Genomic DNA, 57,671 nt, shown 5'->3' on the forward strand with positions numbered 1-57,671 from the left:
TCCCTGAGAAACCTTGTGATACGGATGATCGGCATCTTTCTGCCGTAATACCGAGAAAATCACGTCATCAGCGTTGAAGTCGCGGGTCGGTTTAAAGAATTTATTACTGTTGAATTTCACGCCCTGACGCAGGGTAAACGTGTAAGTCTTACCATCCGGGGAAATCGTCCAGTCCGTTGCCAGAGACGGTATCGGGGTATTCTTTACCGGATCAAAGTTGATGAGTCGGTTGTAGAGCACCTGTGAACTGGCTACAAATGAAGGACCAGAACTGGCGATTTGCGGGTTAAATGACTCCGGAGATGCTTCAGAGCAATAGATGATGGTGTCAGTATTGGCCGCGAACGCAGCGCCTGACGGTAAGACAGCGCTGAGAGCCAGCGCGAGTAACGTTTTCCTTGCAATCATGGTTATAAGCCTTCTTATTTTATTATTAACAGGGATATCAGAGCATAGCTGACAAAAACTGACCAATAACAAATCACTATCAGGTTATTCTAATCCGGTGTATTTCGCTGAATAATTCATCACTCCAAGCGAATTAATTTCCCTTAAGTCTTTTTCAAAACGTCAAGATTTTTCCCGGCACTCTATGCCATGAAAATTAGCCCCTTTTTGCCTCTCTTTCGCCGTTTGCTCGTTTTTATAAAACGTAAAGTAGATACGTGAAGAAGTCTAAGGGGTAACAACGTGGCAAAAACTCTCTTGCGCAGCGGCAATTTGGATGACTATCAGGCCGTGGGCGGCGGTGGTCAGGCCGTGTTTGATTCAGCATTGCAAATTCGTGAAACGCTTCGTCTGCGTAAACAGCAGGCGATGGTGGATTGTCTGGCGATCCCACAAATTAACGACAACGGCGATCGGGTTGACTGGTATTCCCCGATAGAAGGGAAAGCCATGGCTTGGAAAGCCGCTGATGAAGAAGCACGTTTTCGTGCGCTGCGCTATTTGGGGAGCACGCTGGAAAATGCGGCGGCCCTGAGCCGTAAAAGTCTGCAATCGGGGAAAACCTCGCTACAGCTGTTTGGCTCGCTGCTCGAAAAAGCCATCCAGTTTCCCGGTGAAAACCACGTGTTTCTGGTTGATGGCAAACCCGTTATTACGTTCTGGGGCTTCGTCAATCTGAATGAAAATCCCCGCGACGATGTGCTCGACTGCCTGCGCATTGCCGATGTTCCTCCTGTGGTTACCGTAGCAGAGCCAGAACAGGAAGAAGAAATCGCACCGGAAATTACCTTTGCCGAGGCCGATGTCCCCTTACTGACGCCGGCCGTTGATCTGCCAAAATCGGCTGAACCTGAACCCCCGGTTATTGTTAACGAACCTGAAGTCACTGCCCCGCCGGTACATGAAAAGCCCATACGCCGCATACCGCTGTGGAGCCTCCCCGTTGCCGCAGTGATTATTGCAGCCATCGTTGGGCCGCTGCTGTGGAAGCAACAGACCACCCAGCCCGTACCTGCAGTAGCCGCTATTGAAGTCGCTAAGGTTGATATGGCACCGCTGCCAGCACTGACATCTGTACTGCCCCTGCATCGTGCTGAAGTGACTCCAGCTGCGAAGAAAGAGAAACCTGTCGAAGGACCTGTGGTGATTGCCGCAATTCCAAAAGATGCGCTGGTGATGGATGCCAACCAGATGAAGGCAGGAACTACGCGTTTTCTCAACGGTAACTGGCGCGTCATGGTCGATGTTAAAGATCCGGTGAGCGGCAAAGCGCCGTCGCTGCGCTATCAGATCCAGGCCAATAAAGGCACTGCGCGCGTGGTTCATGGTGACAACATTGTTTGTCGTGCCGAGATTTTCTCTGGTTTGCACCAGTCGGGTGAATTAATGATTAAGAGTCGCGGCAATGCCCGTTGTACCGACGGTTCACGTTATCCGATGCCTGAAATTACCTGCAAAGCGGGAACCAATGACGTCGCCGCCTGTACCGCGCGTTATGACGATCACGCGGAAATCCCTCTGACGATCAAAAAGATAGGTGCCTGATTTTATGTTGGTGAATCTGTGTGATTACAAACAGAGCGTGACGCTCATCGCCAATAGCGGTGTGCAATTTCTGGATTTCGGCCTCACGCCGCAGGAATCTGCGCACAATGGACGCTTTGTGCGCAAAACGGCAAACGGTCCGCTACTGAGACTAGACTTCGATCTGACGTCAGGACGCTATACCCTACCGGGCAGCACCGGCGCGCAACCCGAAGTGGTGAAGCCGGAAAGTACTCAGACGCTGCACTATTCGCTGGACGTGCTCGACGGCGTCTGGCTGCCGCTGCCGTTTTTGCGCTTTAACCCGCCGCGTACGTTTGTTGAAGGCCCGGATAACTGGGCACGCGTGCAGGTGCGAAAGCTGCCGCAGCCGGACAGCGCAGGCAACACCCACCGTGTTACCGTAGCGCTGGACAGCCAGCTTACTGAAAATGCCCCTGCGGCGTTAACCCCCAACGAAAATGATCTGCTTAACGGTACACGGTTTGCGCTGGCCTGGCATGACAACGAAATTGCTGATTTCCTTGACCAGACCTGGATTGACGGCTGGTTGCGCGAATCTTTTATGCACCATGTCACCCAACATGAGAACCGCTCAGAACAAGAGAACCAGCAGGCGCTGCGTAACTTTGAATACCAGGCGCACTGGCTGAATGTGCTGACCCTGTTAGGTGAGCAGCTTTCCGTCCCGGAAGTGAAACTGGTTACGCACACCCTTAGCACCCCCGCCATTCCCGTCGATCTTATTTTGGATATCGGTAATACCCATACCTGTGGTGTCCTGATTGAAGATCACGGGGATGCCAATGACGGGCTGCGTCAGACCGCTGAATTACAGGTCCGTTCGTTAAGCGAGCCGCAGTTCCTCAACGATCCGCTGTTCACCAGTCGGCTGGAGTTTTCCGAAGCACGCTTTGGTAAGCAGCACTTTTCCGTTGAGAGCGGACGTGATGACGCCTTTATCTGGCCGTCGATTGTGCGTGTGGGTGATGAAGCCCGTAAGCTGGCGATGCAGCGTATGGGCACCGAGGGCAACAGTGGGATCTCAAGCCCGCGCCGCTATCTGTGGGATGAAACGCCGGTGCTGCATGACTGGCGCTTTAGCCAGATGAATGGCAAAACCCAGCGCGAACCGCTGGCTACCGCCTTCCCGCTGATGAACCTGATGAACGATGACGGGCAACCGCTGTTCAGCCTGCCGCAGGACGATCGTCTGCCAGTGTTCTCACCACAATACAGCCGCAGCACGCTGATGACGCATATGCTGTGCGAAATACTGGCCCAGGCGTTGGGGCAAATTAACAGCGTAGCGACGCGTTTGCGCCTCGGATTCCCGGCGTCTCCTCGTCAGTTGCGGACGCTGATCCTGACCCTACCGTCGGCGATGCCCAAACAGGAGCGCGAGATTTTCCGCCTGCGCATGTTTGAAGCTATTGCCCTGGTCTGGAAAGCAATGGGCTGGCACCCGCAGGATGAAGACTTCACCACCCGTAAGCAGCAGGAAAAGAGTGTGGTTCCCGTACCTGAAATTCAGATGGAATGGGATGAAGCCAGTTGCGGGCAACTGGTGTGGCTGTATAACGAGGCTATCTCACACTACGATGGCCACACCGAATCGTTCTTTAACGCCCTTGCCCGCCCGGACCGTTTGCCGGAGCCTGGTGAGACTAAAGGCCGTGCACTGCGCGTGGCATCGATCGACATTGGCGGCGGGACAACGGATATGGCCGTCGTTCATTACCAGCTTGATGACGGCGTTGGCGCGAACGTCAAAATTACCCCGCATCTGCTGTTCCGTGAAGGTTTTAAAGTTGCGGGCGATGACATGCTGCTGGACGTGATTCAGCGCTGCGTGTTGCCTGCACTGCAAACCCGCTTACAACAGGCTGGCGTGACCGACGCCGCCGCATTGCTGGCCACGCTATTTGGCGATTCCGGGCGCATCGATACTCAAGCAATTCTGCGTCAACAAACGGCATTGCAGCTCTTTATGCCGCTTGGTCATGCGGTCCTCTCTGCCTGGGAACAAAGCGATATTAACGATCCGGTCGCCGGACTACATGCCACCTTTGGGGAACTCCTGAGTCAACAACCCACGCGCAACGTGATGAACTACATCCAACAGGCTATCGATCATGCGTTGCCAGCAGGGTCGCCAGCGTTTGATGTTCTGAGCGTGCCGTTACAGGTACAGTTCAGGCAGTTACAAGAAGCACTATTGGCGGGGCAATTTACCCTGACTTCCCCACTGCACGCGGTTTGTGAGGCCATTTCACACTATCGCTGCGATATTTTATTAGTAACAGGCAGACCCGCCTGTTTACCCGGTGTACAGGCGTTGATCCGCCATCTGCAACCTGTTCCGGTTAACCGTATGATCTGGATGGATAACTACCGCGTGCATGAGTGGTATCCGTTCAGCCAGCAAGGGCGAATTGGTAATCCCAAATCGACCGCAGCAGTAGGCGCTATGCTGTGCAGCCTGGCGCTGGATTTGCGTTTGCCACGTTTTAACTTTAAAGCTGCCGATATCGGCGCTTACTCGACCGTACGCTTTCTCGGTGTGCTGGATAATACGGTCAATACCCTGCGCGATGAGAACATCTGGTATCACGATATTGATCTGGATAAACCTGGGGCGAAGCTGGATGCCCGGTTGCATTTCCCGTTACGTGGCAACGTGACGTTAGGATTTCGGCAACTGGCAAACAGCCGCTGGCCTGCCACGCCGCTGTATACGCTCAGCATAAACTCTGCCGAACTGGCAAAAACTATCGCCGGAGATGGCGTGTTGAATGTTCGGCTGCAGCTACGCGGCGGCAGCAAAGAAAGTGGCCCGGAATTCTTCATCCTGAGTGATGCCTGGTTACAGGATGGCACCCCCGTTGCCGCCAATGCCTTAACGTTAAAACTGAATACGCTGGCAGACCGTCGCCATAGCGGAAGCCATTACTGGATTGATAGCGGGAGCGTGTACCTAAAATGAGTAAGATGTTAAATACCGCGCAGGCCGCCATCGAGTGGGTGGTAGATACCCGTCAACGTGCGGCGCGTCTTGATGATGAAGCGGATGCCCTGCTGGCACAGCTTACGCTAGCCGCAGTGAGTGAATCTGCGTTGAAGGAGACCTTTTCATCGCAAGGATGTATAGGGTTATACGGACACTCACAATCGGCAAAAGCACATCTACTGGCAGCATTGTGCTGCAATGCCACTGGCAAAGTGAATATTGTTACCCCGGATCGCAGCTTTGATTATTTCTCGCATATTAATCCGGGCCATGCACCAACCAATATGGCGATCCGCTTTACGCGCGATGAAAATCCGCATGATAGCGAATGGCCGTTGCGTCTGCGATTACTCAGTGAAGCCGAACTGGTACAGCTATTTATCGCCCAGTTCAGCGCGCTCCCGGGCAACCGACAGGTCGAGAAATCGATTATTGAGGCGCGCCTGGAAAAATGGCAAACGCTGCGTCAGCGTCACCCGGTGCCGGGCATTACCGCACATGATGTTGCGGCAATTGGTCGTTTCTGGCGCTCCTGCGTACCGGCAAACCAGCAGCAAATTGACGATGCACTATGGTATCAGTTTGCCACGTTGCTGCCCGCACTGGACCTGACTACCCGGGCAAACGCCTGGGCGTTACTGTGGGGAGAACAACCAGAACTGACGCAGCAGTGGCTGGCGCTGGCGCACACGTTGCAACAAACCGGACACGCGCAAGAATTAGCGGCCCCGCTGAGTCTTCTGGTTGATCATTTTGGTTTACCGGCCGAAAGTTTCCTGACCCAGGTGGCATTGACCAGCAATAATGAGACGCAAAGCGATGTGGTGGTTCATCCGATTGAAAATCATCAGTTGCTCAATGCGGTCAGCCTTTCTTTGTCTTCACTGGCGCTGCTCACGCGCGAGCTGGTCCTGACGGTTGAAGACTCGGTGCTGGAGAATGTCGATCTGCTCGATATTCCCCTCGCCCCGGATGCTCATCCTCATCCACTGTGGCAGGCAAAATTAGGCTGGATGCTGGAACATTATCGCCAGCACCTGCAACCGGATGTGCTCTTAATCTGCAACGCGGTCTCTGCCCGCGCCCAGACGCCCGCCATCACCCGCAAGCTGTTGGGCTGGGTCAACGATACCCAACCTGTTCATGATGCCGCATTACCGGGCGTGGTTTGGGCCATTACCCCGCAGGATGCGCGTTTTAGTACCCAGCAAAACCTTGATGAATCCGTGCAGCAATTGATGGGCAAGCCCGGGTTGCATTGGGGTACGTTGCAGGCGCTGGATAAACATAGCTTACAACGTCTTGTCGAATGGCTGACTCAGGCAACCTCACCACAGCAGCGCCAGGCCAGGTTGACTTCTCTACGCGAGCAGCATCAACAGCGCATCCGCGAAACGCTGATAAGCTGGATTAATCCCGCTCAAGCTGAATCGGATAGCCACGAGTCGGTGATCCGCCAGTTACAGGCGCAAGCGGCAAAACATGGCGAACTGCTGGATGGTTTGCTCCCGCCGATGCGCATTTTTGAGTCGCTGCTGCGTATTCAGCAACCACGCGAGGAGCAGGTAAGCGGTTTATTTAATGAAGAGATTGACCTGTTTGCCGAAGTGCGTGACACACTACACTCGCCGGAAAGTCAGGAGACCGGATATCAGGCACACAAAATGTGGATTAACCACGTGCGCCAGTGGTGTCGCGATGAAAATAATGCCCGCCGTTTACGACTCGATCCCCGTACGTTAAGGCTGGTTGCCGACATTCTCGTCACCACCAGCTATCGCCTGGAGATGCCACAACGCTTACAGCGCATTATGCAGCGAGAAAACGTCTGTGCCGCGCAGTTACACGCCGATATTGGTGATTTTATTACCTGGCTTGGATTTGCCGACGTTGCTGAGGAACAGCGCCCTGCCAGCAGGATCCAAAAAGGATCGGCTATTTTTAGCGCGCCGAAGCAATCGCCGATGCTACGCCTGACGAAGCTGGATGAACAACCCTCGCATGGTGCAAGCCGTTACGTTTACGACTGGCTGGTTGCCTTGTACACCCGTGCGAATGAGAATGCGGGATATCAGTACCCACAGGATGTCTCTGAAACCGACAAAAAACGATTAGATGCCCTGCTTTTCTCCTGAAACGGCGTATACGCCGTCATCAGAAAAGAGAAAACATCAGCGCAACGGGAAAACTCATCGGCCAGGTCGCCCCGACTAATACCGCGCTAAGAAAGCGGATCCGCTTTTTATCGCGGGAAAGAAACCAGGTGATGATTGCCGTGATGACGGCCATCACCGCATAAAAAACCAACATTTTTTGGTATAGGGACATTTAAGGCATCCTGGCCAGAAGGGAAAATCGCGCGCAATATGCTCTTTTTCATGACTCACATCAAGTTTTATTAATTAATTTAAGAAAAACGGCTGTAAAACAACCCATTTTCATTATGTTCAGAATTCGTACTATTGCGGATAGTTATAAGCCGTACTATACCCATAAGGGTTAAAACGAAAGGTGGCAAAAATGAATGTTTCCAGTAAAACTGTGGTGCTGATAAATATATTTGCTGCTGTAGGACTTTTCAGTCTGATATCCGCAAGGTTCGGCTGGTTTGCTTGATGTAACGCTTCTTGATTAATTGCAGCGTCCGCTGGCAGAGAGGATCTTCTCTCTGCCATCAGTAAACAATCTTCCCACTCTGCTATCACTGGGTAAATTATCCTTAATATGTAATACCCCTAATCCTTCTGCGGCATTATATTGCCCGAATAACGGCCAGGTGTTGTGCCGGTATGTTGATGGAAGAAAGCAATAAAAGCACTGTCGCTGACAAACTCCAGATATTGCGCGACCTGGCTGATATGGCATCCATCAGCCAACATTTCCATGGCTTTTAACAACCTAAATTGCTGCCGCCAGTCCTGATAATTCATCCCGGTATCCCTGATAAATATTCGGCTGATCGTCCTCTCGCATGCCCCAACCTGTCGGGACAATTGATTCAGTCGTGGTGGCAATTCACCCATGCGTAATCCCTTGAGCCACACGTTGAGCCGTGGATCTGAGGGGTACTGCAATGTCCTGTTTTCACTGCGGGCGGCACGCATTTCCTCACAAAAAACGGCAATGAGGCTGGACTGCTGTGCGGCAGGCATTTCCCATGGCCAGAAGGCCATACGTTCTATCACTTCAAAAAACAGCGGATTAACTTCGACTATCTGCAGCGGTAACTCAGATAACGGCAATGTGGTAGAAAAGTACAAAGAGCGATATGCCATCACACCACGCATTATGGCGCGATGTACCGTGCCTGCCGGGATCCAAACCGCACGACGTGGCGGTAGCAGACACAGGGCCTGCTCCAGTTCAATCGTAATGCTTCCCGCCGCCGAAAAAAGTAGCTGATGACGAAGATGACTGTGCCGCCCGGAATCATGTACGCCCATATCGGCAGCAATACCGATTACCGGTTTATCAAAGCTATCCGCATCAAAAGCATCATCAGGGGCAATTTTCATTATCTGTCTGATATTTGATATTTAAATTCCTGATAATGGTAATACGACATATCCCTTTCAGCAATAATGCCCGCCTGTTTTCTGTCTCTCTGGATATTGCTATGAACACACTTCGTCGCCCATCGCTGTGGCTTCTTACGCTACTGATTATGTTTCCACAACTGGTGGAAACCATTTACAGCCCGGCATTGCCGGGTATCGCTACCTCTTTTCACGTAAGCAGTGAGCGCGCGGCTCAAACACTCTCCGTTTATTTTGTTGCCTTTGCCGTCGGCGTAGCGATGTGGGGTTGGCTAAGTGACTGCATCGGACGACGTTGGGCGATGTTGGCAGGGCTTATCTGCTATGGAACAGGTTGCGCATTGGCCGTTGTTGCCACCGACTTCAGCGTTTTGCTGCTGGCGCGGATGATCTCCGCTATCGGTGCGGCTGCGGGGTCGGTCGTGGTACAGACCATGCTAAGGGACAGTTATGAATCAACTGCGCTATCCCGCGTCTTTTCCGTGATGGGGGCCGCGCTGGCATTGAGTCCAGTTTTTGGCCTGCTAAGCGGAGGTTGGTTAGTGAGTCTGTATGGCCATACCGGTGTCTTTGTTGCCCTTGTGCTGTTGGCGTTGTTACTGCTAATACTGACAGCGACCATGCTGCCAGAAACCCGGCCCGAACATACGCTCAGCCCGAAGCTTGCCGCGCTGTTTTCCCGCATGATGCGGGACAGTGAGTTGCGGAAAAACGCCTTGCTGGTTGCCCTACTGAACACCATGCTGTTTAGCTATTACAGCCTGGCACCGTTTCTTTTTGGGCAATTAGGATGGAGCTCCAGAGCCTTTGGCTGGACGGGGTTGCTACTTGCGTTTGCTTCTCTGTCAGGTAGCCTGCTGAACCGAAGACTGTTAACGACAGGTCTGACGCCGGAACAACTGGTACGTTATGCCTGTGTGCTGGCAGCGTTGTCAGGTCTCGTCGCGTGGTGTTTGCAGCACTCCGCGTGGATCCTGATTCCGGTGTTCGGCGTGGTGATTGCCTATGGTATCGCCATTCCCAATGTGCTGAGTCAGGCGCTGCGTCACTACCGTGAACAGGCCGGTGCCGCAGGTGCTTTGTTCGGATTAAGCTATTACCTGTTACTTGGGATGATGCTGGGTTTAGCAGGCATGGTGCAGCAACTGGGGCTGGTTCTGAGCGTCTGTGCCCTACTCGCCTGGCTTTGCAGCCTGGGCCGCAGATAAACCCGATGGCGATCCTGAAAGCACAAAGCCCCGGCTATATGCTGGGGCTTTGTTGTATCAATTAGCCTGACCTCGCGGATATTTCCAACTTACCGCCGTCCGATGGCGACGAGGCCAGTGGCGCGAATAGTATAGACACACGTATGCCAATATTTAGCTATCCGTGCCCCATTCGCCGATCTTGCTTAAGATATTACTCATGCTTGATCATAACATGGCGAATAACCGTGTAATCCTCCAGCCCATAAACCGACATATCCTTTCCATAGCCAGACTGTTTTTGCCCACCGTGCGGCATCTCGCTAACCAGCGTGAAATGGGTATTGACCCAGGTGCAACCATATTGCAGGCGAGCGCTAAAGCGATGCGCTCGCCCAACATCCCGGGTCCAGACGGAGGATGCCAGGCCGTATTTCGAATCGTTGGCCCATGCCAGCACCTGATCTTCATCATCAAATACGGTCACGCTGACCACCGGACCGAAAACTTCCCGCTGTACGATGGCATCGTCCTGCTTCGCCCCAGCAAGCAGCGTCGGGGCAAAATAGTAGCCCGAACCATCCACTTTTTTACCGCCGGTGATGACCTTAATATGGCCCAACGCTTTAGCTTCATCGACCGCTTTAGTCACGCGATCGAGATGTGCCTGCGAGCTCACTGGTCCCAGCTCGGTCGATTCATCATTCGGCGGACCAATTTTCAGGCTGGCAACGGCGGCGCCAAGTTTTTCGACCAGTGCATCATAAATGCCTTTCTGGGCATAAATTCGGCAAGCGGCGGTACAGTCTTGCCCGGCGTTGTAATAACCAAAGGTCCGCACGCCGCTCACCACTGCATCCAGATCGGCATCATCAAAAATGATCACCGGAGCTTTTCCGCCCAGTTCCATATGCGTACGCTTAATTGACGGCGCGGTGTGCTGAATAATGTGTTCACCGGTTGCAATGGAGCCGGTCAGCGAAACCATGCGCACTTTTTCATGACCGGTCAGCGGATCGCCCACCGTTTTACCGCGGCCAAACAGCACGTTAATCACGCCAGCCGGATAAATGTCTTTGGCAAATTCGGCCAATTTAAGCGCCGTCAGCGGGGTAATCTCTGACGGTTTAATCACCACGCAGTTTCCCGCAGCTAACGCTGGAGCCAGCTTCCACGCCGCCATCATCAGCGGATAGTTCCACGGCGCAATAGAAGCAACCACGCCCAGCGGATCACGGCGAATCATCGAGGTATGCCCTTCCAGATACTCACCGGCCGCCTGTCCTTGCAGGGTACGCGCCGCACCGGCGAAGAAGCGGAAAACATCGACAATAGCGGGAATTTCATCGTTGAGAACACAGTGCAGCGGTTTACCGCAGTTAAGTGATTCCAGCTCAGCGAAGGTTTGCGCGTTATCAGCAATAGCATCCGCCAGTTTCAGCAGCAGTTCAGAGCGGACTTTCGGCGTAGTTTGCCCCCAGGTGGCAAACGCGGCGTCTGCCGCACGTACAGCGGCATCAACCTGCATGGCTGACGCCTCAGCAATCTCCAGAATGAGTTCACCAGTGGCAGGGTTATAGACTGGCTGCTTTTCACCTTCACCGTTGACCAGCTCGCCATTAATCAGTAATTGATGTTGCATAGCAATTTCCCATATCGTCGTTTATTTACCGTTTCCGGCGAGAGTGTCGCCTTCACGCGTTAGCCACCAGGCCCCTAAAATTGGCAGTGTTGTCACCAGCATTACCAGCAATGCCACAACGTTGGTGACCGGCACATCCCGTGGACGGCCCAATTGATTGAGCAGCCACAGAGGAAGTGTTCTTTCATGTCCGGCGGTGAACGTTGTCACGATGATTTCATCAAACGACAAGGCAAACGCCAGCATCCCCCCCGCCAGAAGTGCCGATGCCAGGTTTGGCAGCACGACATAACGAAAGGTTTGCCAGCCATTGGCGCCAAGATCCATAGACGCTTCAACCAGACTCCATGAGGTACGGCGAAAACGCGCCACAACGTTGTTAAACACCACCACCACGCAAAACGTCGCATGGCCCACCACGATCGTGAGAAAACCCGGTTCCAGGTTGATGGTTTTAAACGCGGTCAACAGCGCAAGGCCGGTAATAATGCCCGGCAGCGCGATCGGCAACAGTAGCAACAGCGATATTGCACTTTTGCCAAAAAAGTCCCTACGCCACAGCGCGGCCGCGGCCAGCGTCCCCAGAACAAGGGCAATAGCTGTCGACAACGCAGCGATCTTAAGTGACAACGTCACAGACTCCAGAATATCGCTACGCTGCGCAGCAACGCTAAACCACTTCAGCGTTAATCCCTGGGGTGGAAAACTAAAAGCAGCCTCCTCAGTATTAAAAGCATAGGTGGCGATGATGAGGATGGGAAAGTGCAGGAAAATAACCCCGCCCCATGCCGCCAGTTTGAGTAGCCAGGGTGCGCGTTCAGAGTGCATCGAAAGCTCCCAGACGCTTCACGAACGCCAGATACAGTGCGATTAACACAATCGGCACCAGAGTAAATGCCGCCGCCATCGGCATATTGCCGATCGCCCCTTGTTGTGAATACACCATGTTGCCGATGAAATAGCCCGGCGGTCCCACCAGTTGCGGCACAATAAAGTCACCCAACGTCAGAGAGAAGGTAAAGATTGAACCCGCTGCAATGCCCGGTATCGCCAATGGAAGCACCACATAGCGGAAGGTTTGACGCGGACGCGCGCCCAAATCAGCAGAAGCCTGTAACAGCGACGGCGGAAGTCTCTCCAGCGCGGCCTGTACCGGCAGGATCATAAACGGCAGCCAGATATAGACGAACACCAGGAAACGCCCTAACCCTGAAGTCGACAGCGTATTGCCGCCTACCGCAGGCAATGTCAGGAACGAAAGCAGCAACGGCTCCAGCCCAAGGTGGGTTAAAAACCACTGCGCCACGCCGTCTTTAGCCAACAGCAGCGTCCACGCATAGGCTTTAACGATGTAGCTGGCCCACATTGGCAACATTACGGCAATGTAAAAAAAAGCCTTCATTTTGCCGCTGGTATAGCGAGCCATATACCACGCCATCGGAAACGCCAGAATCGCGCTGGCGATGGTGACTGCTACCGCCATCGTCAGAGTGCGCAAAATGATGTCGTAGTTAGCGGGATTAAACAGCGCCTGCAAATTCGCCAGCGTCAGGTCTGGTGTGACCGACATGGTGAAATCGTCGAAGGTATAAAAACCTTGCCACAACAGCGTCAGTAATGAGCCAAAGTAGACGATGCCAAACCACATCAGCGGTCCGAGGAGCAGCAAAAATAACCCCAGCCCCGGATTACGCCAGAAGTAACCTGAGATCCGGTTCAGGTTGGTCGACTGTGGAGGCGAATGTAAGACGTTCATAGCCATTCACCTCTCCTCAACCAGCGGTACCATCACGTCGCGTGACCAGGATGCCATCACCTGCTGACCTGGCGACAACGTTGACGGTAGCATTTCTCCCGTCAGGTTCGCCTGGCTAACCAGCAATTTTTCCCCTCCGGCGAGTTTTAGCTCAAACCGCGTCGCCGCCCCCTGATACTGCACCGCCTGAATAACCCCCCGGGCCTGAACTTCTCCTCCGGTATCATTCAAGCGAATGTGTTCCGGACGCAGGGAGAACATCCCCTGTAGCCCACAAACGTTCGCCGACATCGTCGCATCGAAGACATTGGACGTCCCGACGAAACTTGCCACAAACGGCGTACGTGGACGCATATACAGTTCACGCGGAGAATCTACCTGTTCAATGCGACCGTTATTAAACACCGCCACACGATCGGACATCGACAGGGCTTCCCCCTGATCGTGGGTAACAAAAATGAACGTGATGCCAAGAGATTGCTGTAATTTTTTCAGTTCCAGCTGCATCTGTTCACGCAATTTAAGATCCAATGCCCCGAGCGGCTCATCCAACAGCAGGACGCGCGGCTCATTGACCAGCGCCCTGGCAATCGCCACGCGCTGACGTTGCCCACCGGAAAGCTGCGACGGTTTACGCTCATGCACAAAACCGAGTGCGACCTTATCCAGCGCTTCACGTGCTTTCGCGTGGCGCTGTTTTTTATCGATGCCTTTGACCATCAGCCCGTAGGCGACGTTGTCGAGAATCGACATGTGCGGGAACAACGCGTAATCCTGAAATACCGTATTGACGTCCCGTTCCCAGGGCGGCAATTCGCTGGCCTGCTTACCAAAAATGGTAATTGCGCCGCCTGACAGCTGCTCAAACCCGGCAATCAGGCGCAGACAAGTGGTCTTGCCGGAGCCGGATGGCCCCAGCATAGAGAAAAACTCACCGTCGTTAATCGCAATACTTACCCCATCAACTGCACGAACATCCCCATACAAACGCGAGACGTTATGAAACTCCACTGCGTACGTCATAAAACCCCCAGTGGAATTAACGACCGCCCATAATGGCGATGTAATCCTGCGTCCAGCGACTGTAAGGAACGAATTTTCCACCTTCGGCAATCGGCGTTTTCCAGAAGGCAATTTTGTCAAAGTAGCTATAACCGTTGGTTTCACAACCCTTTTCACCCAACAGAGGGCTGGCTTTACAACCTTCAGGCACCACTGGCAGAGAACCAAACCAGGCCGCTACGTCGCCCTGTACTTTCGGGGTTAATGACCAGTTCATCCATTTGTAAGCACAAACCGGGTGTTTCGCTTCACTGTGCAGCATGGTGGTATCAGCCCATCCGGTAACCCCTTCTTTTGGGAAAACCGTGGCAATTGGCTGACCTTCGCCTTTCAAGGCGTTAGCCTGATAAGGCCAGGCGCTTGACGCCACCACGCCTTCGTTTTTGAAATCGCTCATTTGCACGGTGGTATCGTGCCAATAGCGATGGATCAGCGCGTGCTGATCGCTCAGGACTTTGATCACCGCCTGATACTGTTTTTCAGTGAGCTGATAGGGATCGGTAATACCCAACTGCGGCTGAGTGGCTTTAACGAATAACGCGGCATCGGCAATATAGATCGGGCCATCGTAGGCCTGAACGCGCCCTTTATTGCTTTTCCCATCCTCAAGTTTTTGCTCAACAAACACCACGCTCCAGCTATCCGGCGGCGTTGGAAAAATTTTGGTGTTATACATCAGCAGGTTTGGTCCCCACTGGTACGGTGTGCCGTAAACTTTTCCGCCAACGTTAAACCATTCGCCTTTTACCACACGTGGATCGATGGTTTTCCAGTTAGGGATCAGCGCGGTATTAATTGGCTGAACGCGTTTTCCCATAATCAGGCGCAGTGAGGCATCACCAGAAGCGGTAACCAGGTCGTAGCCGCCTTTTGCCATCAGGCTGACCATTTCATCAGATGTGGCTGCCGTTTTTACATTAACCGCGCAGCCGGTATCTTTCTCAAACTGTGAGACCCAGTCATATTGCTTATCGGTTTGCCCACGTTCGATATAACCCGGCCAGGCAATAATATCCAGGCGGCCTTCCGGTTTATCTAATGATGTGGGGGGTTCGGCTGCCTGCGCAGTCATCAGCGTCATACTGAGTGCGCACAGGCTACTGAGGGCAAACTGCTTGCTCATAACGTCTTACTCCTGTCTAAAAAATATTGAGCGGCAGCCTTGCCGTAAATATATGTCCTTTTCTAAAAATAGTCGGGGTGTTGTAAGCGTTCCTGCTGGCGCAAGGAAATTTAATCAGGTTGTGAGCTAACGCTCATTACGCTACAGACTCTGACCTGGGGGTAATCTTCTGGAGTATAGACAAGGAGTTAGACGCAGAGGTGGCAATAGTAATAACTATTGATATTTTGTATGGACGCACCCGATATAAATAATACCGTGGTTCAGCATTCACTATTTCGAAAATAAGAACACGCTATTCATTTATATTGAATAGCGCGTTATGGTTTATTTCATCATTTCACGAATTAATTTACCAAGCTGTTTTACGGCCTGCTCTTCGCGATCTCCCCAGTGCCATGCAGTATTAAAACGAAAAAAACGTGTCCAGCTTCCCGAGGTCGAGAACATTTTCCCCGGCGCAATACTGATGTGGTGTGCCAGCGCATGGGTACTGAGCACACCGGCATCAAGCGGTTCCGGCAGCTCCAGCCACAGAAAATAACCACTGTCGTTGTGGTGAATTTTGACTTCCGCCGGAAGATGACGCAGCAGCGTTTGCCAGGCCTGTTGTTTACGTTCCGCCAGTTGCCGACGCAAGCGCCGCAGATGCGCGTCATAGCGCCGGGTTGAAAGATAATCAACAAGGGCAAGCTGCATGGGCGAACTGGTAGATAAGGTGCTCATTAGCTGGAGTCGCTGAATACGCCGGGCATGTTTCCCTGCTGCCACCCAGCCAATACGAAATCCTGGTACCAGACACTTCGAGAAGGACGAACAATGCAGAACGCTGTCGGCGCGATCCCAGGCTTTGGCGGGCAACGGTTTTTCGCGGCCAAAGTACAGTTCGCTGTAAACATCATCTTCAATCAGTATTACGTGGTATTTTTCCAGCAAGGCAACCAGACGCGCCTTTTTCTCTGCGCTGAGCGTAAAACCCAGTGGATTTTGGCTGTTTGTCATTAGCCAGCAAGCTTTTACCGGGTACTCCTGCAACGCCTGCTCCAGCGCGGTGAGATCGATCCCCTCTTTTACGTCGGTGGCAATCGAAAGCGCCTTCAGACGTAATCGCTCCAGGGCCTGCAACGCCCCGTAAAAACAGGGGTTTTCGACAATTACCCAATCACCCGGTTCGGTGACTGCTTGCAGGCTCAGGTTGAGGGCTTCCATCGCGCCGGTGGTGATGACGATTTCGTCCGGTGAAATGGTCATCCCCTGTTGAGCATAGCGACGGGCAATGGCATGACGCAGCTCAGCATTCCCTGGTGGCAGGTTTTCAATCACGCTCATGGCGGTGGCAGTTTTACTCACCTGCGCCAACGAGCGATTCAACTGCTGAAGTGGAAACAGACGCGGGTCGGGGAATGCGGAGGCAAAGGGCATCACTGACGCATCCCGGCTGGCCTGCAACATATCAAAAATGTAGGTATTGATATCCACCGCTTCATCGCGCATGACCTGCACCTGTGGCGCAGCAAATTCACGTTCGGGGCGCGCGGCGACATAATAGCCAGACTGCGGTCGGGCAATAATCCGCCCCTGGCTTTCCAGCAACTGGTATGCGTGTCCGACGGTCATAAAACTCATTCCGCTGCTGACCACCTGCTCACGCAAGGATGGCAAGCGATCGCCTGGCTGCCATACGCCAGACGCAATTTGATCGCGAATTTGCTCTGCCAGTCGCTGGTACTTTTTCATTCTGAAAATCCGTTCAGGTAACCACCATCATGTATATCAGTTTACATAATATCTACATTTTTACTAACTGTTATGAATAGTTTTGTTTCAATGCCGAAGTTGCAGCCTGCCAAGTGAAACCTAAACTGTTATTGTCTTAAATCTCATATCCTGACTTTTCACTAAACACATTTTCAAATGCTGTGCGCAATTTGTCGGTCACCGCATCAAAATCGTTGAGTATCTCGGTGTCATTAAAACAGGTTTGAGCAGTTCCATCGGTTAGTGTTTTGATAGCATCGTTTATGCTTTTAGAGGATAAATTGAAATACTTCCCTCTCTTTATAGGGTTTTTAGGGTTAAATTTCCCATTCGCCAACTGCCAATATCGGAATAAGTATTGCGTTAAGCACAAAGGTTCGCGGAATTTCTTACTGACTGTTTCCCTCAGCAACTGTTCTTCCACCTGCCATATCTCATTGAACGTACTTTTCAAAAATGGTTGCGGAATGTGTCGACTATAAAACCCTTCGAAAAACTTTTCTTTTCGGTTAGAAAAATTTTTCAGTAGCCGCCTTTTATAACACATGCTGTAATATTTATTCTTATTTTCCTGCATCATCGCGTGCTTGCTAAAGTGGCTATTTAATATGCTGATGTTGAGAAAATCTGATGAAGCCATGATGAGATTATCTTTGTTGGTTGGAGGATTTTTCTTTAAAATCAAAAAGTCATTTGGATTTCCATTATCGAAGTAGAAATCTTCAGCCAGCGGTGCCGTAATGAACATATCATCATTAAACAAGACAAACTTGTCGCTCAAATCATTTATCTTATGAATATTAAGCTCTATCGCATTAGAGTTAAATGTAGGCAAGTACTTGTTTTCGATAAACTGTTCATGAAAAACAATGTTTAACTTTTTATGATTCACATTAAGCCATGCGGGAATCTGTCCGCATGTAACTAAATGTATCTTTCTTACCCATGGCGCATATTTTTCCACACACCTGAACCAATAATTAAAAATACCCATATCTCTAAAACGCGCCGGATGCATAGCCCCCTCATCATGGCAACCCGCCGTTTTATACTTGGCAAAACTCGCCTGCCAGGCTAAATCACTTGAGTCAACCCACAAAACGACAAAGTCGATTCCGCTCATTTTATTGTTCCAATTAATAATTTTCGGCGAATATAACAAAGTACCAATTCAATGTTTGAACTAATCAAGGCATCAATATTGAAGACTCCATCTTTTGTGAAAGCTATGGCAATTGTGCAACTGTTATGGTTAAAAAGAACTGTTCTGTTTCTGCCTTCCACTGCTCCTCAGACTTAGAATTGCGCTAAATCAATTTTGCCTGCGGAGTTAAGCATGTTCGGTCTTGACGCGTTTCACCTGGCAAGGATCCAGTTCGCGTTTACGGTATCCTTTCACATCATCTTTCCGGCTATTACTATCGGGCTCGCCAGTTATCTGGCTGTGCTGGAAGGGCTATGGCTAAAAACGAAAAATCCCATTTGGCGATCGCTGTACCATTTCTGGTCGAAAATATTCGCCGTAAATTTTGGTATGGGTGTAGTTTCCGGGCTGGTGATGGCTTATCAGTTCGGCACCAACTGGAGTGGTTTTTCCGAGTTCGCCGGGAGTATCACTGGGCCGTTACTGACCTATGAAGTATTAACCGCCTTCTTCCTCGAAGCTGGTTTCCTTGGGGTGATGTTGTTTGGCTGGAATCGGGTTGGTCCAGGACTTCATTTCTTTGCCACCTGCATGGTCGCACTGGGTACCATTATTTCAACCTTCTGGATCCTCGCCTCCAACAGCTGGATGCAGACACCGCAAGGCTATGAAATAGTTAACGGCCAGGTCGTTCCCGTCGACTGGTTCGCCGTTATTTTCAATCCTTCATTCCCCTATCGTCTGCTGCATATGTCGGTTGCCGCCTTCCTGAGTAGCGCGTTGTTTGTTGCTGCCTCGGGGGCATGGCATTTGCTGCGCGGGAATAACACACCAGCAATTCGAGCGATGTTTTCGATGGCGCTGTGGATGACATTAATCGTCGCTCCACTGCAGGCCTTGATTGGCGATATGCACGGTTTGAATACGCTGAAGCATCAGCCGGCAAAAATTGCTGCGATTGAAGGACACTGGGAAAATCGCCCCGGTGAACCGACTCCGCTGCTGCTGTTCGGCTGGCCGGATATGGAGCAGGAACGCACCCGCTATGGGCTGGAAATCCCGGCGCTGGGCAGTCTGATCCTGACCCATAGTCTGGACAAACAGGTCCCGGCCCTAAAAGAGTTTCCTAAAGAAGACAGGCCCAACTCCACCATGGTGTTCTGGTCGTTTCGCATAATGGCCGGGCTAGGCATGCTGATGATCCTGTTGGGCGCGTTTGCCCTGTGGCTGCGCTATAAGCAGCGTTTATACACCTCGCGCCCTTTTCTGCGCTTTGCCTTATGGATGGGCCCTTCCGGTCTGATTGCCATCCTTGCCGGTTGGGTGACCACTGAAGTTGGCCGTCAGCCGTGGGTGGTTTACGGTCTGCAACGTACGGCGGATGCGGTTTCTGCACATGGCGATTTACATATGAGCATCAGCCTGCTGTCCTTCTTTGTGGTGTACAGCTCAGTGTTTGGCGTGGGTTACAGCTACATGATCCGCCTGATCCGTAAAGGGCCACAGGAAGATGACCCGACTATTCCGCCAACAGGCACGCCTGCCCGGCCGCTTTCAGCCGCCGTCCTCGATTCTCAACCGGAGGCACATCGCTAATGGGTATCGATTTATCAGTTATCTGGTTTGTAATTATCGTCTTCGCCACGCTGATGTATATCGTGATGGACGGTTTTGATCTCGGGATTGGCATTTTATTCCCAGCGATTCAGGACGCTGACGACCGCGATGTTATGGTCAACAGCGTAGCCCCGGTATGGGACGGCAATGAAACCTGGCTGGTATTGGGCGGAGCCGGATTATTCGGCGCTTTCCCCCTGGCCTATGCGGTGATCGTCGATGCGCTGACCATCCCGTTGACCCTGATGCTAATCGGCCTGATTTTTCGCGGCGTCGCGTTCGAGTTTCGCTTCAAAGCCACACCGGCTCACCGACCATTCTGGGATAAAGCCTTTATTGGCGGTTCAATCCTCGCGACATTCACGCAAGGTGTCGTGGTGGGTGCCGTACTCAACGGGTTTTCCGTTACCGGACGCAGCTACAGCGGCGGTCCTTTCGACTGGTTGACCCCGTTCACGTTGTTCTGCGGCGTTGGTCTGGTCGTGGCTTACGCCCTGCTGGGGGCAACATGGCTGGTGATGAAAAGCGAAAATCCGTTGCAGGATAAAATGCGCAGTGTGGCCAAAAAACTGCTGCTGGCGATGTTGGTTGTGATTGCCATTATCAGCCTGTGGACACCACTGGCACATAGCGCGATTGCCGAGCGTTGGTTTAGCCTGCCCAACCTGTGGTTCCTGATGCCGGTTCCGCTGCTGGTTGCGCTTATCAGTCTCTGGCTGTGGCGTTCGCTGGGGCAACATAACTGCCATACGCTGCCTTTTGTATTAACGCTGGGGCTGATTTTTCTCGGGTTTAGCGGGCTGGGGATCAGTATCTGGCCACATATCATTCCACCGTCTATTACGCTCTGGCAGGCGGCGGCTCCGGCACAAAGTCAGGGCTTTATGTTGGTTGGCGCGCTGCTGATTATCCCGATAATCCTGGTGTACACCTTCTGGAGCTACTACGTTTTCCGCGGCAAAGTTCAACATGGTGAGGGGTATCATTGATGCAACAAACAATCTGGAAACGCCTGATGTGGCTGGTGATCCTCTGGGGTGGCAGCGTGCTGGCCCTCGCCGCCGTTGGTATGTTCTTTCGTCTCCTGATGACGGCCGCCGGATTTAAGTCCTGAATCTCGCCCTGATAACACCCGGTCAGCGCGCTGCACTGCCCGGGTGTTACAAATCCCAACATCGACTAAACAAAAATGTAAAAAACATCGAAATGGCAAAACAGAGATTGTCATTAACCCGATTAAAATATTGAATAGTCACCGGGCGAAATTATCGCCAATTCCGCAGCTAACGTACCAGAGGGTGCATGATGTTTAAGAAAGGGTTAACGGTGTTATTGCTGGCCAGCGCGCTTTTTTCCGGTCAACTTTTCGCTACTAATCAGGGACATGAATATCTTCAGGTGCAGGATGCCGATCATTTACTACGACACACGGCCGACAGCGATGAACTTCGAGTGACGGCGGAAGAATCCGCCGCCGATCTTCGTGAACACCATCACTGGCAAAAATCACGCAAACCCGATACACATCTGAGCTAACGATTAACCTTTGCGCTTTGGCAGTGTCTTCATCAGTTCTTCTGGACTGACCGAAGCCACGACGCTGCCCGGCAACGGCATTTTCAGAATGTGATGCTTCATCTTGCCGATTACGTGCATTTCGCACGGTCGGCAATCAAATTTCAGCGTCAGGACTTCATCGCCGTTAACCAGTTGCATCGGTGTTGCTTTCCAGCTTTTGATGTTACCTTTCGCCTGTTTCGGACACAGGTTAAAGGCGAAACGCAGGCAATGTTTGGTGATCATCACCGGCACTTCGCCCTTTTCTTCATGTGCTTCATAGGCTGCATCAATCAACTGAACGCCATAACGGTGATAAAACTCACGCGCTTTTTGGTTGTAGACGTTAGCCAGAAAACTCAAGTGCGTTTGTGGGTAAACCGGCGCTGGCAGAGATACCGGTTTGCGGCTACCGCGCTGATAGTTTTGCAGGCGCGCTGCATCCAGCATATCAACGGCTTCACGCCGGAACTGATTTAGTTGACCGTTTGGCACGAACAGCGCGCCCGGCAGATTCACCTGAATATTGCGGGCGTAGTACATCGTCTGACCAAGTTTTGCCAGTCCATCCTGTAGGTTACTCAACGCTTTTTCCGCATTGTTCGCTTCCTCAAACTGGCCGTCCAACGTATGGGTGATACTCACGCCCTCTTCACTGGTGAGCGTCAGAATCAACTGCTCCTGCCAGCCGCCGAGCTCAATATCGATCGCAACACGGCGTTCGCTGGAAGTTTTTGTTAACGCTTGCTGCCAGTTATGATCGAGGTTGCGATTCAGCGGATGATGCGGACGCACTTTGTGCAGGTCGGCGGGCATTTCATTCGGCCATACCCGATAACGATTGTTCCCCGTTTTTTCCACGGTGTTGGCGCGAAATCCAACAACCTCACGTTTGATTAACACGTTCAGGCCATCCCCGTTTGCCAGCGGTTCGGTCACTTCAACATCGAGATGATCTTTTGCCACCTTCAGGACTTCGCCGACCGGCAAACCGATAAACTTTGGTGAGTCGAATGCACCGATATCCCCTTTACGGGCATTCACAAAATAATCGGTGCTGCCGCGATGGAAGGTTTTCTCTGTGGATGGGGTAAAGAAATGTTCGGTACGTCCTGCTGATGAACGGGCCAGATCGCCGCGCTCTTCAATAATGGCGTCGAGCATCTGGCGATAATGCGCGGTAATATTCTTCACATAACTCATGTCCTTATAGCGCCCTTCAATTTTGAAGGAACGCACACCTGCGTCAATCAACGCACCCAGGTTAGCGGTCTGATCGTTATCTTTCATCGACAGCAGATGTTTTTCATAGGATACCACGCGCCCCTGATCGTCTTTCAGGGTATACGGCAGACGGCAAGCCTGGGAACAGTCGCCGCGGTTAGCGCTGCGTCCTGTTTGTGCATGTGAAATATAACACTGCCCTGAATAGGCAACGCACAGCGCACCGTGAATGAAAAACTCAATGGTCGCATCGGTAGCCTGATGGATAGCGTTAATCTGCTCAAGGCTCAGTTCGCGCGCCAGCACAATCTGGGTGAATCCCACATCGGATAGAAATTTCGCCTTCTCAACGCTGCGAATATCGCACTGGGTGCTGGCGTGCAGTTCAATCGGGGGAATATCCAGTTCCAGAATCCCCATATCCTGCACGATCAAGGCATCAACGCCGGTCTGATACAGATCGGTAATTAACCGTTGTGCGGGCTCCAGCTCATCATCATGCAAGATCGTGTTTAGCGTCACAAAGATTTTTGCCCCGTAACGATGGGCAAAAGGCACTAATTCGGCTATATCTTTCAGGCTATTACTGGCGTTATGACGCGCGCCAAAACCTGGTCCACCAATGTAAACGGCGTCTGCGCCGTGCAAAATGGCTTCGCGCGCAATGGCGGTATCCCGAGCCGGGCTTAACAATTCAAGGTGATGAGGCTGCTGGCGCATACAGTTGTTACCATCCACAAGCGGTAAAAATGGCGGTTATTGTAGTCACAAGCGCGGCGTTTCGGAATAGTTTTCCCGATTAACCGCGTGGGTAATGGATCAGCGAATGAAAATGAACCGTTTGCTCGCTACTGTTACGGTAGCTATGTGCCGTATCTCCGGCGAAACGGACACCTTCACCGGATTTAAGGGTGCGCCACTGCCCCTCAATACACATATCCAGCAGACCACTAATCACCACCACGTGCTCAATTACGCCGGTTTCATGCGGAGTAGATTCACTGAGCGCGCCGGGTGCCAGCAGTATCGAAAAATGATCGAAGCACAGTTGCGGATCCCACGGGAACAACGGTGTGACGACCATCGCCTGCTGCTGGGGATCGAATGTTAGCGTGCCGTCTGACTCTGGTGGTGAAATAAACGTTGAAAACGGGACGTTCAGTCCAGTGGCAATTTTCCACAATGTTGCCACCGTTGGACTGGATTCGTTGCGCTCAATCTGCCCCAGCATCGCTTTTGACACGCCAGTTTCCTCCGCCAGACGCGAAAGGCTCCATTCACGCTGGTGACGTAGCGTCTTGAGCGTTGTGGCCAAATAGTGGGTTAAGTTGTCCATTTTTCTCCTTCGTCGCTCTCCTTTCTCAGGGCTACAGCTTAGCACTTGTACGCTATAACGCACAGTGTTACAGTGACTGACCGTTATAACGCACGCGGAGTTGCTATGCGCACATTTTCCATCCCCCTGCCTACAGTTTTGTCGGGTTTTGTGGCGGTCCTGGTCGGCTACGCCAGTTCAGCGGCCATTATCTGGCAAGCGGCGCTCGCCGCAGGTGCGACGACCGGACAAATCGCAGGCTGGATGACCGCACTAGGGCTAGCAATGGGGGTCAGTACGCTGGCGCTGACATTGTGGTATCGCGCCCCTGTACTTACCGCATGGTCAACGCCCGGTGCCGCGCTGCTGGTGACGGGCCTGCAAGGGGTATCGATTCAGGATGCTATCGGTGTTTTTATCGTAGCTAATGCATTGATTGTGCTGTGCGGTATAACCGGGCTGTTTGCCCGCCTGATGAAAATTATTCCCCACTCGCTGGCATCGGCCATGCTGGCCGGGATCTTGCTGCGTTTTGGTTTGCAGGCGTTCAATAGCCTGAACAGTGAGCTTATCTTGTGCGGCAGCATGCTGCTGGCGTGGTTGGTACTAAAAGTAATCGCCCCACGGTATGCCGTTATCGCAGCAATGTTGGTAGGTATAGCCATCGCCCTGGTTAAAGGTGACATTGTCACCGATGGTGTTAATCTGTCACCGGTGTTGCCAGCGTTTATTGCACCACACTTTTCATTAGCCCACAGTATCAGTATTGCGCTACCGCTGTTTCTGGTCACTATGGCTTCGCAAAATGCCCCCGGTATTGCGACCATGAAAGCATCTGGATATTCGTTACCCGTTTCACCCCTGATTGTTTTTACGGGTCTGTTGGCACTGCTATTTTCGCCGTTTGGCGTCTATTCCATCTGCATCGCCGCCATAACCGCCGCAATTTGCCAAAGCCCCGAAGCCCATCCAGATGTAAATCGACGCTGGCTCGCCGCAGCGGCAGCGGGTGTCTTTTACATTCTGGCTGGGGTGTTTGGCGGTTCGGTCACAGGACTGATGGCTGCCCTGCCCGTAAGCTGGATCCAGATGCTTGCTGGTCTGGCATTACTCGGCACGATTAGCGGTAGTTTATTTCAAGCCTTACATAATGAAGCAGAACGCGATGCGGCCATCGTCACTTTTCTGGTTACGGCCAGTGGTCTGACGGTATTTGGTGTTGGGTCTGCATTCTGGGGGCTGGTCGTCGGCGGTATCTGCTACTCAGTGTTGACGTTATTTCGCCGCGCGTAGCTGCGTTGGCGTTTTACCCGTCACTTGTTTAAACCGGTTACTGAAATGGCTCGCCGAACTGAACCCACAGGCCATTGCAATATCCGACAGGCTGCGTGATGAACAACAGACCAGTTGCTGCGCCAGCGCCATACGGCGTTGCATGACGTACTGATGAGGCGCCATATTCATCGACTGGCGAAACATTCTGGCAAAATGGAATTCACTTAGCGCTGCTTCACCTGCCAGATCGCTCAACGTTATGGGATACGCCAGATGTGCTTCAATATAGGCCAGCACGTTGCGCAATGTGGCAGGCGCAAGCCCTCCGGTGACAACGGGAAGTCGCCATTGCACATTGCTGTAATGCTGGATCAGATGCGTTAACAGTAGTGAAGATGCCGCGCTAAGCGTGAGGTGATTGGCCGGTTGCTGCCAGTCGTTACCAAGCAAAAACTGACGGTAAACCGCCGTGATCCCCGGGTCACTGCCAAACGTATGCTCGTCCAGCGTGAAACTATAGGGGCTTTTGTCCCAAACTTTTTCACCCACTTCGCGCAAATGGGCGTCTGTACAATAGAGATGAACAAAGGAAAGATCGTCACGAATATCCCAACTGGACTCACTCTCCTTCGGCATCAGGCAAAAACGGTCTGGTCCCCCGCCATTCTTCCAGCCTCCCGCCGTCTTGTGGTAACTCTCGTAACCATCTGCGATGTATAAACTGAGCGTATGGTGATCGCAATATTGGGTGATGGTATCGCGTTTGTTCGACCAGGCCGCCAGTTGGATCCCTGAATGTAACGCAACCGATTCATGCAGCACGGCATTATGTTTGCGCAAGTTTTCAAAGGCACCGTAGGGCTGAGACATACCATCACATTCAAAAATAAGTTAGCAGGCTTTCAGTCTATATCAGCTACATATCGTTAACAGCTGCCTTTTCACTATTACGCAAAAAAAAGCGCAAGATTTTGCAAGTCCACCGCAAGCCGATGAAAGTCTCCTGCATTCCGTCGTGACACAGTGTAAGTCTGACGACAAAAAGAGAGAGTTGTATGAACGCACTGTTGTACTGCCTGGTGGTGGTTATTTGGGGAACGACATGGATTGCGATTTATTTGCAGCAAGGTCCGGTTTCTGCACCGGTTTCTATCTTTTGGCGCTTCGCCGTTGCCAGCTCGGTGATGATAGTGGTCCTGTTGCTAAGCGGTAAATTACGCAAACTGTCTGGTCGCGATCATCTGTTTTGTCTGTTACAGGGCGGATGCGTTTTTTGCTTCAACTTCTGGTGTTTTTATACGGCTGCGGCGTGGATTAATACCGGCCTGGAGTCGGTGATTTTCTCGATGGCCGTCCTGTTCAATGCAGTCAATAGCTTCATCTTTTTTGGGCAAAAACCACCGCTGCGCTTCTATATTGCAGCCGGTCTGGGACTGACTGGCATCGTCACCTTATTCTGGCAAGATTTGCTCAACAGCGGGTTTAATCATTCACTGTTACTGGGCATCGGTTTGAGCGCTCTGGGAACCTTCGGCTTCTCACTGGGAAATATGATCAGTCTGCGTCACCAGAAAAAAGGGTTAGAAGTGTTAACGACCAACAGCTGGGCCATGCTGTACGGCACATTGCTGATCGCGGCCATTGCGCTGGTGCGCGGCGACAACTTCACGCCACAGTGGACATTCAGCTATCTTAGCGCGCTGTTATATCTGGCTATTTTCGGCTCAGTGGTTGCCTTTGGCGCTTATTTCACGCTGGTAGGTCGCATTGGTCCCAGTAAGGCGGCATACAGCACGCTGCTGTTCCCTCTGGTGGCGCTGACGATGTCAACATTGTATGAAGGATACATCTGGCAAGTTAATGCGATTGCCGGATTGGTGTTGATCTTACTGGGAAATCTGGTGATGTTTGCCCGACCGGAAGCGCTGATGGGTAAACTACTCTATCGTCGTCGTGTGGCATAAAAAAACGCACCATCCTGAGATGGTGCGTTCATCATTTTTATTGTGGTTTTTTGTTCACATCAAACATGGAGGCATCGGTCGCCATGTCATCAACAACTTTCTTCAACGTTTCGAACGCCATCGGCGTGCTTTCGTTGTTCAGGTCTTTACCTTCACCCTTACGTACAACTTTAATCACCGGTTTATTGGTCGCTGCATCAATCAACTCACCCTCGAAATAGAGGTTGGTATCCATGGTACGGTGACCCGTCGCCATTTGCGTTCCTGCAACCAGCAGTGCAACCGGGACCACTTCATAGAACTGCAGTCCTTCTTTGCTGGTCGCAACACCGGTAATCGCTCCGCGGAAAATCAGGCTACGTGGCCCTGGGGTTGTAACCAGAGGTTTACGCTGACCGATCGCCGTTTTCAACTTCGTATTGGTATAGGTCAGTAATTGATCAAGAACCTGCTGCCCTACCTGTGTAGTAGGTTTAGGAACCGGATAATACGTTACCGGGTTATACACGATGTTGTCATATTTGGATTCGTTGTAGCTCGGATCAACCCAACGGAGTACCGTTTGTCCCGATGCTGATTTTGTTTCCTTCAGATCAGAATAATTTTTTAAAAACCCAGAATATTTCTCCGGTTCGGTCACTTTTGACGCACAGCCGGATAATGCCAACAAGCCAGTAAGCACTGCAACTTTAAATAAAGTTTGAGTACGCATGAAACGATCCCTTTAGTTTTCGCAATGATGCAAAAAAAGAATAGCAAAACAGAATCATTTTGGATGCACTAAAAATGTTCAGATACATTAAAATTGGAAAGTAACGCACATTTTTATTTCTACGTTCAGCACGAAAAAACGCTGAACGTAGAAAGAGTTAACCCAGACGGGAGAATCAAACAGTTTTACGTGCCAGCATTGTGGCAAAGCGCAGTTTAATTCGATTACCGTTTTCATCTGTACGATGAAGTTCACCTACGTCTTCGTTATATTTCAGCAGATCCCACCCGCTGTAATAACGACGTAATTCTCCAGATTTAAACGCAAACGGAAAACCAACGGTGCACGGAAAATCTTCGGTATCCATCGCCGCGACGATTAAGTTGTATCCACCCGGTTTAGTACAACGTTGCATATTCTCAATAAGGCCAGGGATTGTTTTGGCTTCAAGGAACATCAACACAACGGTAGATAGAATAAAATCGTATTCCCCCTCAAAACGCAACGCATTAAGGTCAGCGACCTTCGCGTTCAGGTTGGTCAGCCCCTCAGCCGCTTTGATGCGCTCAAGGTTAGCGATGCTCATGGGGTTTTTATCCCATGCAGTAACGTCATAGCCGTTTGCCGCCAGGTACAGGCTGTTTCGGCCGTTACCGCAGCCCAGATCTAACGTTTTACCTGGTGCAACCACTTTTGCCGCTTCAACGACATCGGAATGCGTACGGGTTAAATCATATTTTTCAGTAAAGTAGTTTTCGTCGCAAAGGGTCATTATTTATCCTCAGATTTCAGTAATGCAGCACGCTCCGTGCGGATGAGCAGTTTCCCCTGCATCAGCAATGCAAACGTACGTATCAGTAATAATGCAATGATAAAATTGGTAAAAATAAACAGTGGGATAGACAGAGTATGAAAAAATCCTGATTCACTGCCGTGCCCAAGATGCAATCCCGTTGTCGCCAACGCAGACACGCCAAACGAGAAGCTCCAGAATGACGCATTAAATGGCTGTGACAAATACCACGGCATAAGGCGTAGCATGAACAGAAGTTGCAGCAAACCATAGCCGAACAACATTTTGGCTAACGTATCCCCCTCGCCACCGTTGACGCTAAGCCAGGCGCTACAGGCGACCAGCGCGGGTGCCAACTGAATACCAAGTGAAGTCCGTAAAACCGTCGGCAGCTCGCCGCAGCTTCGTAAACGTTGCAGAATCACCGGCTCCAGGCTGAGCCATGAAAATACCCCGGCGCCCAAAAACACCAATCCGGCATCGTTGAACCCAAGTGCACCACAGGCCATGGCGCTGATAAAGTTATTGGCAACTGTCGGCAGATACAGACCCGGGGTGGTGGCCTCTTCCGGATGCTCCCCACGCCACAGCCCTGCCGTTTGCCAGGCGGCGTATGAGAGCTGTATCACCACACCAATGCTGAACAATCCTAACGCCAGCGGTCGATACCACGGTACAAAACCAATCGCGACCAGCATCGTTGTTGCTGGAAACAGACTGACAAAACTGCTCATCACCGGATGACGAATTTCCGCCAGTACGCTGTGCGGAAAACGTAGTAAGCGATTCACAAATGCCAGCGTCAGCAATCCCCAGATGAGCATCGCAAGGATGACTAAGCCATCACCAATCCAGTGGCTCACCGGCCACACCTGGCTGGCGTAACGCCACGCAAATCCCATCCCAATTGTACCCAGTACCATGCCAAAATAACCGGCCGGAAGATTGAGGACCCGTTCACTCTGTTTGTTCTTACTCATTTTGTTTATTTTTTAAAGTATATTTGAAATGCATTTTATGGAATATCTGCCGGTTTAGCCAGTGCAGAAAACTTTGCTACGTTTAACTAAGGTGCGCAACATGGAAATGAGCTATGACCAAATACCGTCTAAGCGATGAATCTCGCTCCTTTAGTTACCAGGATAATGGCAATAAAAAAAGTGTATTACTACGCCAAATCATCGCACTCATTGATTTTAATGATGTTAGATCCGGTACGCTCGGTGGCTGGATTGATGATGAAAGCGTTCTGTCGCAAAGCGGTAATTGCTGGATATACGATGAGAATGCGCTCGCGTTTTCCGGCGCGACGATAACCGGAGACGCCCGTATTACACAGGCAAGCGTGGTCAGAGATGGCGCGCAGATTGGTGATGCCGTCTGGATTGACCGAGCAGAAATCAGCCATAACGCGCAAATACGTGACAACGTCACTATTCAGGATTCTGTTGTTCGCGGTGAGTGCCTCATCTGCGGTGATGCACGCATTGTGTGTGACTCTGAAATCATTGCAGCCAGAGGGTTAACCCGTGAAAGCGACCAGCTCCTGCAAATTTACGAGCGGGCGGCAGTCAGCAATTCACGCGTGGTGCATCAGGCGCAAATCTATGGCGATGCGATGATCAATTATGCCTTTATAGAACATCGGGCTGAAGTTTTTGATTTTGCACGGATAGAAGGCAACGAAGAGAATAATGTCTGGATCTGCGATTGCGCCAAAGTCTATGGGCATGCACGCGTCATCGCCGGAACGGATGAAGACGCCATTCCTACCCTGCGCTACAGCTCGCAGGTGGCGGAACACGCGGTGGTCGAAGGTAACTGCGTGCTGAAACACCACGTGCTGGTTGGGGGGCATGCGCAATTACGTGGCGGACCGCTCCAGCTTGACGGTCACATCCTGATTGAAGGCTATGCCTGTATTCTGGGTGAAGTGCTGATCGAGCATCATATTGAGATAACCGATCAGGCCCAAGTTGAAGCCTTTGATGGCGATGCAATCCATCTGCGCGGGCCAAAAGTGATCAACGGCGAACAACGTATCACGCGCACCCCTATCGCCGGTTTATTCTGAAGAGCCATCAATGATGCGGGCGTAGAGATTCACGTCATGGTAATCGTCATTAAGGAACTCCGCCTGTTGCATACATCCTTCCAGTCGGAAACCATTGCGCAGTGCAACCTGGTTGCTCTCAACGTTATCTACACGACATTTAATCACGAAGCGGCGAATCTCCTGGCGCTGCGCATAATGATGAATCATTGCCTGTAGCGCCTGAGACAGAATGCCTTTGCCCTGGTGCTCTTCACCCAGCCAATAACCAATATAAGCGGCTTTGTTCAGCGGCTCTATCTGGTTAAACGAGATAACGCCAGCCACCTCCCCTTGTTCGAAAATAAGGAACATTTTGGCGTAGCCGCGCTGGTGCAACATCATATTCCCCTGCACGTTCTTACGCGTGTCGTCCTCAGATTCGACAAACTGCGGCCAGTTCAGTGACTGTTGGAGCCAGGTTTTATTTTTAAGCACCAACTGATGCAGAGGGGTGACGTGTTGTTCTTCTACCGCCCGCAGTTCCAGCGCGTCACTAACGATAATTATTTCTGACATGTTTATCTCCTTTGCGATCGTAAACGGGGCATTTCTGACTGGCAGTAGCCGATATTACTCTGTTTAGCACCGAGGATGTCTTATTTTTATGCTGTAACAGCAATCACTTAGAAAGAATCTCTGGCGTGGAACCCGTTACTCTGGTGATCCGGGTATCCCCTCATGGATAGACCGTAATGATGACAATAACACTTTCATTCTATTGCTAAGGAGCAAGCATGGCAGCACCTTTGGGTCGTTTAGCACTTATTCCGCTTTTACTGATTACCGCCTGTCACCAACCTGTTTCCACCACGCAAGCGGGCCCCGTTCCCTTTGCCGTCAATAAGCAACAGGTCGTGGATAATACCACGCTGGAAATTTCCCGTAGTGCGCTGGAATATAACATTCATAAAGTTCAGCAACTGCTGGGAGATAAAACCCGGATGTGCGCCATTCTTAAAGGCGACGCGTATGGCCACGATCTCTCACTGGTAACGCCAGTGATGATGCAAAACGGCGTACAATGTATTGGCATCGCCAGCAACGAGGAGATTAGTACCGTTCGCCAGTCAGGCTATACATCGCAGCTCATGCGCGTGCGTAACGCGACGGAAAAAGAGATGCGCCAGGCGGCGGATTTCGATACCGAAGAGCTTATTGGTAATCTGGATATGGCTAAGCGTCTAAGTGCAATCGCTCAAGAGAAAGGTAAAACTATTCGTATCCATCTGGCGCTGAACTCTGGCGGTATGTCGCGTAACGGTCTGGAAGTCAGTACCGCTGCAGGTCTGGAAGAAGCACGCGCTATTTCCGCATTACCCGGCCTGAAAATTGTCGGCATCATGTCGCATTTCCCGGAAGAAGATGCGGCTGTGGTAAAACGCGATCTGGCCCGTTTCAATACGCAATCAGCCCAGGTACTGAAAATTACCGGGCTTATGCGCGAAGATGTCACCCTGCATGTCGCGAATACGTTCGCTACCCTGGCCGTTCCAGAATCCTGGCTCGACATGGTGCGTGTTGGCGGTATTTTCTATGGCGATACCATCGCCAGCACCGAATACAAACGCGTCATGACGTTTAAATCTGCCATCGCGTCGGTAAACCATTACCCCAAAGGAAACACCGTCGGGTATGACAGAACCTATACCCTTAAACGTGATTCCGTTCTGGCCAATATCCCTACAGGTTATGCCGATGGTTATCGGCGTGTGTTCAGTAATGCGGGGCACGTGCTGATCCGCGGCCAGCGGGTTCCGGTACTGGGTAAAACATCCATGAATACCGTGATCGTCGATGTAACCGATTTGCCGCATGTTGCATCCGGTGATGAAGTGGTGTTGTTCGGTAAACAGGGAAATGCGCAGGTTAGTGCAGAAGAAGTCGAAGAAATTAGCGGCGCGTTGTTCACTGAAATGTCGATCCTCTGGGGGGCGACGAACAAACGCGTGATGGTCGATTAACACCTAAAAACAGGAAGGGCTTCCGTTTCTCGCAGGAAGCCCTTTTACACAGCAAGCGCCGTTCTACTTAGCTCTCACTGACACTCTCTTTTTGCAATATTTTGAGCAGATCTTCCTTCAGGTGGAGTTTCTGTTTCTTAAGACGAACAATGTCCAAACTATACCCCCGACCATCCGAACCTTCCAGTCTGGAGATCTCATGATCAAGGCTGTTGTGTTTTTCGAATAAGGACAGAAAGCGAGGGTTCTCGGATTTCAGTCGGGAAATAAGGTCTCTGTATTCTGGAAACATACTTTCTCCCTGTTAGTGGACAAGAACGTGTATAAGAAATACACACCCACAGAGTACCCATTTGCCATACAGAAAAATGCGAACAGGATCGAGTAAATAGTGTACAGAGTCGTTATGAGGATGAATGCAGATACGGCTCCCCATCAGGAGAGCCGTAAAGGGCGTGATTAACGCATCTCGCGGTCGTCAACGTACTGACGTTTATCCGGCGCTGGCGGGAAGTACTGATACAGCCAGGTTTCGCTGATGGCGTCACCCTGACAACGCAGGAACATACGCATATCTACCGGATCGGTTGAGTCAGAAGTCGGATACCAGTCAAACTGAATGCGATAACCGTCGATAGGCTCCACGTAGAGGATCTCAATCTGTTTCGCTTCACCGCTGGAGAGCGTAATCACCGGTTCAATGCCTTTCGGCGCAGCCGCTTTTAGATCGCCACCAACGAAGTCAACGGCAAAACGACGCGCCCATTTTTCCGGGTAATGCTCGCCCGGTGCCCATCCTTCCGGGAAACCGCCCATGCCTGTCCGGGTCGCCATCACGCGAGCCAACGGTGAACGCACCGGCGGCTGAGCGCTCCAGTACAGGCGATATTTGAATTCCAGCTCATCCCCGGCTTTGATCTTCTTGTCCGGCTGCCAGAAGCAGACAACGTTATCCAGCGTTTCGCCGGTCGTCGGGATCTCCATCAGACCAATGGTCCCCTTGCCCCACTGGTTGCGCGGTTCGACCCACAGGCTTGGGCGCTTGTTATACCAGCCCATGATGTCCTGATAATGGGAGAAGTCGCGATCGAGTTGCAGCAAGCCAAATCCTTTCGGGTTGTTATCGGTATAGGCGTTGAACTGCAGCTTTTGCGGGTTATTCAGCGGACGGCAGATCCACTCGCCATTGCCCCGCCACATCGCCAGACGATCGGAGTCATGGATTTGCGGGTGAATAGTGTCGCACATCCGACGCTCGTTGTTGCCGCAGCTGAACATGCTGGTCATCGGCGCAATGCCGAGCTGCTTGATGTCTTTGCGCGCATAGATGCGGTTTTGTACATCCATAATCACCTGCGTTTTCTCGCAGTGGATCACGAACTTGAATGCGCCGGTTACGCTTGGGCTGTCGAGAAGCGCATACACGGTAAAAGAGGTTGCGCCCGGTTTAACCGTTTCAAACCAGAAAGAGGTGAAATCAGGAAACTCTTCTTTGCTGTCGGTGTAGGTATCTACCGCCAGACCACGAGCCGATAAACCGTACTGATAGGTGTCATCCACGGCGCGGAAATAGCTGGCGCCCAGGAAAGAAACGACATCGCGGCGGGCCAGTTCTGGCGCTTTAAACACGCGGAATCCAGCGAATCCGAGGTCAGTCTGCCCTTCCAATTGTTTGGTATCCACACCCGCGTCGTTGTATTTAAACAGTTCCGGACGGAAGTGAATTTCACGCGCCATATGCGTACTACCATCAACCGAGAACATGCGTACACGGCGACGGAAGCCCATTCCCACGTGGAAGAACTGCGCATCAAGCTGACGATTTTCAACATTGTTCCACAGAGACTGCTCTGCGTCATATTGAATGCTGTTGTAGGCCTGCGGCGTCAGTTTCGCCAGCGTGTCCGGTAACGCGCGCGGTGCGCCGCCCCAGGGCTTCTGTGCTAAGTCATGGGCCATCGATTGCAGAACGGAAAAATCAAAACGTACGGTTTTTCCGTCTGCAATGTCAGACTCTGCCGCAAAGGCGGCGCGGGAAAAGAGTGATGCAATACCACTGGTTCCGCACACGGCGGCCATTGCCATTGAACCTTTAATAAATCGTCTGCGATTCATGCCTGAAAGTGAGTCCTTCTGGTCGTGTAAATGGTCCCGCGCCGGTCAAAATCAGCGGCAAGAGAGTGCACATTTCTGACCGCTCACTCTAGACAAAATTCATTAATAATCCAATTGTTGGTCGCCGATTATCTGTACAAAATCGAAAATATTTTATGTCGATGGGAACAGACCGAATCCCATGTAAATTCCGTTAAAGTAAACCACACCGACGTTTACTTCGCTCTTGAGCCTCCTGATACAGCGCAAACTCATCATAAACCGCGCAACCCAGCGCCTGTTCAAACGCGTCGCGGCTGGAATTTCCGTGGCTGCGAGCCTGTGTTTCATTACCCAAATTGGACTGGAAAATTCCTGCGGCGCTCACCGGTAAAAAATCTTCGTAGGTGATGGGTTGCGCAACCAGCCAGCCCCGTTCAATAAGCGGCTGCGGATCGTCATCAGGGCGAATCGCCTGCCGATGCGCTTCACCCGATGGCGTCAGACGATAGCGGAACCAGGCTAGCCCCTGCTGGCGCAGCAGGAATTCGCTGTCCGGGAAGGCTTTAAACACCTCCTGAAGATGTAGCTGGTGCGTCAGATTGTCTTTCCCCGTTCCCGCTTTATTCAGCAATTCGTCGTACAACGCCCTACCTTTCGGCGTCAGGGCCACGCCGCGCTGTTCGATCTCACCAAAACGTGCCGTGTGAGTGCCGCGCATTTCACCGGCAAACAACACCGGTTCTTCCAGCGCTTTGAAACTGGTCTGACGCAATAAAATGGGCACCTCGCGGCGCGGCGGCCCTTCAATCAGTATTTTCGGTTCAATGCCGCATTCCGGCATCATCGACTGCACCCGGTCAATATCCAGCGTTCGCGGTGTCAGATGGTTGATATGACAACCGGGGAAGCACACTACATCAGCAATCAGCCGGTGTTCGTTATGTAATGCGTGATAGGTCTCTTCATCGACCGTGGCGTGCTGATGCCAGCGGAATGTTTCCAGCGCTTCATGCACAAATTCTTGCGCCTGTTCAGATGTAAAACTGCCCTGCGCATCAAATTCATCCAGCAGTTCGTGGCAACGGTGAGTGAAAATATCGCGTTTCGCGAGGATCTCAGCGGCTTTTTGCCGCAGCACGGCGTTTTCGATTAGTTCGAGCCGTAATAACGAGGTGAATACCCGAAACGGGTTGCGCGATAGCGAGGCATCGTCGATGGGACGAAAGGCTGTAGAATGTACGGGGACGCCCGCCTGGGAGAGATCGTAATAACTCACCGGATACATGCCCATAACGGCAAACATCCGGCGCAGCGTAGAAAGCTCCTGCGCGGTACCCACTCGAATGGCGCCATGACGCTCAACGTTTAGCCGGGCCAGTTCATCCGCATTCGCCAGTTTTTCATGCAGCGTCGGATTATTTTCCAGTACCGCCAGATTCACATCAGCGACAAGTTCCAGCAACGTGCCATACTGCGGGACTTCCTGCTGGTACATTGCTGACATTGCCTGCGAAAATTGTTCCCGAATCTCATCTGCCGTGATGGTGTTCGCCATAATGTCATGCCTCCAGTGAATATTACCTGGAGTGTAGAAAACGCCGCTGACTCCGGTGGGAAGAATTTACAAAGTGTGACCCCGCGTAAACTTCCCACCCATACAAACGATGAACAGTACCTACTGGCGTGGTTTCAAATGACTTTCCAGCCAGGGCAGCATCTGTTTTTTACGGCTAAGCATACCTTCGACCTTGCAAGGCTGCGGGATGTCTGAAAGTTCTGATCCAGCAAACCATAGGCTGGTGTCACCCAGATTGATGTCAGTGAGCATCAGCACGACTAACGCAGCGTTCTTTTCTTCTGCATAGCGCGCCATTTCCTGACGGAGATCGTCCAGCACCGCATCCACCTGTTGCAGCGCATAAAGTTCGAGCTGCGCGACACAGACTGAATGTCCATGGATGGTGAAGGTTTTAATGTCTTTCTGCAAAAGTTCCCGGGCGCTCATCCCTTCCACACTTGTTTTAGCTGACAGCAGGTCGCGACTGAAAGCGTCAAGATCCACTCCGGTTTTTTGGGCCAGCGCATCAACCGCCAGGCGATCGTCAGTGGTCGTCGTTGGTGAACGAAGCGTGACAGTGTCACTCAATACGGCGCCGAGCAGTAAAACAGCCTCAGCTGAAGATAATTGATTGCGTTGATCCTCCGTCATCAGTTGCCACAGCAGGGTTGCGCTACTGCCGACAGGCTTCACCCACACTTCCGGTGGCAGACGGGTGACTAACCCACCAAGTCGGTGATGATCGATAATTCCCACCACGTTACTTTCTGTTAACGATTCCGGTCCCTGGGCCGGCTCGGTGAAATCGACCAGCCAGACATCACGATCGGTCAGTTCAAACGTCAACCGTTCAGGCATCGTCAGCCCCGCATGCTCAAAGATAAACTGCGTTTCGCGGTTAGGCTCGCCCAAACGCCATGCCGTCGCCTGCTGGCCACGTAAACTAAGCCAACGCGCCGTCATTGCGGCGGTGCAGATGGCATCGCTATCGGGATTAAGGTGCCCTATTACATGTATCATTCATCAGTGCCTTGTGAAGAGAAATCGTTCAAAAGTAAACAATCACCAAAGTATAACGACTGGCCACACTCCCTTCCATGATCCCACCACCCAGCAATGCTGTACAAAACATAAGCAAAACAAATCAGTTGTAAGTAAAACATGATAAATGTTAATAATATTTTGCTATCAGGTTATCAAAAACAAACAACTTTACTTGTCACCGATACGGCTCTGTTTTTAACATCGCTTATGGAAAAAAATGTTCTGTTCAATCAGCGCATTCGCTTGCGCCACCTTCATACTTTTGTCGCCGTTGCACAGCAGGGAACGTTGGGGCGCGCGGCTGAGACCCTTAACCTGAGCCAACCGGCTCTCTCCAAAACGCTAAATGAACTGGAGCAACTGACCGGGACCCGGCTCTTTGAGCGTGGCCGCCTTGGCGCGCAGTTAACGCTGCCCGGAGAACAGTTTCTTACCCACGCGGTAAGAGTGCTGGATGCGCTCAACACCGCCGGACAAGCGTTAAATCAGCGCGAAGAGTCGCAGACTGATGTCGTACGGATCGGGGCCTTACCCACCGCGGCACTGGGCATTCTGCCTGCGGTAATTGGTCCTTTCCACAAGCAGCAAATGGAGACCACGCTACAGGTCGCCACCATGAGCAATCCGATGATTCTGGCAGGTTTAAAATCCGGGGAAATCGATCTTGGCATTGGTCGCATGGCCGATCCGGAATTAATGGTCGGTCTGAACTATGAATTGTTGTTTCTGGAATCACTTAAACTGGTCGTGCGCCCTAACCATCCGCTGTTGCAGGAAACCATCACGTTAAGTCGGGTAATGGAGTGGCCGGTGGTGGTTTCGCCAAAAGGAACCGCGCCTCGCCAGCACGCAGAAGCATTGTTGCAAAGTCAGGGTTGTAAAATGCCGCCAGGCTGCATTGAAACGCTATCAGCATCGCTTTCCCGCCAGCTGACGGTTGATTACGACTATGTGTGGTTTGTCCCTTCAGGCGCGGTTAGAGAGGATTTACGCCAGGCGACGCTGGTGTCGTTGCCGATACCTACCCACGGTGCGGGTGAACCCATCGGTATTCTTACCCGTGTCGATGTGCAACTCTCTCAGGCCGCGCAGATCCTTATCGCCGCAATACGCAAAACCGTACCGTTTTGATGCCAAATATTAAGGGACCATCAGGTCCCTTAATTTATTGTTAAAACGTTTCCCAGTTATCGCCACTGGCCGTTGCCGTCTGCGGACGCGATTGGTCAGGCGTAGTGCTTACGGGAGGGCGTTTAATTGCACTCGTTCCCGTTAAGCGAAATGTACCTACGGCTTCCGTTAAGCGCGCCGCCTGCTCTTCGAGAGAGGCCGCCGCAGCCGATGCTTCTTCAACCAGCGAGGCATTTTGCTGCGTAACCTTATCCATTTCTGATATCGCCTGGCTCACCTGTACGATACCCCGGCTCTGCTCATCAGAAGCCGCCGCGATTTCCAGCATGATATCGGTCACGCGTTTTACCGCGTCGACAATATCCGTCATCGTATTGCCCGCCGCAACGACTTCTCCGGAGCCCTGGTCAATCAGTCGGACCGATTCGCTGATCAATCCTTCAATCTCTTTTGCCGCCTGAGCGCTGCGGCTTGCCAACGTACGGACTTCACTGGCGACCACGGCAAATCCACGCCCCTGCTCTCCTGCCCGCGCCGCCTCAACCGCAGCGTTCAGTGCCAGGATATTGGTCTGGAAAGCAATGCTATTAATCACGGCTGTGATTTCGGAGATTTTCTTCGAACTCGTTGAGATATTACCCATGGTTTTCACCACGCCAGAAACCATCTGACCGCCCCGGCTGGCCTTACCGGACGCATCTTCCGCCAGCTTGCTTGCGTGATGCGCGTTGTCGGCGTTTTGCTTCACCGTGGCCGTCAGCTCTTCCATGCTGGCTGCCGTTTGTTCAATCGCTGCGGCCTGTTGTTCAGTACGTGAAGACAGATCGGTATTACCCGCCGAAATCTCGCTGGTACCGCGGTAGATTTCTTCCGCGCCCTGACGTACCGTGCCCACCGTTTTCCCCAACGATCGTTGCATTGTCTGTAGGTGACGGCTCAGACGGCCAATTTCGCTACGCCCGGTCGGTTCATCTTGCATCGTCAGATCGCCCGCGGAAATTTGCTCAATACGCTTGGCCGCGCGTAGCAGAGGGTGAATGACCGTGCGGCGCAGAACAATGAACGTCATTACGGTCAGCGCCAGCGCCAGGACAAATGCGCCCAGCATAAAAGCCATACCAAGCTGTGTCCGTTGGTGCGCCAGCTCTCCTAACTGAATCGCCCTGGCGGTGCGGATGTCGATCGCTTTCAACAATACTTTGTTGTAAGCAGTATCCAGCGATCTGGCATGTTCGTTTTCATGGTTGATAATGGCTTCAAACATACCGTTTCTGGCGTACTTCAACATGGGCTGTAAACCGTCGGTATAGGCTTTGAAGCTGGCGCTCAGTTCAGCATCTAGCGCTTCATCAGCAGACGTTTTTACCGCACGCGACATATACGCGTTAAAACCGTCCTGCGATTGCTTAATACGTTTTTCTGCCTCGGCGATATTCGCCTTCATATCATCCATTTCGGCGATACGGCTCGCCGCGCCTGCGTGGATCATGTTGATACGCGCGGTGCGTAAGTGGTTAGAGCTGTTAGATAACCCCATCCTGACCTGAATCTCATCGGTCACGTCGCGCTGATCGCGATCGGCCTGCATAAGAAAATAGCTTGCCAGCCCAGAACTTAGGGCGAACAGCAGGAGAATGCCACCGAGAATGGAGGAAAACAGCGGAACCAGCCGGATTTGATGCAGAAAGCCCAGTTTATGCTGGGCTTGCATCGATGTAGTGTTGTCCATGACCGTCGACTCTCTTGTAGGGTTTATGCGTGAAAACACGCCCGTTAGATAGTCATCGGCAATCCGGGAAGTTTACTTACCGTGAAAAGCGCCGGATTCGTCACACTTTCACAACATAATTCTAAAAAATTCAGGAAAGTGCCAGCGGTTAAATCCGCTGGCCAATGAATCAGTTATCGCCAAAGTGGATAACGGTACGGATGGACTTACCCTGATGCATTAAATCGAACGCTTCGTTAATCTGCTCCAGCGGTAAACGGTGGGTAATAAAGGGATCCAACTGAATTTTCCCACTCATTGCTTCTTCAACCATGCCTGGAAGCTGAGTACGCCCTTTCACACCGCCAAACGCGGAACCGCGCCAGACACGCCCGGTAACCAGCTGGAACGGACGAGTTTTGATCTCTTGCCCTGCTCCCGCCACGCCAATGATGATGCTTTCGCCCCATCCTTTATGGCAACATTCCAGTGCCGCGCGCATCACGTTAACGTTGCCGATACATTCAAAGCTAAAATCCACGCCGCCGTCGGTCAGCTCAACGATCACATCCTGAATCGGTTTGTCGTAATCCTTTGGGTTGATGAAATCGGTCGCGCCCATTTCACCTGCCAGCTTAAATTTTTCCGGATTGGTATCAACGGCCAGAATACGCCCGGCTTTCGCCTGCACCGCGCCCTGAATTACCGCCAGACCAATACCGCCCAGACCAAATACGGCGACGGTGTCGCCTTCTTTCACTTTTGCGGTGTTATGGACTGCTCCGATACCGGTGGTCACGCCACAACCCAGCAGACACACTTTGTCCAGCGGGGCCTGCGGGTTAACCTTCGCCAGAGAGATCTCCGCGCAAACGGTGTATTCGCTGAAGGTGCTGGTGCCCATATAGTGATAAATCGGCTCACCGTTATACGAGAAGCGCGTTGTGCCATCCGGCATCAGACCTTTGCCCTGGGTCGCACGTACGGCCTGACACAAGTTGGTTTTACCCGATTTACAGAACTTACACTCGCCGCACTCTGCGGTGTACAGCGGGATCACATGATCGCCCGGTTTCAGACTGGTGACACCTTCGCCTACTTCAACCACAATGCCGCCACCTTCATGGCCAAGTACCACCGGGAATACGCCTTCCGGATCGTCGCCAGAGAGCGTAAAGGCGTCGGTGTGGCACACGCCGGTATGGGTAATTTTAACCAGCACTTCACCTTTCTTTGGCGGTGCGACGTCGATTTCGACAATTTTTAACGGTTGGCCGGGGCCGAATGCAACTGCTGCACGTGATTTCATTTGTCTCTTCCCATTATTGCGAGGTGATGATGTTATTTTAGATAAGCACGCAGAAGATGGCCGATTTCAGCCATGCGCACGGCACGCTGGTCTGGCGTTGTTTCTCCGCTGACCAGCTCGTCTTTCAGATGGCTCTCAACCATTTCGCCCATCAGGCCATTGGATGCACCGCGCACGGCGGCAATTTGCTGCAGGATTGCCAGACACGGTTCGCCAGATTCCAGTGCACGCTCAAGCGCATCAACTTGACCGCGAATACGGCGTACACGGGTGAGAATGCGTTTCTTGTCTTCAGGTGAATGCGGCATACGCCCTCCGGATACTATAGGGGGGTATACTATCAGATTTGTTATTTCATTGTAAAATATAAGACTTATTTAATATCAGTAGCTTAGATTAAGCTGTTATCGGATATATGCGGACACCCGTTTACTATCGCCTGCACAGGCAAACGGAACCCCGGTTTATATCCACAGCGCTATGTGGGTATGAATGACTGTCGCCAGTTCCCGCTGGCGGCGGTCAACCACCTTCTAATAGTCACTACGCTGCGATGGAGCTGGGTGCTGATTACTGGCAATAAAAAACCGCCCAAGGCCGGCTGATTTTGATGTGTAACGGTTTAGCTAATTGGTTGATGATTAGTGTCTAATATCATTTCCCAAATATTGAAATTCTCTTCAGTACATCTGGCCATAAGATAAAGCTGTCGCCCTGGCTGTGCGAAATTACCAATACGATACTCGATCTGTTCACCACCTGATTAGACACAAAAATTTCTTTCATCCGAAGGTTGTGCTGCGCCCCTTTTATTTTACGCTCGCTAATTTAACGACGGACCTTCGTTAACCACTTCGGCTCCCCCCCCTTTTTCATTACCTAAATATATAATTCCATGTTTTATGACTTAATTAACTTCATATTTATTCTTGATGATGATTAACATCACTTAATGATAACTTACAAAAACAATTAAATTTAAAGCGTAATGTTTTATTGTGGGCTTTTTTATTAATACAAGGAAACGTTATGAGCTGGAATAAAGATGCTGCCGTTAATTACGCACGAAATCACGCAGGAAGTGCCAGTCAACATAGATGCGCTCATTTTGTCTCTAATGCCGTACGCGCTGGCGGCGCTAGACTCATCAATACAAACTATGCAAAAGATATGGCGTTTAACCTACGTGCAGCAGGCTTTCGAGCTGTTTATGGCGCCCCAATGAAAGGCGATGTTGCTGTAATACAACCGATCGCTGGCCATCCGGCGGGACATGCTTGCATTTACGGCGGTGATGGCACCTGGTATTCAGATTATAAACAAAACAGCATGTACCCTGGCAATAATTGGGCATCTGCGGCACCGTCTTATCAATTATTCAGGCACAATTGATATGAAATTATTAATATTTACCAGCCTACTAATCTGCACTTCCGCGTTCGCGACTGTTTCCCCTACTGGCCCAGAGGCAGCAGCATTGAAGTTTAATCACTGGTATATTGCACAATTGTTAAAAGAGAAAAATCCTTTAACGGATTACGCTGGACTTAAACCTTACGTCACTACCAGCACGATTGCCGCATTGAAAAAATCTAATGCGGCTGACCCCAATACCGAAGACGTACCGGACTCTGATATGTTTATCAAAGCCCAGGATTATAGTGAAGACTGGCGGCAGATCGAGATTGTGTCGTCAGATTATGATCCCGTGTGTATGCAAGTTTATGTGTCGTTTGGAACGAAAAAAGCACATACCGTTATCGACTGTATGGTGCAGGAAGGCGGGGCCTGGAAAGTTCAATCTGTAGCCAGACAGGATATCTTGCCGAACATCAGTCTAAAGTAATCTATGTAAAGCCCGTTAATTCGTACGGGCTTCATTCCCCTTAATTATTTTTTCGTTGCGCTATAAGCTTGCGCAAATCGATACCAAACCGTTTTTTAATACCCCGAAGATAACTTCCTTCAGCCCCTTATAACCGAGCATACCCAACACAAACACGATCTCATTGTGTGTAAATGTGACCTCGCCAACTTGCGGGATAGTGAACGTTACGTTTGGGAGGTGAGCTGCTGCAAACATCATGATCACTGCCCCGATCAGGACGTCACCGCAACATTCACGGAACTTTCCACCCCAATGAAAAAACCGAACGATAACGCCCAGGGCAACCAGGATTACTAATTTATGGTTCACCGCAGCAGATTTATCAATACCTCATCACAGGCCATCGCGAGGGAACGGATATTATTCAGCATTTCAAGGAGTACGGCAGCAGAGAAACGCAGCATCACAAGTTTGTATTACTGCCAGGACTAAAAAAAATTGTTTTTTTATCACATTAATTTGAACAACACACGGATGGGTTTTAATTGTGTAAGATGCTCCCAAAGATTATGTAAATTAATAAGACCTGCCTGAGCTAATATTGCTATCGTGATCATCAATGTGGACGCGGTAATCACAAGCATCAAACGACTAATATTTTTCTGGATCCTGATCTGCTGCTTTTCCCGTTTATCTTCAGATTCCCATGAAACAATTGTTGAAATAGCCTTGCCTTGTATATAATATTTTTCATCACTAAATCTGACATCTTCTGTAATTACAAGTGACTGGAGAAGCAGAAAGACCTTCCTCCTGAAATCTTCATTCTTGATATGTTTATACCAAAGCGTCCCGTACAATAGATCAATAACCTCATCACATGTTACTCCAGTGTGAGTTTTCTCTAGCGATTGATGTACATATTCGTTCACCAGCATCTGTAGCAACATTATACGATCAAGTCCACTCAACGCCTTGTTACTGGCGAATGAAGAAAAGAGATTGCTTTTTGCTCTCGTCAGAGCATTTTTTGCATAAGCAATACGTGTGAAATAATTTATTGCAAAAAGAAAAATCGAATCAAACCTTAATGGACCTTGCTTTCTCCAATGAATAATCTCAACATTCATTTTTTCAATATCATTGAGTTGAAGGTTTATTTTCTCCATATAGGCGTGCTGATCAGCATGCCATTTTTCAAGCACAACATTTTTGCCTCTTAGGCTCACAAGCTGATATTTTTCTTGTTTTACATCCGAAAAATAAACACCATAGTAATTATATACTTGATCATCCACATGATTTTTCAGAGTAAACCGTGGCAGAAAATAACGCCATAATCTACCTTTAGCTCTCGAAACTAAGGATTCTATGAACATGATTACGCTCTAACATCTTTAATTTGTCACAGTTAATGATAGTTCACTGTACGAATAAAAAAGCCCTCCCCATTCGATAATGTGGAGGGCTTTTGTACACCGATTTAGTGCTTATCAGTGATCTCAACAACGACATGGCGATCTGGAGCAAGGCAATTAATCAGCTGCTGTCCGGTCTGCCCATCACAACTGGATCCCGTGACAGAATCACTCGAACCATGTCCTTGTGCAGTAATATTTGCAGCTGGCATGCCTAACGCGACTAATTCATCGGCAACAGCCTGCGCGCGCTGGGCTGACAGTTGCTGGTTATAATCTGCGGCTCCGGTGCGATCGCTATAGCCAATAACAACGGTCGCTTTGTCTTTGGCCGGTTGCAGACCGGGATTTCGGTATAACTGCGCAATCGCCGCTTTCCCTTCTGGGGTTAATGCTGCTGAATCATAACCAAACATCACATCAGATTTTAAGTTAAAACGCTGAGTTTCAGGCGCAGGAGTTGCGGCAACAGCCGGTGCAGGCGTAACCTCCGCGTCGTCATGCTGGCCAAAGCGATATGACAACCCAGCGGTAACGGAACTAACATCACTTGATACGCCAATCTGGTTTTCATTACCCACATTGCTCACCCATTGATATTCCACGCGGCCAGCCCAGTTCTTGTTAAAGGCATATTCCGTACCAACAGCCACAACCGGACGCACACCAGTATCAAAGCGGTTATTGCCTTTAATATCTGACTCCGCGCGATATCCCATTGCCCCTGCACGACCGTAGAGATCCCAATCATCAGTCAAACCATAACTTGCTTTCAGCGATAATTGCAGACCCTGGCTTTTCATTTGAGAACCTGAAGAACCATTTTTACCGTTGAATTGCATATTACCTAAATAATCATAGCCGCCTTCAACTGCCAGCCATGGAGTAATCTGGTAGCCTGTAAATACCCCGCCACCGACGTTATCGCTATCAAAACCAACATCACCATATTTATTACCATTGGCCCCCGTTTGCTGGCTTGCGCTGGTATCAAAGTAATGTGACCAACCAAATTTCCCACCAGCATACCAGGTTCCCGCATCCGCTGCGGCAAATGCCGTAGTCGCGGTCAGCGCATTTGCAATAATGAGTGTAATAAGCGTCTTTTTCATAAATTTCCTATTATAGACTTGCCGTTTGTCAGTTAGTTATCTGTTAGTCGGCGCTACAATAAGATTTTTAATGAAGGCTGATAATCGTTTTTTTATTTATTTCTGGACAGTTTTATAATCGCTCTGGACGCTTATTTACGATAACAATGACTATCCCACCCGCAGTAAATCGCTATATCTCGTTGTATAACGCGGTGAAAGCATATCTCGCTTCATTGCCCACGGTTGTTGTATACCTTGTCCGGCAAAATAGAGTGTTCCTTTACCCTTTTCAGCATTGAGTGTATCCAGAACGGCCATCAGCTTATCGCTGTTATGCCGTGGGGCGTTGTCATCAAACAGATTCAACTGCGCAACGCCAGAACTAAAAAAATCGCCCAGCATGACCCCTGCTTTTTGATAACGCAGCCCCTCCCGCCATATTGCGTCCAGGCTACGTGTGGCCGCCCTTATAATTTCCCGACTATCCTGGGTTGGTGTCAGCAGTTTTATCGATGCGCTGTTACCGTAATACGGTTCATTCAGGGAAAATGGGCTGGTTTTGATAAACGTAGAGATAAACCGGCAGAACTGGTGCTCTCTGCGTAATTTTTCCGCAGCACGTGCAGCATAGGTACAAATAGCCTCTCTCATCGCATTGTAATCCGTGAGTTTTTCACCAAACGATCTTGAACAAATGATCTCCTGCTTAACTGGCGCAAACTCTTCCAACGCCAGGCACGGTTCACCGCGCAATTCCCGCACAGTGCGCTCAAGCACGACGTTGAAATGTTTGCGGATAAAGCGAATATCGGTATCCGCCAGGTCGCAGACCGTTTTAATACCCATGGCGTCCAGTTTTTTACTGATACGGCGTCCGACACCCCAGACTTCATCAACCGGGAGCGCAGCCATCAGCTTACGCTGACGCTCAATATTCGAGAGATCCACCACCCCGCCAGTCTGTTCCTGCCACTTTTTGGCAGCATGGTTCGCCAGCTTGGCCAGGGTTTTGGTCTGGGCGATACCGACCCCAACCGTGAGGCGTGTTTTCTGTAAAATGGTTTCTCTGATTTCACGACCAAAATCTGTAAGATCCCTGCAGTTTCGCACGCCGGTTAAATCACAAAAGGCTTCATCGATACTGTACATTTCCACGCGCGGAGACAGCGCCTCCAGAATCGACATTACCCTGCTGCTCATATCCGCATACAGCTCGTAGTTCGAACTAAAGCAGAACACGCCGCAGCGCCTGAACAGATCTTTCTGTTTGAAGTATGGTGCTCCCATATTGACGCCAAGCGCCTTCGCTTCCGCGCTGCTGGCAATGACACAACCATCATTATTTGAAAGAACAACAACGGGTTTACCTTTCAGGTCCGGTCGGAATGCCGATTCACAACTGGCATAAAACGAATTAACATCCACCAGCGCAAACATAATCAGCCCGCGGATTTAATGATAAATGTCACCACACCAAATATATCCAGTGTGTCCTCGCTGCCGATCATGATCGGCGCGTAGGCGCTGTTCTCTGGCTTCAACATCACCACCGGATGCAATTGCAGGCGCTTAACGGTGAATTCGCCTTCAATAGCAGCAATCACAATGTCTCCGTGGGCCGCTTTTCTGGCACTGTCGACTACCAGCAAGTCGCCAGCACCGATCCCTGCCCCCATCATGGAGTCGCCAGACGATTTAACAAAATAGGTTGCGCTGGGATGCTGCACCAACAGGTCGTTAAGATCGATACGTTTCTCAACGTAATCCTGCGCCGGAGAAGGAAAACCGCAGGGCACGAGATCGCTAAATAGCGGGAATTGTTTGATTTCGCGATGTTCTACTGGCTGGAAAAACAACATAATAATCTGCCTCTCATGTAACTGTATTTATATACAGTAGTTTTAATGAGGACAGTGATCAAGTGACAGACGTGGCGAACTGAGCGTTGTTTAATCATCTTGCCGGTAAGCGTTTATGCTATCTGGAAAAATAATTTTCGGTTTTATTCCACAGAAGAAAGTACAAATTTTCGCGACATGTACTCAGCCGGAATGATAACGACTACGGCGCCCTGAAAGCGCGTATAGTGGCGTACTAAAATCATTAAAACGGACACATTATGACCACCGCAGGGAAAAGTCATCCGCTGGCCATTGGCGGCCTCATCACCTTAACGCTCATCTGGAGCTACAGCTGGATCGCGATGAAACAGGTCACGCACTACATCGGCGCGTTCGACTTCACCGCACTACGCTGTTCTTTTGGCGCATTATTGTTATTCATCGTTCTGTTACTGCGTGGCCGAGGAATGCGCCCGACACCTTTCGGCTATACGTTAGCGATCGCCTTACTACAAACATGCGGCATGGTTGGATTATCACAATGGGCGCTAGTCAGCGGCGGCGCAGGTAAAGTAGCCATACTGAGTTATACCATGCCATTCTGGGTGGTGATTATGGCCGCCATTTTCCTCGGTGAACGCATGCGGCGTTTACAGTATTTCGCCATTGCCGTGGCAGCTGCGGGATTATTGCTGGTTTTACAGCCATGGCAACTGAACTTTGCCTCAATGCAGAGCGCGCTACTGGCGATCCTTTCTGGGATCAGTTGGGGGGCCAGCGCGATTGTCGCCAAGCGAATGTATACCCGCCATCCGAATATCGATCTGTTAGCGCTGACCGCATGGCAGATGCTGTATGCCGCGCTGGTGATGAGCCTGGTGGCCTGGCTGGTTCCACAGCGAGATCCAGACTGGCAACCTGTCGTTTTCTGGGCATTAGCTTATAGCGCCGTGCTGGCGACGGCGCTGGCATGGAGTTTATGGCTGTTTGTGTTGCGTAACTTACCAGCCAGTATTGCCAGCTTAAGTACGCTGGCGGTACCTGTCTGTGGCGTTCTGTTTTCCTGGTGGTTGCTGGGTGAAGAGCCTGGCGTTGTTGAAGGTTGCGGTATTGTGCTGATTGTTGTTGCGCTGGCTATCGTCAGCCTGAAAAAACGCGTCTCCCAGGTTCAAAGCGTACGAAAAGCACCATCCTGCGAAAATTAATCGGCTAAAAAAATGCCCCGCATTTGCGGGGCGTTACCTCAGGAGCGTTTACGCGGCATCATGCGCAATAGCGTATTATCCTTCCAGAAATAGTGATGCATCAGGGCGGCAACGGCATGCAGACCAATAACAAAATAACCCAGGTTTGCCAGCGTCACGTGCCAGGACTTCAGCATATCCACTAAATCAAAGTTAGCCTCTGCCGCATGCGGCATAACGATGCCGAATGCAATCCACGGATTACCCCGGTTGTACATCATCACCAGCCCAATAATAGGCAGTACAATAAACAACAGATAGATAACCAGATGCCCCAGATGCGCCATGCCGGTCATCATTGGCTTTGGTTTTGGCACAATCGGCGGTGCCGGATATTTCAGCCTGACCAGCAGACGCGCCACCATCAGCGTTAATATCGTGATACCACAGGATACGTGCACCATGTTGAATAAGGGACGATAGCTGCGCGGGAAAAATCCGCGAAACTCCATGGCGCTATAGGCCACAATAACTAACAAAAAGACCAGCCAGTGAATACCGATTTGCAGGCCAGAATACTTATTCCCCATAACACTTCCTGAATAAAAACAATAATGCGTCAACATAACGGGCTTTTGTTAAAAATTCATTAACTTTTGTTCACCCATTTTCAGTCGCTTACGCTTAACCGCAAGAACCGCTATTGCCGAGGATGCCTGTCTGGACTAAGCCTGGTAAGGAAAATATGTCGTACCGCCTCATCCTGACAGGAGAAAACCATGAGTAAAATTGGCATTAACGGTTTTGGTCGTATCGGTCGTCTGGTATTGCGTCGGCTACTGGAAGTCAAAAGCAACGTGGAGGTTGTGGCCATTAATGACCTCACCTCGCCCAAAATTCTCGCCTATCTGTTAAAGCACGATTCAAACTACGGCCCGTTTCCCTGGAGCATCGACTTTACCGAAGACGCGCTGATTGTCGACGGTAAAAAAATCGCAGTCTACGCAGAAAAAGAGGCCAAAAATATCCCGTGGAAAACCACTGGCGCTGAGATAATCATCGAATGCACCGGTTTTTATACCTCGACAGAAAAAGCCAACGCACACCTGGATGCAGGTGCCAAAAAAGTGCTGATATCCGCCCCGGCTGGCGACATGAAGACCATTGTCTTTAACGTCAACGACGACACAATGGATGCGAACGATCGGATTATCTCGGTCGCATCGTGCACCACCAACTGCCTGGCACCGATGGCGAAAGCGCTGCACGATAGCTTCGGTATTCAGCTTGGCACTATGACCACCATCCACGCCTACACGGGAACGCAGTCGCTGGTTGATGGTCCACGCGGGAAAGATCTGCGCGCCTCGCGGGCAGCAGCAGAGAACATCATTCCCCATACCACTGGTGCCGCCAAGGCCATTGGTCTGGTTATTCCGGCGTTGAGCGGAAAATTAAAAGGCCATGCCCAGCGTGTTCCGGTGAAAACAGGATCTGTCACGGAACTGGTATCGATATTGGGGAAAAAAGTCACTGCTGAAGAGGTCAACAACGCGCTGAAAAAAGCCACGCAAAATAATGAGTCGTTTGGTTATACCGACGAGGAAATCGTCTCGTCAGATGTCATTGGCTCGCATTTCGGTTCGGTATTTGATTCAACACAAACCGAGATTACCGAAGTTGGCGATCTGCAGCTGGTAAAAACCGTCGCCTGGTACGATAACGAATACGGTTTTGTCACCCAGCTTATTCGTACGCTGGATAAATTTATCAAGCTCTAATGTTCTGGCGGAGGCCTGCCTCCGCCCTCTTTCATTTCCCGCGAATTCAATACGTTGTGAGTCTCTCCCCGTTTTCGATTCACTGACTGTGCTATAGCTAACCTTTGCCACTGAGGGAGCATAGTAATGGAAGCACTGAGTCGTGAAACGTTAGAAAACATGATGGAGCAAGCCGTTGCCCACGCAACCACCGTCTCATTCTGGCCGCAGAGTGAAGCCCCCGGAGCAAAAAACAGCGATGCGGTGTTTACGCCTGAACCCCGACATACAGGAACATCTCAGTATGATCGTGCGGTCACCGGTATTCGTGCCCCGGAAATTACCGTTTATGCCCCCGAAAAACCTAACGGCGTAGGGATCCTTGTTACACCGGGAGGTTCTTACCGTCGCGTGGTGATGGATAAAGAAGGCAGCGTACTGGCACCATTCTTTAACGCCCGCGGTTATACCCTGTTTGTGATGACCTACCGCATGCCGGGTGATGGCCATGAGGAAGGTGCAAACGCGCCGCTGGCCGATGCCCAGCGCGCCATGCGCTACATTCGCGCCAACGCCCATGAATGGAAAATTAACCCTGATCGTATCGGTGTGTTGGGCTTTTCTTCCGGTGGTCACGTGGCCGCCAGCCTGGGAACCCGGTTTGCCGAACCGGTTTATACACCGATTGATAGCATAGACGAGCAACCAACGCGTCCTGCGTTCATGGCGTTGGTCTACCCGGTGATTACTCTGCGTGAAGACATCGGCCACCCGGGCTCTCGTCTTGAGCTGGTTGGCGCTACGCCCGAAAAGGAAGATCTGCGCCACTATTCTCTGGAAGAGCGAGTGGATAGCACAACGCCGCCGACGTTCCTGCTACACGCCATCGACGATCCGGCGGTGAAAGTAGAAAACAGCCTAGTTTTCTTTAATTCTCTACGTGGGCTGGGTGTTCCGGTCGAAATGCATCTGTTTGAACGCGGTAAGCACGGGTTTGGTATTCGCGATGCGCAAGGGTTACCGCTGGCCATCTGGCCGGAAATGATGATGAACTGGATCGCCACCAAAATGTGAGAATTGCGCCGGGTGGCGTACAGGCTCACCCGGCGAAAAACTTAAGACTGCAAATACACTACCTGTGTTTGCAGGTATTCATTCAGACCGTGTTTACCATCTGCCCCGCCAATCCCGGACTTGCGCCAGCCAGCGTGGAAGCCCTGCATCGCCTCGAAGTTTTCGCGATTAATATAGGTTTCGCCAAACTTCAGCCCCTTAATCGCCTTCATTGCCGTATTCAGATTCTGCGTATAGATCGATGAGGTCAGTCCGTAGTCGCTGTCATTGGCCATCGTCAGCGCCTGTTCCAGCGTATCAAATGCCACCACCGGCAGCACCGGACCAAACGTCTCCTCGTGCATAATCGCCATATCCTGGCGCACGTCTAACAGTAACGTCGGCGGATAGTAATAACCTTTACCGGCAACGGCTTTACCACCCAGCACCACACGGGCGCCTTCCTGCACCGCTCGCTCGACTTTTTGCTCTACACGCGCCAGCGCAGCGGCATTAATCAGCGGCCCCATCGCAATGTCATTGCGTTCGGCCGGATTGCCAAACTGCACGGCTTTCATCGCCTCACCCAGACGATTAACGAACTGGTCATAGATACCTTTCTGAACGTATACGCGCTCTGCACAGTTGCATACCTGTCCGGTATTGATCACCCGCGAGTCAACAATAGCCTTCACCGCCAGCTCAAGGTCAGCATCGTCCATCACGATAGCTGGAGCTTTACCACCCAACTCCAGACAAACTTTGGTGATGTTTTTGGCCGCTGCGGCCATAATTTTCTCACCCGCACCGACGCTACCGGTCATACTCACCATGGCGACCTTCGGGTTTCCGGCCAGCTCCTGCCCGACCGTTTCACCGCGTCCCAGCACCAGGTTAAAGACCCCGCGCGGTAAACCAATGTCATCAACAATTTTGGCAAAGGCGATGGCGTTATTCGGTGTGAATTCACTCGGCTTAACGACGATGGTATTTCCCGTCAGCAAGGCGGGAGCCAGTTTGCGGGCAATCAGGAAAAACGGGAAGTTCCACGGCAGAATGCCCGTCGTCACGCCCAGTGCACGCTTAAACAGCAGGATATTCTCACCCGGACGATCGCTTTGCAGGATCTCGCCTTCATAGCGACGCGCCCACTCCGCCATGTAATCGATATAGTCGGCGGTAAACGCGACTTCAACGTCAGCCAGTTGTTGAATTTTTCCACCTTCCGCCACAATCAACGCGCTGATTTCATCGGCTCGCTGGCGGATACCTGCAGAAATTTTGCGTAACCAGTTTGCCCGTTCAATGGCAGGCAACGCTTCCCAATGCGGCTGAGCGCGATCCGTGGCATCGATCGCTTTACGCGCATCTTCGGCACGCCCATCGGGAATTCGCGAGATAATCTCTTCCGTGGCCGGATTGACGACATCAATCCAGGCGTCATCGTGCCAGGTCACAAACTGCCCATCGATATACATAGGATGTTGTACGGGTACTGACATGCGGCTCTCCTGTGACTGATTTGTTTTTAACAAGTAAAACTATTGTTAATTAATATCAATCATGCATGACGCATTATCGCTGGAGTGGCGGTTCTGTGAACTGCTTCATAAAAGCGTCTGGAAAAGTAAGAATAAAGAGAAAAACCAGGTGGGATTTCTGCCCGTTTACCGTAAAACGCCGACAAACGGGCAGCAAGAATTACAGAGAACGGCTCTCCAGTAAGTCGGTCAACGCGGTATCATTTTTTAGCTGCTGCCAGGCTTGCTCGACGTCCTGGGGTATATCAACATGTACGATAAAATCGTGTCCACAGGGCCCGTAGCCGGTTGCATCATCACGCAGGCGCGGAAGTTCACCGGTAATGAGAGAAAGGTAGCGTTCTACCGACCACAGACCTTCTGCGGCAGGCACAAAATCCACGCCGTTGTGCTGTTGGGCCAGTTCAGGAATGAAACCAGGGAAACTCAACCAGCGCGGCGCATGCGACTCATCGCGGGTGACGCGCTGAAACGTGGCCATTGTGCGGCGTTGCATAGTGGGATCCTGCACCACTATGACGGTATGAATACTTTCTGCCGCCTGATTCAGTAATGCACAGCTAAACCGGGCATTCTCACCGCAGTTTGTCGACTGATCTTCCACCCAAATTTTCTCACCCGGAATTTGCCAGAACTGGTGAGCAATATCGGCAAGGATCGCCGCTTCCGCGCGTCCGGTAGTACGAATGATGTTATAACGCGGATGCTGGGCAATCGCATCATACAGAAAGCGCGTGGAATGACCGATACCACCGCTAATCAGCAAGGGAACCTGTTGCTCTTTCGCGATCCGACAGGCGGCGTCGATGGTCGGAATAACCGCGTTCCCTGCCAGAATCACGCAATCTGACTGAACGGTGATATTCCCCGTAAAATCATTCTGCGCCAGCCATCGCCCTACGGTATTGATAGCCGCAAGGGTGGTTGCGGAAAGTGTCGGAAACTGATTCATATTGATGACTCCTGGTGTTTATCTTTACCGGGTACAGATGCCGGATGGCGGCTACACCTCATCCGGCCTACGGCCCTGCACCGATTTATCCCGAAATCTGCTCCATCGCCTGCAGAATACGTTTATCGGAGATCGGATACGGCGTACCAAACTGCTGGGCAAAATAGCTGACGCGCAGCTCTTCTATCATCCAGCGGATCTCTTTGACATCGGCATCTTGACGGCGCGCGGGAGGCAGTTTATTGAACCACTGCTGCCAGGCCTGCTGCACACTGTCCACTTTCAGCATCTGTGCACGGTCACGGTGCGGATCGATAGCCAGTTTTTCCAGACGTTTTTCAATAGCCTGCAAATAACGCAACGTATCGCCCAGACGTTTGAAACCATTGCCGGTAACAAACCCGCGATACACCAGTCCGCCCATTTGCGATTTGATATCCGCGAGACCCAGCGCCATGGTCATATCCACGCGCCCTTTCAGACGTTTGTTGATATTAAACACTGCGGTCAGGATCTGTTCGACCTGCTTCGCAATCTCCACCACCGTATCGTTCAGTTCAGCCCGCACTTTCTCATGCAGCGCGGTAAAGCCTTCTTCAGTCCACACCGGGCCACCGTTGGCGTCAATTAACTGATCCACACCGCAGGAGATACAGTCGTCAATCAAATCCAGAACTTTACCGTATGGGTTAAAGTACAGCCCCAGCTTGGCTTTATTGGGCAGCTTCTCGTGCAAATATTTGATTGGCGAAGGAATATTCAGCAGCAACAGGCGGCGTAAACCGCACCACATCGCCTGCTGTTGTTCCAACGGATTATCAAACAGTTTGATGGCAACGCTGTCACGCTCATCGACCAGCGCCGGCCACGCTTTCACCTTATAGTTACCGCGTTTTTGTTCGTAACTTTCCGGAAGCTGACCGAAGCTCCAGATGTGCAACCCGCTCTGTTCGATGCCGTCATCGGCCACCGCAGACAATGTTTCCTGAACTTTACCCTTCAGCGCATCCTTCAAATCTTGCAGCGAACGCCCTTCCTGTAGCTTCTTATTTTTATCATCCACCACCCGGAAGGTGATTTTTAGGTGATCGGGCACCTGATCCCAGTGCCAGTCTTCACGGTCAACGGTAACGCCGGTCATGCGGCGCAGTTCACGCTCCAGCGAGTCCAGCAGCGGCAGTTCCAGCGGTGTGACGCGGCCTAAAAACGCTTCCGCATAGTTCGGCGCGGGCACAAAGTTGCGTCGTACCGGTTTTGGTAACGACTTAATCAGGGCAATCACCAGTTCGCGGCGCAGCCCCGGGATTTGCCATTCAAAACCGCTCTCTTCGATCTGATTAAGCAGCGGGAGTGGAATATGTACGGTCACACCGTCCGCATCGGCTCCAGGTTCGAACTGGTAGCTCAGGCGCAGCTTAAGGTTACCCTGATGCCAGAAGTTCGGATAATCCAGCTTACTGATTTTCTCCGCACCCTCTTTGATGAGCATGCTCTTTTCAAAGTTGAGCAGATCCGGTGTTTCACGGTTGACCTTTTTCCACCAGCTATCAAAGTGACGAGCAGAAACCACGTCATGGCTGATGCGTTGGTCGTAAAACTCAAACAGCGTCTCATCATCGACCAGAATGTCGCGACGGCGTGATTTGTGCTCTAACTCTTCCACTTCAGCCCGTAACTTCAGATTGTCACGGAAAAACGCATGGCGCGTTTGCCAGTCGCCTTCCACCAGCGCATGACGAATGAACAGTTCACGCGACAACGCGGGATCGATCTGGCTGTAATTTACCTTACGGGCCGCAACAATCGGTAAGCCGTAGACAGTGACTTTTTCTGTCGCCATCACAGCACCCTGCGCGCGTTCCCAGTGCGGTTCACTGTATGAACGTTTGATCAGATGCTGGGCTACCGGCTCCACCCATTCGGGATCGATACGCGCGGCAATGCGTCCCCACAGTCGGCTGGTTTCCACCAGCTCCGCGACCATCGTCCACTTCGGCGGTTTTTTGAATAAACCTGAACCCGGGAAGATCGAGAAGCGAGCGTTACGCGCCCCGGTAAACTCCTGCTTATCGGTATCTTTCATCCCGATGTGCGACAGTAAACCGGTCAGCAACGCGACGTGGATCTCCCTATATTCAGCAGGTTCGCTGTTGACCGGAATACCCAGCTCTTTCACCACCTGGCGCAGTTGCGTGTAGATATCCTGCCACTCACGCACGCGCAGGTAGTTCAGAAAATCAAGTTTGCACTGGCGACGGAACTGGTTTGACGACAGCGCTTTTTGCTGCTCGCCGAGATAGTTCCACAGGTTCACAAATGCAAGAAAATCAGACTCTTTGTCATGGAAGCGGCGGTGCTTCTCGTCGGAAGCTTGCTGCTTGTCCATCGGGCGCTCGCGCGGATCCTGAATGGACAGCGCTGAGGTGATGATCATCGCTTCGCGCACACAACCATGTTTTTGTGCTTCCAGCACCATTCGCGCCAGCCGTGGGTCTACCGGAAGTTGCGACAGCTGACGGCCCAACGGCGTTAACTTGTATGCAGTTGCCTGTTCGTCGGTGGTTATCGCCCCCAACTCTTCGAGCAGGCGTACACCGTCCTGAATATTGCGCTTATCCGGCGCTTCAACAAACGGGAACGCCGCGATATCGCCCAGCCCCAACGCGGTCATCTGCAAAATAACGGATGCCAGGTTGGTACGCAGGATCTCCGGGTCGGTAAACTCCGGGCGCGACAGGAAATCATCTTCGGAATACAGACGAATACAGATCCCTTCCGAAACACGACCGCAGCGACCTTTACGCTGGTTAGCAGAGGCCTGCGACACCGGTTCAATCGGCAAGCGCTGAACTTTGGTGCGGTAACTGTAACGGCTGATACGCGCGGTGCCCGGGTCAATTACGTATTTGATTCCCGGAACGGTCAGCGACGTTTCCGCCACGTTGGTCGCCAGCACGATACGGCGACCGCTGTGCGACTGAAACACGCGGTTCTGTTCGCTGTTTGAAAGACGCGCATACAGCGGTAGCACTTCGGTATGGCGCAAATCCAGCTTATTCAGCGCATCGGCGGTATCGCGAATTTCACGTTCGCCGCTCATGAAGATCAGAATATCGCCTGGCCCTTCACGCCCCAGTTCATCTACGGCATCAAAAATTGCCTGCAGCTGGTCACGCTCAGTGTCATCTGCATCTTCAACAATTGGACGATAGCGCACTTCCACCGGATACGTTCGGCCGGAGACTTCGATAATCGGCGCGTTATTGAAATGCTTTGAAAAACGTTCAGGATCGATGGTCGCCGAAGTGATGATAATTTTTAGATCCGGGCGACGCGGTAGAAGTTCTTTCAGATAGCCGAGCAGAAAATCGATATTCAGACTGCGTTCATGCGCTTCATCGATGATGATGGTGTCGTACTGCATTAGCAG

51 protein-coding genes (2 of these 51 running past the window's edge) are annotated in these 57,671 nt (G+C 51.3%); 19 read left to right on the forward strand and 32 right to left on the reverse strand.

What is annotated here, in order from left to right:
• Window positions 1-408 carry the start of an ABC transporter substrate-binding protein gene (locus tag C2U43_RS12815; RefSeq protein WP_103285243.1) on the reverse strand. 1,191 nt of this gene lie to the left of the window's left edge, so 408 of the gene's 1,599 nt are visible here — the first part of the coding sequence; it begins with the start codon at window positions 406-408; its stop codon lies beyond the left edge, outside the window.
• Between the two features lie 282 nt (window positions 409-690).
• Here C2U43_RS12815 and C2U43_RS12820 point away from each other — a divergent pair, with 282 nt between their 5' ends.
• From C2U43_RS12820 to C2U43_RS12830, 3 genes are read left to right on the forward strand one after another with little or no spacing between them, the layout of a single operon-like run.
• A complete protein-coding gene (locus C2U43_RS12820) occupies window positions 691-1,992 on the forward strand; it encodes an SrfA family protein (RefSeq protein ID WP_103285244.1) in 1,302 nt (433 codons plus the stop codon).
• 4 nt (window positions 1,993-1,996) lie between these two features.
• Window positions 1,997-4,978, forward strand: a complete 2,982-nt coding sequence (locus tag C2U43_RS12825) for a virulence factor SrfB (RefSeq protein WP_103285988.1) — start codon at window positions 1,997-1,999, stop codon at window positions 4,976-4,978.
• Window positions 4,975-7,137 (forward strand): virulence factor SrfC family protein, encoded by a 2,163-nt coding sequence (locus C2U43_RS12830; protein WP_103285245.1) that lies wholly within the window; start codon window positions 4,975-4,977, stop codon window positions 7,135-7,137. Before C2U43_RS12825 ends, C2U43_RS12830 begins: the two co-directional genes overlap by 4 nt.
• A 19-nt stretch (window positions 7,138-7,156) precedes the next feature.
• Here the strand turns inward: C2U43_RS12830 and C2U43_RS12835 are convergent, their stop codons facing one another.
• Window positions 7,157-7,330 carry a GhoT/OrtT family toxin gene (locus C2U43_RS12835; protein ID WP_003020198.1) on the reverse strand — a complete coding sequence of 58 codons (174 nt, stop codon included), beginning with the start codon at window positions 7,328-7,330 and terminating at the stop codon, window positions 7,157-7,159.
• 192 nt (window positions 7,331-7,522) lie between these two features.
• Between C2U43_RS12835 and yncL the strand changes: the two genes are divergently transcribed.
• Window positions 7,523-7,618, forward strand: a complete 96-nt coding sequence (gene yncL, locus C2U43_RS12840) for a stress response membrane protein YncL (protein WP_071524268.1) — start codon at window positions 7,523-7,525, stop codon at window positions 7,616-7,618.
• A 119-nt stretch (window positions 7,619-7,737) separates the two neighbouring features.
• Here the strand turns inward: yncL and C2U43_RS12845 are convergent, their stop codons facing one another.
• The gene (locus C2U43_RS12845) at window positions 7,738-8,517 is read right to left on the reverse strand and encodes an AraC family transcriptional regulator (RefSeq protein WP_103285246.1); all 780 of its coding nucleotides are present in this window, start codon (window positions 8,515-8,517) and stop codon (window positions 7,738-7,740) included.
• A gap of 101 nt (window positions 8,518-8,618) precedes the next feature.
• Between C2U43_RS12845 and C2U43_RS12850 the strand changes: the two genes are divergently transcribed.
• Window positions 8,619-9,746, forward strand: coding sequence for a multidrug effflux MFS transporter (locus C2U43_RS12850; RefSeq protein ID WP_103285247.1), 1,128 nt, complete (start codon window positions 8,619-8,621; stop codon window positions 9,744-9,746).
• A gap of 193 nt (window positions 9,747-9,939) precedes the next feature.
• On the opposite strand, the gene patD is transcribed toward C2U43_RS12850, so the two are convergent.
• The 7 genes from patD to C2U43_RS12885 all read right to left on the reverse strand — a co-directional run bounded on the left by patD (window position 9,940) and on the right by C2U43_RS12885 (window position 18,189).
• Window positions 9,940-11,367: an aminobutyraldehyde dehydrogenase gene (patD, locus tag C2U43_RS12855; RefSeq protein ID WP_003833127.1), complete on the reverse strand. Its 1,428-nt coding sequence runs from the start codon at window positions 11,365-11,367 to the stop codon at window positions 9,940-9,942.
• A gap of 21 nt (window positions 11,368-11,388) precedes the next feature.
• The gene (locus tag C2U43_RS12860; RefSeq protein WP_003020204.1) at window positions 11,389-12,195 is read right to left on the reverse strand and encodes an ABC transporter permease; all 807 of its coding nucleotides are present in this window, start codon (window positions 12,193-12,195) and stop codon (window positions 11,389-11,391) included.
• Complete coding sequence (locus C2U43_RS12865; protein WP_003833133.1) at window positions 12,185-13,129, reverse strand: ABC transporter permease; 945 nt, start codon at window positions 13,127-13,129, stop codon at window positions 12,185-12,187. The genes C2U43_RS12860 and C2U43_RS12865 overlap by 11 nt, the downstream gene beginning before the upstream one ends.
• The gene (locus C2U43_RS12870; RefSeq protein WP_048235324.1) at window positions 13,130-14,146 is read right to left on the reverse strand and encodes an ABC transporter ATP-binding protein; all 1,017 of its coding nucleotides are present in this window, start codon (window positions 14,144-14,146) and stop codon (window positions 13,130-13,132) included.
• A 16-nt stretch (window positions 14,147-14,162) separates the two neighbouring features.
• On the reverse strand, window positions 14,163-15,308 hold the full coding sequence (gene ydcS / locus C2U43_RS12875) for a putative ABC transporter substrate-binding protein YdcS (protein ID WP_008784842.1): 1,146 nt from the start codon (window positions 15,306-15,308) through the stop codon (window positions 14,163-14,165).
• Between the two features lie 327 nt (window positions 15,309-15,635).
• Window positions 15,636-17,045, reverse strand: coding sequence for an aminotransferase-like domain-containing protein (locus tag C2U43_RS12880; protein WP_008784843.1), 1,410 nt, complete (start codon window positions 17,043-17,045; stop codon window positions 15,636-15,638).
• A 136-nt stretch (window positions 17,046-17,181) separates the two neighbouring features.
• A complete protein-coding gene (locus tag C2U43_RS12885; RefSeq protein WP_071446663.1) occupies window positions 17,182-18,189 on the reverse strand; it encodes a Stealth CR1 domain-containing protein in 1,008 nt (335 codons plus the stop codon).
• A 213-nt stretch (window positions 18,190-18,402) separates the two neighbouring features.
• Between C2U43_RS12885 and C2U43_RS12890 the strand changes: the two genes are divergently transcribed.
• The 4 genes from C2U43_RS12890 (at window position 18,403) to C2U43_RS12905 (ending at window position 21,363) form a co-directional block, all read left to right on the forward strand.
• Window positions 18,403-19,806: a cytochrome ubiquinol oxidase subunit I gene (locus C2U43_RS12890; RefSeq protein WP_048214148.1), complete on the forward strand. Its 1,404-nt coding sequence runs from the start codon at window positions 18,403-18,405 to the stop codon at window positions 19,804-19,806.
• Window positions 19,806-20,816, forward strand: coding sequence for a cytochrome d ubiquinol oxidase subunit II (cydB, locus tag C2U43_RS12895; RefSeq protein ID WP_103285248.1), 1,011 nt, complete (start codon window positions 19,806-19,808; stop codon window positions 20,814-20,816). The genes C2U43_RS12890 and cydB overlap by 1 nt, the downstream gene beginning before the upstream one ends.
• The gene (locus C2U43_RS12900; RefSeq protein ID WP_003020230.1) at window positions 20,816-20,941 is read left to right on the forward strand and encodes a DUF2474 domain-containing protein; all 126 of its coding nucleotides are present in this window, start codon (window positions 20,816-20,818) and stop codon (window positions 20,939-20,941) included. The genes cydB and C2U43_RS12900 overlap by 1 nt, the downstream gene beginning before the upstream one ends.
• A gap of 191 nt (window positions 20,942-21,132) precedes the next feature.
• Window positions 21,133-21,363, forward strand: coding sequence for a DUF2554 family protein (locus C2U43_RS12905; RefSeq protein WP_003020233.1), 231 nt, complete (start codon window positions 21,133-21,135; stop codon window positions 21,361-21,363).
• A gap of 3 nt (window positions 21,364-21,366) precedes the next feature.
• Here C2U43_RS12905 and rlhA read toward each other — a convergent pair whose 3' ends face one another.
• A complete protein-coding gene (gene rlhA / locus C2U43_RS12910; RefSeq protein WP_103285249.1) occupies window positions 21,367-23,328 on the reverse strand; it encodes a 23S rRNA 5-hydroxycytidine C2501 synthase in 1,962 nt (653 codons plus the stop codon).
• Between the two features lie 79 nt (window positions 23,329-23,407).
• Complete coding sequence (locus C2U43_RS12915) at window positions 23,408-23,944, reverse strand: helix-turn-helix domain-containing protein (protein ID WP_048227578.1); 537 nt, start codon at window positions 23,942-23,944, stop codon at window positions 23,408-23,410.
• A 105-nt stretch (window positions 23,945-24,049) separates the two neighbouring features.
• Here C2U43_RS12915 and C2U43_RS12920 point away from each other — a divergent pair, with 105 nt between their 5' ends.
• A complete protein-coding gene (locus C2U43_RS12920) occupies window positions 24,050-25,216 on the forward strand; it encodes a benzoate/H(+) symporter BenE family transporter (RefSeq protein ID WP_153687272.1) in 1,167 nt (388 codons plus the stop codon).
• Here C2U43_RS12920 and C2U43_RS12925 read toward each other — a convergent pair.
• Window positions 25,199-26,068, reverse strand: coding sequence for an AraC family transcriptional regulator (locus tag C2U43_RS12925; protein ID WP_048214144.1), 870 nt, complete (start codon window positions 26,066-26,068; stop codon window positions 25,199-25,201). The two genes, C2U43_RS12920 and C2U43_RS12925, sit on opposite strands and share 18 nt — an antisense overlap.
• A 185-nt stretch (window positions 26,069-26,253) precedes the next feature.
• On the opposite strand from C2U43_RS12925, the gene C2U43_RS12930 reads away from it, so the two are divergent.
• Entirely contained in the window at window positions 26,254-27,162 is a 909-nt protein-coding gene (locus tag C2U43_RS12930; protein ID WP_103285251.1) for a DMT family transporter, read from the forward strand.
• Window positions 27,163-27,199: 37 nt separating this feature from the next.
• Here the strand turns inward: C2U43_RS12930 and C2U43_RS12935 are convergent, their stop codons facing one another.
• From C2U43_RS12935 to tehA, 3 genes are all read right to left on the reverse strand, one after another.
• Complete coding sequence (locus tag C2U43_RS12935) at window positions 27,200-27,874, reverse strand: DUF3313 domain-containing protein (protein WP_103285252.1); 675 nt, start codon at window positions 27,872-27,874, stop codon at window positions 27,200-27,202.
• A 175-nt stretch (window positions 27,875-28,049) separates the two neighbouring features.
• Window positions 28,050-28,646, reverse strand: a complete 597-nt coding sequence (gene tehB / locus C2U43_RS12940; RefSeq protein ID WP_103285253.1) for a tellurite resistance methyltransferase TehB — start codon at window positions 28,644-28,646, stop codon at window positions 28,050-28,052.
• A complete protein-coding gene (gene tehA / locus C2U43_RS12945) occupies window positions 28,646-29,647 on the reverse strand; it encodes a dicarboxylate transporter/tellurite-resistance protein TehA (protein WP_103285254.1) in 1,002 nt (333 codons plus the stop codon). The genes tehB and tehA overlap by 1 nt, the downstream gene beginning before the upstream one ends.
• A gap of 113 nt (window positions 29,648-29,760) precedes the next feature.
• Here tehA and ydcK point away from each other — a divergent pair, with 113 nt between their 5' ends.
• Complete coding sequence (gene ydcK, locus C2U43_RS12950) at window positions 29,761-30,741, forward strand: YdcK family protein (protein ID WP_008784855.1); 981 nt, start codon at window positions 29,761-29,763, stop codon at window positions 30,739-30,741.
• Here ydcK and rimL read toward each other — a convergent pair.
• Window positions 30,733-31,278, reverse strand: coding sequence for a 50S ribosomal protein L7/L12-serine acetyltransferase (rimL, locus tag C2U43_RS12955; RefSeq protein ID WP_103285255.1), 546 nt, complete (start codon window positions 31,276-31,278; stop codon window positions 30,733-30,735). The two genes, ydcK and rimL, sit on opposite strands and share 9 nt — an antisense overlap.
• A 218-nt stretch (window positions 31,279-31,496) precedes the next feature.
• On the opposite strand from rimL, the gene alr reads away from it, so the two are divergent.
• Window positions 31,497-32,723, forward strand: coding sequence for an alanine racemase (gene alr, locus C2U43_RS12960; RefSeq protein WP_103285256.1), 1,227 nt, complete (start codon window positions 31,497-31,499; stop codon window positions 32,721-32,723).
• Between the two features lie 67 nt (window positions 32,724-32,790).
• Here the strand turns inward: alr and C2U43_RS12965 are convergent, their stop codons facing one another.
• The 4 genes from C2U43_RS12965 to C2U43_RS12985 form a co-directional block, all read right to left on the reverse strand.
• Complete coding sequence (locus C2U43_RS12965; RefSeq protein WP_003833168.1) at window positions 32,791-33,015, reverse strand: YdcH family protein; 225 nt, start codon at window positions 33,013-33,015, stop codon at window positions 32,791-32,793.
• A 167-nt stretch (window positions 33,016-33,182) separates the two neighbouring features.
• Window positions 33,183-34,838, reverse strand: coding sequence for a glucan biosynthesis protein D (locus tag C2U43_RS12975; protein WP_103285257.1), 1,656 nt, complete (start codon window positions 34,836-34,838; stop codon window positions 33,183-33,185).
• A 193-nt stretch (window positions 34,839-35,031) separates the two neighbouring features.
• Window positions 35,032-36,375 carry a 2-oxoadipate dioxygenase/decarboxylase HglS gene (gene hglS, locus C2U43_RS12980; protein ID WP_103285258.1) on the reverse strand — a complete coding sequence of 448 codons (1,344 nt, stop codon included), beginning with the start codon at window positions 36,373-36,375 and terminating at the stop codon, window positions 35,032-35,034.
• Between the two features lie 120 nt (window positions 36,376-36,495).
• Window positions 36,496-37,398, reverse strand: coding sequence for a manganese-dependent inorganic pyrophosphatase (locus C2U43_RS12985; protein WP_103285259.1), 903 nt, complete (start codon window positions 37,396-37,398; stop codon window positions 36,496-36,498).
• 231 nt (window positions 37,399-37,629) lie between these two features.
• On the opposite strand from C2U43_RS12985, the gene pcaQ reads away from it, so the two are divergent.
• Window positions 37,630-38,553 (forward strand): pca operon transcription factor PcaQ, encoded by a 924-nt coding sequence (gene pcaQ / locus C2U43_RS12990; protein ID WP_003020288.1) that lies wholly within the window; start codon window positions 37,630-37,632, stop codon window positions 38,551-38,553.
• 40 nt (window positions 38,554-38,593) lie between these two features.
• On the opposite strand, the gene C2U43_RS12995 is transcribed toward pcaQ, so the two are convergent.
• The 3 genes from C2U43_RS12995 to C2U43_RS13010 form a co-directional block, all read right to left on the reverse strand.
• Window positions 38,594-40,282, reverse strand: a complete 1,689-nt coding sequence (locus tag C2U43_RS12995; protein WP_103285260.1) for a methyl-accepting chemotaxis protein — start codon at window positions 40,280-40,282, stop codon at window positions 38,594-38,596.
• 169 nt (window positions 40,283-40,451) lie between these two features.
• Window positions 40,452-41,570 (reverse strand): S-(hydroxymethyl)glutathione dehydrogenase/class III alcohol dehydrogenase, encoded by a 1,119-nt coding sequence (locus C2U43_RS13005; protein ID WP_103285261.1) that lies wholly within the window; start codon window positions 41,568-41,570, stop codon window positions 40,452-40,454.
• Between the two features lie 32 nt (window positions 41,571-41,602).
• The gene (locus C2U43_RS13010) at window positions 41,603-41,878 is read right to left on the reverse strand and encodes a metal/formaldehyde-sensitive transcriptional repressor (protein ID WP_103285262.1); all 276 of its coding nucleotides are present in this window, start codon (window positions 41,876-41,878) and stop codon (window positions 41,603-41,605) included.
• Window positions 41,879-42,599: 721 nt separating this feature from the next.
• Between C2U43_RS13010 and C2U43_RS13015 the strand changes: the two genes are divergently transcribed.
• Both C2U43_RS13015 and C2U43_RS13020 read left to right on the forward strand, forming a co-directional pair.
• Complete coding sequence (locus C2U43_RS13015) at window positions 42,600-42,962, forward strand: CHAP domain-containing protein (RefSeq protein ID WP_103285263.1); 363 nt, start codon at window positions 42,600-42,602, stop codon at window positions 42,960-42,962.
• Between the two features lies 1 nt (window position 42,963).
• A complete protein-coding gene (locus C2U43_RS13020) occupies window positions 42,964-43,416 on the forward strand; it encodes a DUF3828 domain-containing protein (RefSeq protein WP_182315638.1) in 453 nt (150 codons plus the stop codon).
• Window positions 43,417-43,907: 491 nt separating this feature from the next.
• Here the strand turns inward: C2U43_RS13020 and C2U43_RS13030 are convergent, their stop codons facing one another.
• The 4 genes from C2U43_RS13030 to C2U43_RS13045 form a co-directional block, all read right to left on the reverse strand.
• Window positions 43,908-44,696: a hypothetical protein gene (locus C2U43_RS13030; RefSeq protein WP_103285264.1), complete on the reverse strand. Its 789-nt coding sequence runs from the start codon at window positions 44,694-44,696 to the stop codon at window positions 43,908-43,910.
• Window positions 44,697-44,881: 185 nt separating this feature from the next.
• Complete coding sequence (ompA, locus tag C2U43_RS13035; protein WP_103285265.1) at window positions 44,882-45,928, reverse strand: porin OmpA; 1,047 nt, start codon at window positions 45,926-45,928, stop codon at window positions 44,882-44,884.
• 150 nt (window positions 45,929-46,078) lie between these two features.
• Window positions 46,079-47,347 carry a Y-family DNA polymerase gene (locus C2U43_RS13040; RefSeq protein ID WP_103285266.1) on the reverse strand — a complete coding sequence of 423 codons (1,269 nt, stop codon included), beginning with the start codon at window positions 47,345-47,347 and terminating at the stop codon, window positions 46,079-46,081.
• Window positions 47,348-47,349: 2 nt separating this feature from the next.
• Entirely contained in the window at window positions 47,350-47,769 is a 420-nt protein-coding gene (locus tag C2U43_RS13045) for a translesion error-prone DNA polymerase V autoproteolytic subunit (RefSeq protein ID WP_032943548.1), read from the reverse strand.
• A gap of 260 nt (window positions 47,770-48,029) precedes the next feature.
• On the opposite strand from C2U43_RS13045, the gene C2U43_RS13050 reads away from it, so the two are divergent.
• Window positions 48,030-48,956, forward strand: coding sequence for a DMT family transporter (locus C2U43_RS13050; RefSeq protein ID WP_079934082.1), 927 nt, complete (start codon window positions 48,030-48,032; stop codon window positions 48,954-48,956).
• Between the two features lie 38 nt (window positions 48,957-48,994).
• Here the strand turns inward: C2U43_RS13050 and cybB are convergent, their stop codons facing one another.
• The gene (gene cybB / locus C2U43_RS13055) at window positions 48,995-49,525 is read right to left on the reverse strand and encodes a cytochrome b561 (RefSeq protein WP_008784870.1); all 531 of its coding nucleotides are present in this window, start codon (window positions 49,523-49,525) and stop codon (window positions 48,995-48,997) included.
• Window positions 49,526-49,714: 189 nt separating this feature from the next.
• On the opposite strand from cybB, the gene gap reads away from it, so the two are divergent.
• Both gap and C2U43_RS13065 read left to right on the forward strand, forming a co-directional pair.
• Window positions 49,715-50,716 (forward strand): type I glyceraldehyde-3-phosphate dehydrogenase, encoded by a 1,002-nt coding sequence (gene gap, locus C2U43_RS13060; protein ID WP_032943550.1) that lies wholly within the window; start codon window positions 49,715-49,717, stop codon window positions 50,714-50,716.
• 126 nt (window positions 50,717-50,842) lie between these two features.
• Window positions 50,843-51,769 carry an alpha/beta hydrolase gene (locus C2U43_RS13065; protein WP_103285267.1) on the forward strand — a complete coding sequence of 309 codons (927 nt, stop codon included), beginning with the start codon at window positions 50,843-50,845 and terminating at the stop codon, window positions 51,767-51,769.
• A 41-nt stretch (window positions 51,770-51,810) separates the two neighbouring features.
• On the opposite strand, the gene aldA is transcribed toward C2U43_RS13065, so the two are convergent.
• The 3 genes from aldA to hrpA form a co-directional block, all read right to left on the reverse strand.
• Complete coding sequence (gene aldA / locus C2U43_RS13070; RefSeq protein WP_103285268.1) at window positions 51,811-53,250, reverse strand: aldehyde dehydrogenase; 1,440 nt, start codon at window positions 53,248-53,250, stop codon at window positions 51,811-51,813.
• A 199-nt stretch (window positions 53,251-53,449) separates the two neighbouring features.
• Entirely contained in the window at window positions 53,450-54,241 is a 792-nt protein-coding gene (locus C2U43_RS13075; RefSeq protein WP_103285269.1) for a YdcF family protein, read from the reverse strand.
• Window positions 54,242-54,326: 85 nt separating this feature from the next.
• Window positions 54,327-57,671: the 3' portion of an ATP-dependent RNA helicase HrpA gene (hrpA, locus tag C2U43_RS13080; RefSeq protein ID WP_103285270.1), read on the reverse strand. Its footprint extends 558 nt past the window's final position; only the last 3,345 of its 3,903 coding nucleotides appear in the window; its start codon lies off the right edge, out of view; the stop codon is at window positions 54,327-54,329.

The sequence above is a fragment of the Citrobacter freundii complex sp. CFNIH9 genome (assembly GCF_002903305.1).
Taxonomy (GTDB): domain Bacteria; phylum Pseudomonadota; class Gammaproteobacteria; order Enterobacterales; family Enterobacteriaceae; genus Citrobacter; species Citrobacter portucalensis.

Bases quoted from the DNA above. Each gene is read 5' to 3' on its own strand.
- C2U43_RS12825 (WP_103285988.1), top strand. From the start codon at position 1,997: ATGTTGGTGAATCTGTGTGATTACAAACAGAGCGTGACGCTCATCGCC.
- C2U43_RS12830 (WP_103285245.1), top strand. From the start codon at position 4,975: ATGAGTAAGATGTTAAATACCGCGCAGGCCGCCATCGAGTGGGTGGTA.
- C2U43_RS12835 (WP_003020198.1), bottom strand. From the start codon at position 7,330: ATGTCCCTATACCAAAAAATGTTGGTTTTTTATGCGGTGATGGCCGTC.
- yncL (WP_071524268.1), top strand. From the start codon at position 7,523: ATGAATGTTTCCAGTAAAACTGTGGTGCTGATAAATATATTTGCTGCT.
- C2U43_RS12845 (WP_103285246.1), bottom strand. From the start codon at position 8,517: ATGAAAATTGCCCCTGATGATGCTTTTGATGCGGATAGCTTTGATAAA.
- C2U43_RS12850 (WP_103285247.1), top strand. From the start codon at position 8,619: ATGAACACACTTCGTCGCCCATCGCTGTGGCTTCTTACGCTACTGATT.
- patD (WP_003833127.1), bottom strand. From the start codon at position 11,367: ATGCAACATCAATTACTGATTAATGGCGAGCTGGTCAACGGTGAAGGT.
- C2U43_RS12860 (WP_003020204.1), bottom strand. From the start codon at position 12,195: ATGCACTCTGAACGCGCACCCTGGCTACTCAAACTGGCGGCATGGGGC.
- C2U43_RS12865 (WP_003833133.1), bottom strand. From the start codon at position 13,129: ATGGCTATGAACGTCTTACATTCGCCTCCACAGTCGACCAACCTGAAC.
- C2U43_RS12870 (WP_048235324.1), bottom strand. From the start codon at position 14,146: ATGACGTACGCAGTGGAGTTTCATAACGTCTCGCGTTTGTATGGGGAT.
- ydcS (WP_008784842.1), bottom strand. From the start codon at position 15,308: ATGAGCAAGCAGTTTGCCCTCAGTAGCCTGTGCGCACTCAGTATGACG.
- C2U43_RS12880 (WP_008784843.1), bottom strand. From the start codon at position 17,045: ATGAAAAAGTACCAGCGACTGGCAGAGCAAATTCGCGATCAAATTGCG.
- C2U43_RS12885 (WP_071446663.1), bottom strand. From the start codon at position 18,189: ATGAGCGGAATCGACTTTGTCGTTTTGTGGGTTGACTCAAGTGATTTA.
- C2U43_RS12890 (WP_048214148.1), top strand. From the start codon at position 18,403: ATGTTCGGTCTTGACGCGTTTCACCTGGCAAGGATCCAGTTCGCGTTT.
- cydB (WP_103285248.1), top strand. From the start codon at position 19,806: ATGGGTATCGATTTATCAGTTATCTGGTTTGTAATTATCGTCTTCGCC.
- C2U43_RS12900 (WP_003020230.1), top strand. From the start codon at position 20,816: ATGCAACAAACAATCTGGAAACGCCTGATGTGGCTGGTGATCCTCTGG.
- C2U43_RS12905 (WP_003020233.1), top strand. From the start codon at position 21,133: ATGTTTAAGAAAGGGTTAACGGTGTTATTGCTGGCCAGCGCGCTTTTT.
- rlhA (WP_103285249.1), bottom strand. From the start codon at position 23,328: ATGCGCCAGCAGCCTCATCACCTTGAATTGTTAAGCCCGGCTCGGGAT.
- C2U43_RS12915 (WP_048227578.1), bottom strand. From the start codon at position 23,944: ATGGACAACTTAACCCACTATTTGGCCACAACGCTCAAGACGCTACGT.
- C2U43_RS12920 (WP_153687272.1), top strand. From the start codon at position 24,050: ATGCGCACATTTTCCATCCCCCTGCCTACAGTTTTGTCGGGTTTTGTG.
- C2U43_RS12925 (WP_048214144.1), bottom strand. From the start codon at position 26,068: ATGTCTCAGCCCTACGGTGCCTTTGAAAACTTGCGCAAACATAATGCC.
- C2U43_RS12930 (WP_103285251.1), top strand. From the start codon at position 26,254: ATGAACGCACTGTTGTACTGCCTGGTGGTGGTTATTTGGGGAACGACA.
- C2U43_RS12935 (WP_103285252.1), bottom strand. From the start codon at position 27,874: ATGCGTACTCAAACTTTATTTAAAGTTGCAGTGCTTACTGGCTTGTTG.
- tehB (WP_103285253.1), bottom strand. From the start codon at position 28,646: ATGACCCTTTGCGACGAAAACTACTTTACTGAAAAATATGATTTAACC.
- tehA (WP_103285254.1), bottom strand. From the start codon at position 29,647: ATGAGTAAGAACAAACAGAGTGAACGGGTCCTCAATCTTCCGGCCGGT.
- ydcK (WP_008784855.1), top strand. From the start codon at position 29,761: ATGACCAAATACCGTCTAAGCGATGAATCTCGCTCCTTTAGTTACCAG.
- rimL (WP_103285255.1), bottom strand. From the start codon at position 31,278: ATGTCAGAAATAATTATCGTTAGTGACGCGCTGGAACTGCGGGCGGTA.
- alr (WP_103285256.1), top strand. From the start codon at position 31,497: ATGGCAGCACCTTTGGGTCGTTTAGCACTTATTCCGCTTTTACTGATT.
- C2U43_RS12965 (WP_003833168.1), bottom strand. From the start codon at position 33,015: ATGTTTCCAGAATACAGAGACCTTATTTCCCGACTGAAATCCGAGAAC.
- C2U43_RS12975 (WP_103285257.1), bottom strand. From the start codon at position 34,838: ATGAATCGCAGACGATTTATTAAAGGTTCAATGGCAATGGCCGCCGTG.
- hglS (WP_103285258.1), bottom strand. From the start codon at position 36,375: ATGGCGAACACCATCACGGCAGATGAGATTCGGGAACAATTTTCGCAG.
- C2U43_RS12985 (WP_103285259.1), bottom strand. From the start codon at position 37,398: ATGATACATGTAATAGGGCACCTTAATCCCGATAGCGATGCCATCTGC.
- pcaQ (WP_003020288.1), top strand. From the start codon at position 37,630: ATGGAAAAAAATGTTCTGTTCAATCAGCGCATTCGCTTGCGCCACCTT.
- C2U43_RS12995 (WP_103285260.1), bottom strand. From the start codon at position 40,282: ATGGACAACACTACATCGATGCAAGCCCAGCATAAACTGGGCTTTCTG.
- C2U43_RS13005 (WP_103285261.1), bottom strand. From the start codon at position 41,570: ATGAAATCACGTGCAGCAGTTGCATTCGGCCCCGGCCAACCGTTAAAA.
- C2U43_RS13010 (WP_103285262.1), bottom strand. From the start codon at position 41,878: ATGCCGCATTCACCTGAAGACAAGAAACGCATTCTCACCCGTGTACGC.
- C2U43_RS13015 (WP_103285263.1), top strand. From the start codon at position 42,600: ATGAGCTGGAATAAAGATGCTGCCGTTAATTACGCACGAAATCACGCA.
- C2U43_RS13020 (WP_182315638.1), top strand. From the start codon at position 42,964: ATGAAATTATTAATATTTACCAGCCTACTAATCTGCACTTCCGCGTTC.
- ompA (WP_103285265.1), bottom strand. From the start codon at position 45,928: ATGAAAAAGACGCTTATTACACTCATTATTGCAAATGCGCTGACCGCG.
- C2U43_RS13040 (WP_103285266.1), bottom strand. From the start codon at position 47,347: ATGTTTGCGCTGGTGGATGTTAATTCGTTTTATGCCAGTTGTGAATCG.
- C2U43_RS13045 (WP_032943548.1), bottom strand. From the start codon at position 47,769: ATGTTGTTTTTCCAGCCAGTAGAACATCGCGAAATCAAACAATTCCCG.
- C2U43_RS13050 (WP_079934082.1), top strand. From the start codon at position 48,030: ATGACCACCGCAGGGAAAAGTCATCCGCTGGCCATTGGCGGCCTCATC.
- cybB (WP_008784870.1), bottom strand. From the start codon at position 49,525: ATGGGGAATAAGTATTCTGGCCTGCAAATCGGTATTCACTGGCTGGTC.
- gap (WP_032943550.1), top strand. From the start codon at position 49,715: ATGAGTAAAATTGGCATTAACGGTTTTGGTCGTATCGGTCGTCTGGTA.
- C2U43_RS13065 (WP_103285267.1), top strand. From the start codon at position 50,843: ATGGAAGCACTGAGTCGTGAAACGTTAGAAAACATGATGGAGCAAGCC.
- aldA (WP_103285268.1), bottom strand. From the start codon at position 53,250: ATGTCAGTACCCGTACAACATCCTATGTATATCGATGGGCAGTTTGTG.
- C2U43_RS13075 (WP_103285269.1), bottom strand. From the start codon at position 54,241: ATGAATCAGTTTCCGACACTTTCCGCAACCACCCTTGCGGCTATCAAT.